Source organism: Ruminococcus sp. 210702-SL.1.03, from assembly GCF_020559915.1.
Classification (GTDB): domain Bacteria; phylum Bacillota; class Clostridia; order Oscillospirales; family Ruminococcaceae; genus YE71.
In genome coordinates this window covers 1-57,671 of the sequence record NZ_JAJCLZ010000015.1, presented here as the reverse complement: position 1 = coordinate 57,671, position 57,671 = coordinate 1, and the positions used below count along the sequence as shown (strand labels likewise).

Below are 57,671 nucleotides of genomic sequence, written 5' to 3'. Positions count from 1 at the left end.
TCACTTAAATTCGTGACAATAGACAAAACAGCCTTTAAAACTTTGTGATTATTTTTTCATAACAAATCGGCAGGCTCAGAGCGAAATCTGCTCAAAGTCTGCCGTTATGTTCGATATTTTTTGTTGTGTAGGGTTCGACTCCCTTTTTTCGTGAAAACCGGTGAAAAGCATCCACGGTTTTACACTAAAATTTTCCGCTTTCTAAACATCAAAAAAGCCCGTAAATACGGGCTTTTTCAGGTGAATATCCATTTGGTATCACCAATATGGTGCCGCTAACCGGACTTGAACCGGTACGATATTGCTACCGAGGGATTTTAAGTCCCTTGCGTCTGCCTATTCCGCCACAGCGGCGCACTCAACTATGATATTATACCACATGATCAAGTGATTGTCAAGTGCTGATCTTAAATTTTTTGTTCACTGAAAATTTCTTATTGATCATTGTCTTGCAATTTCCCGCGGAATGTGTTATAATGTTATAATAATGCTTTATGGGAGATGATTTCTTGGATCGCAGAAAATGCGTTGCCGCTATTCATGATATTTCGGGCTTGGGCAAGTGCTCGCTTTCTGTGATACTGCCCGTGCTATCCGCTATGGGCGTGCAGGTGTGCCCTGTGCCTACCGCCGTGCTTTCGGCGCATACCGGCTACGGCGACTTCGTCATGCGCGACCTTACTGACTTTATCTCTGATGCTCTCGAGCATTACAAAAAGCTTGGTCAGCATTTCGACTGCGTTTACAGCGGCTTTCTCGCCTCCGCCGAGCAGATAGACCATTGCCTTGATTTTCTCTCGGCATATCCGCAGGCGCTTAAAGTCGTAGACCCCGTTATGGGCGATAACGGCAAGCCTTACCGCACTTTTACCGATGAGCTTTGCCGCAAGATGAGCCGCCTTGTAAAGGCCGCCGATATTATCACGCCTAATCTTACCGAAGCCGCCATCCTCCTCGGCGAGCCTTACCCCGCCGCAGGTCTGAATGCGCGCGAGGTAAGATCTTGGCTGGTGCGCCTTTCGCAGTTAGGCCCGCGAACGGTCGTTATCACGGGCGCTGAGATTTCGGGCAAGGGCATTTCCTCGGTCGGCTTCGACAGTAAAAACAGCAGCTTTTGGAAAGTCGTCAGCGATTATGTTCCCGCTAAGTATTCGGGCTGCGGCGATCTTTACACAGCCGTTCTGACGGGCGGTCTGCTGCTGGGCGATAGCCTGCCGATAGCTATGAGCCGCGCCGCGGGCTTTGCAAAACTTGCGATAAAAACTGCTTACAGCTACGGCGTTTCCAAAAATGACGGCGTGATGTTTGAGCAGCACCTGCCTTGGCTGGCAGAATACAGCGAGCTCAGCGATTTTGAGCCGCTTTGATAAGAGGTCGTTTCGATGAACAGATTGAATATAGTTTTGGTAGAGCCGCAGATCCCTCAAAACACCGGCAATATCTCGCGCACCTGCGCGGTGACCGGCGCTGCGCTGCACTTAGTAAAGCCTTACGGTTTTACGATAACCGATAAACAGCTAAAGCGCGCTGGTCTTGATTATTGGGACAAGCTCGATATTTACGAGTACGATAATCTGGACAGCTTCTTTAAGCAGAACGAAGGCGCGTTCTACTTCTTTACCACTAAGGGCAGAAAAGTACACAGCGAGGCTGATTATCCGCAGGATAAGAATGTATTTCTGATATTCGGCAGGGAAGACAAGGGTCTGCCTGAAGATTTGCTGTACAAAAATTCGGACTGCTGCGTTCGTATACCTATGCGTAAAACTCTTCGCAGTCTTAACCTTTCAAACTCCGCTGCGATAGCCGTTTACGAAGTGCTTCGCCAGTGGGATTACCCCGACCTAGGCAGAGAGGGCAAACTCACCCAATATGTATGGGACGAATAAGGATTTAATTATTTTATATAAGGAGATGTATTTTTATGGCAAAGATCAAGATCATTACCGACTCGGCAAGCGATATTTCCTCGCAGGCTGAAAACGAGCTGGATATACTGGTACTGCCTTTCAAGGTTGTTCTCGGCGATAAAAGCTACACCAGCAGAGTAGATTTCGACAATGAGCAGTTTTACAAGATGATGAACGAGTATGATGGTATGCCTACCCACTCGCAGATCACTCTTTTTGAGTTCACCGAGCTGTATGAAAAGCTCTTCGATGAAGGCTATACCGACGTTATCTACGTCAGCATAAATAAAGAGGGAAGCGCTACCTACGGCAACTCCGTCCTCGCGGCAGAGCAGTTCTTTGAGGAGCACCCTGAGCGCAAGGGCACTTTTAATATTTATAATGTAGACGGCGTTACTTACACAGGCGGCTACGGCTACCCCGTAATGCAGGCGGCTATCAAAGCGAAAAAGGGCGAATCCCCCGCCGCGATAGTCGAGTACATCGAGGACTGGGTGAAAAACTGCACTATCTTTTTCGCGCCGTACACGCTTAAATACGCGAGAAAGTCTGGCAGAATACCTTCTGCAGCGGCGTTTGCGGGCGAACTTATGGGTCTGCGCCCGATAATGCGCATACAGGATAATAAAATAGTTACAAATTCCAAAGTCCGCGGCGATAAGAACATTATCCCTGAGATATTGAAACTCACCGCAAACGAGATGATCCCGCAGACCCCCTACTGCATAGTTTACGGCAGTGACCGCTCAGTAGCGGACGAGATGGCGGCGGTAATGACCAAGAAAATGGGCTATCCCCCCGCTGAGATGTATCAGATAGGCGCCGCGATCGCTATAAACGCAGGCCCTAAGGTAGTCGGCACGATATTTAAGAGAAAAGGCTGACAGCACCGTTATTCGGTTATATCAGACAAAAAGGGGAGAAGCTTATGAGCATTTTTGACAAACTGTTTTCAGGTATAAAGGCGCGTGCTTCCGAGCGGCGGGAGGAGAACCCGGATATGAAGCAAAGCGCGCCGGCAAACGCAGAAAAGCCCGCAGGTGAAGAAATATCGGAGAATAAAAATGCAGCGCTGCGCGAGTCGTTCGCGCAGTCGTTCAAGGCAAGCGCCGAGAGAAGCAGTGATAGAAGATCAAAAGATTACGCGGAATATCTTGCGGAAAACGGAAGAGAGGATCTCGCGGAGCTTATACGCGACGCTCGAAAGAACGCTGTCCTTATAACCGCGCAGGCGACTTCTGACGAGGAAATACCGGTCGGAGCGAGCAAGAGCGGCGGATACCCCGATCTTCCGCCGGAGATACCATATCCTACCCTTAGTGCATTCAGCGCGGAATTTAAAAACGATACCGAGAGTTACCCTGAGTCGGCTATGCAGCTGGCGGCGCAGATAGATCTTGCGGAGGCAGCCCCTTACGACAAAGACGGAGCGCTCCCAAGATCGGGTATGCTGTATATCTTCTGGAGCGGAGAGATCGACCTTGCGGACGCGGAGGGCTGGGTAAAATATACCTTTGGCGGCGAAAACAGAGAGCCTTTTAAGGTGATCTATTATGACGGGGATAAGTCCTCTCTTAGCCGTACCGAGCCGCCGTGCCCTTATCACGCTAAGTATTTCGATAAGCCGATAGAACCGTTGAGATTTTCTTTCGGCTGTAAATACGAGTACGGCATTAGTGAGTACGAGGAAGAGCTTGAAGAGCTTTACGACGAGGACGGCGAATTTACCGCAGACGGCTCTAAGCTTCTGGGATACCCAAAGGGCAGCTTGAACGTTGACAAGCCCTCGCGGCGGGAAACGAATCTTTTTCAGTTCGATTATAAAATGGGGAGCATATGGGGACTTTACTGGTACATCGGCAGGCAGGATCTGAAAGAGAAAAAATTCAGCGCGGTGCGCATGGTGTGCGATCTTGATTGATATAACGTAAAAAATTCTTTAAACCTCTTGATTTTTTTGCTGTTATGTATTATAATAATATTTGGACGGACTTTTCCTGTTCGTGAAATTGTTAAGTATCGGAAACGTTTTTGCTTCCGTAAAAAATCTATTTATGAGAGGATGTCTTAAAATGGCAGGTTTAAACAAAGTTACTGTTGATGACATTAGTGTTAAGGGCAAAAAGGTACTCGTAAGAGTAGACTTTAACGTTCCGCTGAAAGATGGCGTTATTACCAACGATAACAGAATCACAGCTGCACTTCCCACAATTAAAAAGCTCGTTGCTGACGGCGGCAAGGTAGTTCTTTGCTCGCATCTCGGCAAGCCCAAGAATGGCCCTGAGGCTAAGTTCTCGCTCGCTCCCGCAGCAGCAAGACTTGCAGAGCTCGTTGATACAAAGGTAGTTTTCGCTGCTGACGATACCGTAGTTGGCGAAAATGCAAAGAAGGCTGTTGCTGAAATGGCTGACGGCGAGATCGTTGTTCTCGAGAACACCAGATTCCGCGGCGCTGAAGAGACCAAGAACGGCGAAGCTTTCGCTAAAGAGCTTGCAGACCTCGTAGACGACGAAGTATTCGTAATGGACGCTTTCGGTTCTGCTCACAGAGCTCACGCTTCCACCGCTGGCGTTACCAAGTTCGTTAAGGAGACCGCAGTAGGCTACCTCATGCAGAAGGAGATCAACTTCCTCGGCAACGCTGTTGAAGATCCTGTTCGTCCTTTCGTTGCTATCCTCGGCGGCGCTAAGGTAGCTGATAAGCTCAACGTTATCAACAACCTTATCGAAAAGTGCGATACTCTTATCATCGGCGGCGGTATGGCTTACACATTCCTCAAGGCTCAGGGCTACGAGGTAGGTACATCGCTCGTTGACGACAGCAAGATCGACTACTGCAAGGAAATGATCGAAAAGGCTGCTGCTAAGGGCAAGAAGCTTCTTCTCCCCGTAGATACTACCGTAGCCGCTTCGTTCCCTGATCCTATCGACGCTGAGATCGAAGTTAAGAACGTTGATTCTGACAAGATCCCTGCTGACATGATGGGGCTTGACATCGGCACTAAGACCGCTGAGCTTTATGCTGAGGCTGTTAAGTCCGCTAAGACCGTTGTTTGGAACGGACCTATGGGCGTATTTGAGAACCCCGTTCTCGCTAAGGGCACAATCGCAGTTGCTAAGTCCCTCGCAGATACCGACGCTACTACCATCATCGGCGGCGGCGACAGCGCGGCGGCTGTTATCCAGCTCGGCTTCGCTGATAAGATGTCCCACATCTCCACAGGCGGCGGCGCTTCGCTCGAATACCTCGAAGGCAAGGTTCTTCCCGGTATCGACGTAATTGCTGACAAGTAATTTATAAACCACTTCGGGGCAGGCGGGCAAGCTCGTCCGCCCCGTTTTTGGGAATTTTAAAATAAGGAAATGCTTGCAATGACACAAATTTATACATTCGCAGCAGCCGTTCTCTCGCAAAGTCAGAGCGCTTTCGGCAAGACAGGCATACTGGATAGGTTCGGCAATGTCTTCGGGATCATCCTCGCCGTGTTCGGCATAATAATGCTTGTTTTCTCCGCTAAGGTCAAGAAGATGGGCAGCTTTTATCTCGAGATGGAAAACCACGACCCAGTGATAAAAGAAACAGGCTTCAAGCCCGCGGTCGCTAAGGTCGGCGAGCGCCGCTCAAGCGAAATTGCGGGAAAGACTTTTTCTGAAATGCAGCTTCTATTCGAGTTTGAGGGCGAAACTTACGAAAAGTGGACGCCCGACCTCGGACTTGAAGGCGACGTTCAGATAGAGTATGATCCTGCCGACCCCAATGAATTTTACATCGTTGATAAGGTCGAAACGGAGGACGCCCCCGAAGTTGACGAGAATGGCGAAGAGGTCGAGGAGCTGAAAGACCCGCCGAACAAGGCTTTCATAGCTATGCTGATCTTCGGACTTGTGCTGCTTGCTCTCGGCTGTGGATTTTTGTATGATTTTTATTTGAAATAACACGCTTTGCTTATGCAGGGCAATGACTACATAAAAGGAGTTTTTTACAATGAAAAAGGATGTAAGAAAGGCTATAATCGCCGGAAACTGGAAAATGAACAAGACCAGACCTGAGGCTAAGGAGCTTCTCGAGGCTATCAAGCCCCTCGTTGCAAACGCTGAGGGCAAGGTAGAGGTTATCGCTTGCGTACCTTTCACCAACCTCGAAACTGCTGTTGCAGCAACCGCCGGCAGCAACGTTAAGGTAGGCGCAGAAAACGTTCACTTTGAGAAGAGCGGCGCTTTCACCGGCGAGATCTCCGCTGATATGCTTGTTGAGGTAGGCGTTGAGTACGTTGTTATCGGCCACAGCGAGAGAAGACAGTACTTCGGCGAAACTGATGAAACTGTAAATAAGAGAACTAAGGCTGCTCTGGCTGCCGGTCTGAAGCCTATCGTTTGCGTAGGCGAGCTGCTTTGGGAGCGCGAGTGCAACATCACTGAAGAAGTTATCGCTCGTCAGATCAAGCTCGACCTCTTCGACGTTTCTGCTGAGGACGTTAAAAAGACCGTTATCGCTTACGAGCCTGTTTGGGCAATCGGCACCGGCAAGACCGCTACCGCTGACCAGGCTGAGGAAGTTTGCGCATTCATCCGCGCTACTCTTGCTAAGCTGTATGATGACGCTACCGCACAGGCTGTTACAATTCAGTACGGCGGCTCTATGAACGCTAAGAACTGCGCTGAGCTGCTCTCTAAGGAGAACGTTGACGGCGGTCTTATCGGCGGCGCTTCGCTCAAGGCTGCTGATTTCAACACTATCGTTCAGGCTGCTGTTGAAGGCTAAGAAAATTTCGCAAGGGCTGTTTACGCAGCCTTTGCTTAGTTTATAACAATTTTTCCCCATAATAGAAAAGGAGTTAAAATCATGGCAACTAAAAAACCTGTTGTACTTGTTGTAATGGACGGCGTTGGTTTTTCCGTAACAGGTCTTGGCGACGCTGTTACCGAGGCTAATACCCCTACTTTAGATATGCTGCTGAAGGAGTACCCCAATACTTCGCTCAAGGCTCACGGCGACGCCGTTGGTCTGCCCAGCGATGATGATATGGGCAACTCCGAGGTAGGTCACAATGCTCTCGGCTGCGGTCAGATCTACTCGCAGGGCGCTAAGCTCGTAAACGAGAGCATCGAAAGCGGAAAGATGTTCACCTCCGAAACTTGGAAAAACCTATCCTCTAATTGTGTTGAGAACGGCAGCACCATGCACTTCATCGGTCTGCTTTCTGACGGCAACGTTCACTCAAATATCTCGCACCTCAAGATCATGATCAAGCGCGCTAAAGAAGAGGGGATCTCTAAGGTTCGCTGCCATATCCTGCTCGACGGAAGAGATGTTCCCGCAACTTCGGGCATGACTTATATTCAGGAGCTTGAGGACTGTCTTGCTGCTCTTAATGACGAGAGCTTTGACGGCAAGATCGCTTCAGGCGGCGGCAGAATGAAGGTGACTATGGATAGATACCAGGCTGACTGGAACATGGTAAAGCTTGGCTGGGATACTCATGTTCGCGGCGAGGGCAGACAGTTCGCTTCCGCTGCTGAGGCATACAACACCCTCCGTGAGGAGACCGGCGCTATCGACCAGGATCTGCCTCCTTTCGTTATCGCTGAAAACGGCAAGCCTGTCGGCAAGATATGCGATAATGACAGCGTTATCCTCTTCAACTTCCGCGGCGACCGTGCTATCGAGCTTTCTATGGCGTTCGACGTTGAAGGCTTCAACAGCTTTGACAAGTGCGGCTACGATCCTAAGGTTCTCTATGCAGGTATGCTCCAGTACGACGGCGACCTCAATCTGCCTAAGAACTACCTCGTAAATCCTCCCGAGATCACCAATACTCTCTCCGAGGTTCTCGTTAAGAACGGTCTGAACAGCTACGCAGTTTCCGAAACTCAGAAATATGGTCACGTTACCTACTTCTGGAACGGCAACAAGTCTGAGAAGTTCTCTGATGAGCTTGAAACTTGGAAAGAGATCCCATCTGACAGAGTTTCTTTCGACCAGCGTCCTTGGATGAAGTCTGCTGAGATCACCGATGATCTTATCGAGGCTATCAAGTCTGAAAAGTACGATTTCATTCGCTGCAACTATCCTAACGGCGACATGGTAGGTCACACCGGCGACATGGACGCTACCATCATCGGCGTTGAAGCGGTAGACCTCGGACTTACCCGTCTGCTCAAGGTTTGCGACGAGTACAACTGCACTCTGCTCGTGACCGCTGACCACGGCAATGCTGACGAGATGCTCGAAAAGAATAAGAAGGGCGAGATTCAGGTAAGAACCGCTCATTCGCTCAACCGCGTTCCCTTCATCATCTGGGACAAAGAGACTCGTCACGAGATCATCGACGCAGACAGCAAGAAGTACGGCCTTGCAAATGTTGCTCCTACCGTTGCTAAGCTGCTGGGCGTTGAAGCACCTGACTGCTGGGAAGATCCTATGATCTGATCCTGCGCTAAATAGTGTACAAAGAGAACCGCTGCGGCGGTTCTTTTTTTTGTAATCTTGCACAAACATTATGCTTAAAATTTGTACATGATTTTTGAATATTTTTGTATACAAATCACAAAAAATGTGCTATAATATATCTAGTGAATAAATCACATCTCAGAAAAGGGAGGTTACAGATATGAATACTATCATTACGATCGGCCGAGAATTCGGCAGCGGAGGAAGAGAGATCGGCTCTAAGCTGGCAGAGAAATACGGCATTCCGTTCTACGATAAAGAATTGCTTGAAGAGGCTGCTAAGCACAGCGGTATCTGCGAAGAGCTTTTCGTTAAACATGACGAGAGCTGCTCAAACAGCTTTCTGTATTCGCTCGTGATGGGTACATACCCGATGACTCCCGATGGCAGGATAAATCCTGAAATGCCGCTTAATCATAGGATATTCTTGGCGCAGTTTGAAACTATCAAGAAACTCGCCACAGGGCCGTGCGTTATAGTCGGCAGATGTGCAGATTACGTTTTGCAGGATAATCCGAAGATGATTTCGGTTTTCGTGACGGGAGATATGGTGGAGAAAAAACGTCGTATCACTGAGCGCTATGACATCGAGAAGCATAAAGCTGTCGATTTTATTAAAAAGACCGATAAGCGCCGCGCTAATTATTACGAGTACTATACCGACAGAAAATGGGGCGCTGCCACAAATTACGATATTACCGTAAATTCATCTAAGGTCGGTATTGATGGTGCGGTCGAGATGATCTCGGCGTACATTGGGCTTGCGGAGAAACTTCGCGAAGGCTGACCGGATGATATAATGTAATTTAGAATTTTTCTTTTTTCATTTTACTTTCCTTACTTTTCCTATCAGGTTTCGGCTGTCGGTTCATCGGCAGCCGTTTCTTGTTGTATGTAAACGTTTTAGATATGAACCGCGTGTAAAACATTGCGAAATCTATTGACATTGCTTAAAAAAAGTTATAAAATTATAGTGTTAGATTATGCAGTTTGCACTGCAAAGAAAGGACAATTTTTCATGAATAATAAATTCAAAAGGGTAGTCTGTGCCTGCATGGCGCTTACTATGCTCGCTTCTGTATCGGCATGCAGCAGTAACGATAACAATTCTTCAAGTTCAGCTGCTTCCACCGCCGATTCTGCTGCTGATCCCGATGCTTCGAGCACATATCAGCGTCAAACTATCGAGACCGATCCGGTCAGTGAAACGCTCAGCGGTTTTGATCTCTCGGAATATTCCAGTGGTGATGAGGATTCGATACCTAAGGATTTCAAATTTGAGTGCGAGGCTGAGGATGGTAAATGCAAAGGCTCAGCTGCTATTTCTGACAGCACATTCCTTGGCGATCACAGCGGAAAAGGCTTCGTTATCATGATCTCTAAAGATGACAGTGTTACTTTCGACATTGATTTTCCCGCTGAGGGAAGTTACGATGTTACGCTTGTTTCTGCTTCTGATAACGGCGGAGCAGAAGCTTCTGTAACCATAGACGGCGACGCGCTGACGACCTTTACGGCGGCGACCACCAGCTTTGACAATAACGTTGCCGAGCGTGTTCTTATCGGCAAGGGTAAGCACAAGATCGGTATAGCACCCCAGACCAACGCTGTCTACATCGACAAGATAATCATTACTCCATCGGCACAGATCGACTCGGCGGATTATGATGTTAACCGCCAGCTTTGCAACCCTAACGCTACCGACGAAACCAAGCGCCTGTACAATTTCCTCTGTGATTCTTATGGCAAGTACATAATTTCAGGACAGTACGCCGCCGATAACAAGGGCACCGAGAGCCGTGAGTTTAAGGAGATCTACAAGAATTTTGAAGTATATCCGGCTATAATGGGTCTTGACCTTATCGAACTATCTCCCAGCCGCGTTGCTCACGGCAGCTCCAACGGATATGACGCTATCATAAATGCTAAAGACTGGTACCTTAATCAGAACGGTATAGTTACTATGTGCTGGCACTGGAACGCTCCGGAACCGTACATCATGAAGAACGGCGGACAGTGGTGGCAGGGCTTTTACAGCGAGTATACCGACATCGACCTTGCTAAGATCATGAACGGCGAGGATCAGGAAGGATATGACATGCTTGTCAGCGACATCGACACCATTGCGCAGTACCTTGCCGAGCTGGACGATTATCATGTGCCTATACTTTGGAGACCTCTGCATGAGGGCGGCGGCGACCCTAAGTGGAACAATCCTTGGTTCTGGTGGGGCTCGTCGGGCGCTGACGCTTACAAGGAGCTTTGGCAGCTTATGTACGACCGCCTCACAAATTACCACAAGATAAACAACCTTATCTGGGTATGGAACGGTCAGAACGTTTCCTACTATCCTGGCGATGAGTATGTTGACATCATGGGTTACGATGTTTACGCTGACGCCGGCGACTATTCCTCCAAGAAGTGGTATTATGATTATACTAAGTCGACTACTTCCGCGAAAAAGATAGTCGCACTCACAGAAAACGGCACGCTCTTTGATCCCGATACCGCTATGAACGATGGTACGCGCTGGTGTTGGTTCGCAACATGGAACGGCGAATTTACGCTGAAAGATATGCAGCTTTCGGGCGAATATACTTCGCTTGATATGTGGAAAAAGATCTACACAAACGATCATGTGCTTACTCTCAGCGATCTGCCTGATCTGAAAAATTATCCGCTGGATACCGAAAAGTATCTTGAGGAACATCCGGATGAAGCTCCGAAATCTGAATAATGAACAAAGCGGCGTGGAAAGACCTCGCCGTTTTTGTTTGCAAAAATCTTGCATTCCGCGCCGATTCGTGGTATAATAATAATATCCCTTACGGATAAACAATTTTAACGAAGGAAAGTGTTAGTATGTCAAAATATCGCGATCTGCTTGAACGATGCGAAACGCTTGTTATTTTTAAATCGCTCAAAGAGGACGAAGTAGTACACGCGCTGCTCGAAACCCTCGCTGCTGCTGAGGACGAGTGCAGCGACAGCGTTTCATGGTACTGCGAATTTGTTTCGCTGCTCTATAAGCACGGTGACAATTTAACCAAATATATCCTGAAACTTGTTCTTGAAAACGAAAATCTCTATATACTGCGCCGCGGTTCGGGTGAACAAACTGGCGAGCTGCTCGACGAGTGCCTTGCGAACGAGCTTTTTCTGCTTGAAGAGCTTGCTGAGATCTCTTGCGAAGAGCTTACCGATTCGCTCGATTTTGATGGCTTCCTGCCGAGATATAATACCGAAAAAGCTGATTTCTCCAAGATTTATGCCGACCGCATACATAATATTGCTAAATATGGCTATGGCATTTACTCACAGTATCACGTTTTTGTAATCGACAATGGTAAGATCGTTCCAGTCGAATATCCCGACAGCATTTCGCTGAGCCAGCTTTCGGGCTACGAGCGCGAGAGGGGAGAGGTCATCGACAACACCCTTGCTCTGCTTGCCGGCAAGCCTGCAAATAACGTCCTGCTTTACGGCGACTGCGGCACCGGCAAATCCTCGACCGTAAAAGCTATCGCGAACGATTACGCTAAGGAGGGTCTGCGCCTTATCGAGCTGAAAAAGAAACAGCTCCACGAGATACCCGCAATAGTTGAGCAGATAAGCCGCAACCCGCTGAAATTTATAATTTTTATCGACGACCTCAGCTTTACCGAGGACGACGATGATTTCGCCGCGCTCAAAGCGATTCTAGAGGGCAGTGTTTCATCAACTGCAGCTAACCTCTGCATTTACGCGACCTCAAACCGCCGCCACCTTGTACGCGAAACGTTCTCCTCGCGCGAGGGCGATGAGGTTCACCGCGGCGACACTATGCAGGAGCTTCTCTCACTCTCCGACCGCTTCGGACTCACTGTTACATACGTCAAGCCCGACAAGAAGCTCTATCTCACTGTTGTCGAGAGCCTTGCAAAGCAGTATGACATCAAAACGCCGATCGAGGAAGTCAAACAGCGCGCTGAAGCGTTCGCACTCTCTCGCGCAGGCCGTTCGCCGCGCGTTGCGAAGCAGTTTATCGAGTATCTGAAAGGCATGGAGGAATGAAAGTGACAAAGCTTGAATTTGTTGAAGCCGCCACCGACGAGCAGCTTCACCGGCTCGCCGACCTAGCTAACGAGATCTGGCACGAGTTTTTCCCCGGTATAATCACTGAGGAGCAGATCGACTATATGCTCGAGAAATTCCAGTCGTTTGATGCGATGAAGCGGCAGATCGCCGAGGAGGGCTACCACTATAAGATGCTTTTCGTTGACGGCGTACCGCTCGGCTATTTCGGTATTTGCAAAAAGCCCGATGGCTCACTTTTTCTCTCGAAGCTTTATCTCAAAAGCAGTGCGCGCGGCAAGGGTCTTGCTTCCATCATGTGGAAAGAGATAAAGCACATCGCCCGCCAAGAGGGCTGCGAGATGATCTGGCTTACCGTCAATAAGGGCAACACCCACGCGATAAACGTCTATAAGCATAACGGAATGCGTGTTATCCGTGAAGAATGTACCGATATTGGCAGCGGCTTTGTGATGGACGATTATGTTTTTGCATTTTACGTCTGATTTACAGCGAATTTGTCAACATAGTTGTGCAAAACGCTGAAATTTAAAATATAGCTTGACAACAGCACGATTTTTTGCTATAATAATATAGCACGTTAAGCAAGAAATAAAATTTGCTGAGATCGTGCAAGTGAGTTATTAGCTCAGTTGGCAGAGCATTTGACTTTTAATCAAAGGGTCCGGGGTTCGAATCCCCGATAGCTCACCAAAGACCTTGATTTCGTATGATTTCAAGGTCTTTTTTATTTGCAACTAAATTTACAGCATAAAAACAGCCGCAGTACCGTAAAAAGTACCGCGGCTGTACGCATTTGCATATCAGTTTTCGGCTTCGCTCTCAGCCGCTTTCTTTGCGGCCTTGTCGGATTCTTCAGCCTTTGCGTCCGCCTTTTCCTGCGCCTTTATGCTCGCCGCCACGTCTTTCAGATTGGGCAGCTCGTCGCGCGTCAGCGTGTAATTGTTGTTGTAATACTGCTTGAAACGCTGCGCATTCGCTTCTGCCTGCGCTGTATCGGTCAGCGTAACGCCTATCTCCTCGCCGAGGTAAGGCTCGCTCCAAAGCGCTGTGAACGACCAGTACGCTTTTTCCTGAAGCACGCTCTCCATCGCGGGCAGATTGCCGCATTCGCTCATGCCTAGCGGCTTGGTCTTGCAGATGTTGTTGAGGAAGAGCAGTGTGTTTATCTGCGCGTCGCGGTTGCCGTTTGAGTAAACGTCTGCCGAAAGCACATCGCAGTATTCGTCGCCGACGTACCAGTCAGCGTTCTGCGCGCTCCATACCCACACAAGGTTGTTCAGCTCGTGGTAAACGGTCATTCTCGTGTACATCAGCTGCCAGAGCCACTTGTACGAATCCTTGTCCGTGCCCCACCAGTACAAGCCGTTGCTCGCAACGGGCAAAGGACGCCAAAGTACGGCAACGTCCGCCTTTTTCAGCGCTTTCAGCTTGCTTGAAACTTTATCGATGTCTTTCAGTATATTGTAACATTCGTCGGTTATGTCGCCTGCGCCGTGGTGCTGTTCAATGTCTTCGTCAGTCCATATCGCCATCTCTTCAATAGAGTATTTCGGTACTTCCTCCTCGGTCTGAGTAAGCGCCGCCGCCTGCGAACCCGCGCTCTGCTGATCTTCGTTGAGGTCGTCGGGATAGCTGTCGCCGCTCGAAACTGTCTGCTTGACCTTTTCGGGTACGGCTTTCTTTATGTCAAAATTCGTCTTTGCAACTTCAAAATCATTGCCGCCCGCAGGGTCGAGCCAGTACCAGTCGTAAGCTATGATACCGCCATCAGCCGCGTAAGCTTTCGCCGCGGTGACTTCCTTTGTGTTTGAGCGCGTGTAACCGCCTATCTCAGACCAGCGCATAGCGGGGTACTTGCCCTCGGTCATGGTAGCGACGAGGTCGGTAGTTTCGGTGCTTCCAACGCTGTCGTGCTGAGCAGTAAGTATCTGCTTGCCGTAATTCGAGCATATCAGCGAATAGAGCGCCTTCGCGTTGTAGTCGGCGTTCGCGTTCGAGAGCTTTGCCGCCGAAAGGTCGGGGTTCAGCGCGCTGATGTCCTTGTTCGCCTCAATGGTAACGTAGTCGATGTCAGCCGCGTCATCGGTCGAGCGAATGGTTATCTCATTTATGCCTTTATCCAGCCAGATGTTCTCCAGCTTGCGTTCTTCAAAAGTTCCGTTGCTAGTCGAGCGGAACACCCAAACTTCCTTGCCGTTCACATAAAGTCGGCAGTTAGTGTTCTTATCCGCCGCAGTCTGCACGGTGATATTGTAAAACTGCGATTCCGGCAGGTCGAAGCTTAGGCTCCAGTTGTCCTGATTCGCGCCCGTAACATATCCGTCGCCCTTGAACGAAGCACGCTCTTTCTTTACCGAAGCGGTGTCGCCGATTATCGTTCCCGATTCCGCCTGATAGGTCTTTTTGTACTCCACATACGGCACTTCTATAGCGTCGTAATTCACCTGCTGCTGAGTGTTTTCCGTGTCGGCGGCAGAGCTGTCGCTAGTCTGCACGTCGCCCTGTACGTCTGCCGCGCTGTCCGCCGCAGATGAGGCCGAGCTTGTATCTATCTGCTCATTTTTGATGATAGATGTTCCGCAGGAGCTAAGCGCTGTTATCGCGATCATTGCCGCCGCAGCGGCTGCCGCCAGCTTTTTTGCTTTCATGTCTTTTCCTCTTTTCAATTGCTTTCCTTATTTATTCGGCACAGCGGCATATCTCGTACCGCTCGCCCGCTTTCATGTTTATCTTTATGCTTTCGCCGCTTGCATCTGCGCCTTTCAGCATACAGCCCTGCGGCATCACAAGCGTTATCGCAACGTCTTTGTCTGGCACGATAACCGCGTTTACTACCTTGCCGCCGCTCCATTCGCAGCTTATCGTTAATGCTCCGCGCGCACGCAGACCCCTGAAGCTGCCGTCAGCCCATTGCTTTGGCAGGGCGGGGAGCAGTATCAGCTCGCCGTTTTCGCTCTGTAAAAGCGCTTCTGTTATGCCTGCCGCGCCGCCGAAGTTTCCGTCGATCTGGAAAGGCGGGTGCATATCGAACATATTGTCCGAAGTCGAGTACGCCAGCAGTGCACGAACGTTTTCCGCGACCTTTTCGTTGTCGAAAAGCCGCGCCCAGAAGTTGATTATCCACGCGCGCGACCAACCCGTGTGTCCGCCGCCGTGAGAAAGTCTGCGTTCCAGTGTTGCGCGCGCCGCGTCAGCAAGCTCGGGCGTTGAGCGCTTGGTTATCATGTCGCCGGGGTAAAGCGCAAAAAGCTGCGAAACGTGCCTGTGTCCCGGCTCGACCTCGTCGTAATCCACCGCCCATTCCTTTATCTGACCGTACTTGCCGATCTCTGGCTTAGGCAGACGCTCGCGCAGCGCTTTCAGCTTCTTGTTATGCACCATATCTACACCAAGTATCTCCGCCGCTTCTATCACCGCGCTGAAAAGTTCGTAGATTATCTGGCTGTCCATCGAAGGCCCCATGCAGAGCGCGCCCTGCGTTCCGCTTGCCGTGATGTACGAGTTTTCGGGCGATACCGAGGGCGATGTTACCAGCCTGCCCTCGCTGTCCTCTATGAGGAAATCTTCGAAGAACGCCGCCGCTTCTTTCATTGTCGGGTACTTTTCGTCAAGAAAATCGCGGTCGAGAGTAAATTTGTAGTGATCCCATATGTGCAGACAAAGCCAAGCCGCGCCCATAGGCCACTGCGTTCCCGGCATCCAAAGATCTTGAGGAGCGGTGTCGCCCCAAAGGTCGGTGTTGTGGTGGCATACGAATCCGCCGCAGCCGTACATCTCCTCCGCCGTAACTCTTCCGTTCGGGCGCATACGCTCTAACAGGTCAAAAAGCGGCTCTGAAAGCTCGCTGAGGTTGCCCGTTTCCACGCCCCAGTAGTTCATCTCAGTGTTGATGTTTATAGTAAATTTGCAGCCCCATGCAGGCCACATATCCTTGTTCCAAATACCCTGCAAATTCAGCGGGAGAGTGCCGCGCCTGCTGCCTGCTATCATGAGGTAGCGCGCAAAGTTCCAGTAAAGCTCTGTCAGCCCATTATCCTCCGCGCCCTCTTTAAACCGCGCAAGCCGCTCGTCGGTAGGTATATCGCTCTTGTCCTCGCCGACTAATGTCAGCGAAGCGCGCTTGTACAGCGCCTTGTAATCATGCAGATGGCGGTTTTTAAGCTCGTCATATTCCATCTCAGCGGCGGCTTCCACGTCTGCTTTAGCCATCGCCTTGTAGTCTTTACAGCGGTAATCGGTGCGCGCGCTTAGCAGTATAGTCACCTCGTCGCAGCCATCGCAGCTAATGAAGCTTCCGTAAGGCGCAACTTTTCCGCCCTTGCCGATAACTTTTATGTACGCCGCAAAGTTTATCCCGTCCTCCGAGCCGCAGCCGCCGTAGAAAAGTATGGCATCCTCCGCAACAGGGGAGTTGTCGTCGAAATAATCGTCCCTGCCGTCTATCCTAACGCGAATATCCAGCGCGGCGGGTTTTGAAGCCGTCAGCTTTATAGCCATTACCGCGTCAGGCTCGGAAACGAATATCTCGCGGTGAAAATCCACGCCGTCAATGCTGTAATCGCAGCCCGAAACAGCCGTGTCGAGGTCGAGATCCCTCTGCGAGTATTCGCACTCCGCACCCTTGTATTTATAATGTATAATGTTCAGATCTCCAAGCGGCATATAGTGGCGCTGATTTACAGGCGTGCCGCAGAATGCGTCAAAAACTATCTCCTCTGCTTCTGAGATCTTTTCCTCTTTCAGCAGTTTGCGCACTATTTCAAGGTTCGGCTTAGCCGAGGGATTGTTCCTCTTGCGGTATCCGCCTGACCATACCGAGTCTTCATTGAGCTGTATGGTCTCTTCTATCGGCTGACCGAATATCATTCCGCCTATCCTGCCGTTGCCGACGGGCAGTGCTTTGTTCCAGTCGTCAGCGGGCGCTTTGTACCATAAGCGAGAGCTTTTTGCCATTCAGATCATTCCTTTCTTACGAAAAAATCTATTCTTTTAAATTATAACACACCCCGCCATGATTGTCAATATTTTTACAATGTTATATTCTTACATTATTTACAGAAACAGCAGCCATAAAGCTGCTGCATGGTGTTTATTTCTTTTCGTTCGGCGGTACTCCGCCCTGCTTAGGGTTAGCTTTACGTCAAAAGCCCCTGCCGCTTAGCCGTGATATTTAATAACTTTTTGGAGAAGTTTTCATTTATTTTTCATCTCCGCAAAAATTCAAGCAAATTTCATATTTTCCTCTTGACAAATCTCTCATCATGTGTTATTATATAAACGAGAGTTAGCAATATCTAACCAAAAAAAGACTGCTCAGCTGTTACAGCGCGCAGTCTAAAAATAAATGTATAAGTTAGCGTATGTTAACCTATAATATAAGCAGGAGGTGCGCGCAGATGTCTGATAAAGAGCATAGCGATTTCGGCAGGATACTGGCGTTTCAGTCAGCCCCCTCGATGCTTGGCATAAAGCCCGCCAATCTTATCAATATCGACAAAAATAAATTCTCGGTAGAGGATAATATCCGCCTTTTCAACACCCGCGCCGGCGCGAAAGGCATACGCATTTATTTGCTGAAAGAGTATAAGTCACGCAAGTTGCTGCTCGTCTATAATGAAAAGCTGCTTCGCGCACAGCTCGCCCGCCCCGACGTTCAGCGCTGTTTTGCAAAGTTTGGTTACTCTAAGCTAACTACGCTCGGCGAATACCTTATGCGCCTTTCTAAAAGGCTCAATGAAAACGGCGATTTTCCGCACGAGATCGGTCTGTTTCTCGGTTACCCTGTTAAGGACGTAGAGGGCTTCATTGAGAATAAGGGCGAGAATTTCCTGCTTTGCGGCTGCTGGAAGGTTTACTCCAACGCGGGCAGAGCGAAAAAACTCTTTAATAATTACGATAAGTGCAGAGCATATCTGTGCAATAAATTAGATCAGGGCGCTGATATTTATAACGCTCTGAAAATTTCTTAGGAGGTATTTGAGAATGAAAACAGCAGTTATCTATTGGAGCGGTTCGGGCAATACACAGGCAATGGCTGAGGCTGTCGCAGAAGCAGCAGGAGCAGATCTCTTTAACGTTTCTGAATTTTCAGGCAATATCGACGATTACGACAGAGTGGCTTTCGGCTGCCCCGCAATGGGCGCTGAAGAGCTTGAAGAAAGCGAATTTGAGCCTTTCTTCGCAGGCGTTGAGGGCAAGCTTTCCGGCAAGACTATCGCTCTCTTCGGCTCTTACGGCTGGGGCGACGGCGAATGGATGAGAAGCTGGGTTGAGCGCGCTAAGGCTGCCGGCGCAGAGATGATCGACGGCGAAGGTCTTATCGCTAACGAAACTCCCGATGACGAGGCTCTTGAAAACTGCCGCGCACTCGGCGAAAAGCTTGCTAAGTGATTTTTGAGTTATCACAATTTTTAACTCCATATACACTTTATCTGAGGCGCAGGCTGTTTACAGGTCTGCGCCTTGCTATTTGGCGTATGATTTGTTTCACTATCGTGTAGTATTGTAGTATAATATACAAAAAGCTATGCTGTAAAACGGCGTTTTTGTGAATATGTCTGAAAATGAAAATTTGGTGAAAAAATGCTTGACAAAATCGGTTAGCGGTGGTAAACTTATAGCAGAGGGTTAGCAAGAGCTAACCTTTTACAGCGCTTTTTTTGAGGATGAGGAGGTATATATAATGGATACGGTTTTAGGTACAGCTTTTGTAGCTGCCATTCTCATTGCTGTGGTAGTGCTTATCATAATGCAGATGGTAAAAGATAAGCGCGCGGGAAAGTCTTCGTGCGGCTGCAAATGCGCAGGCTGCGCTAACGCGGGTATGTGCCACGCAAATGCGAAGAAGATAAAAAAGATCGAAAAGCAGATCAAAAAGAAAAAGAAAATGCAGGCAAAGGCTCTGCGCGGATGATTTCTGCATATATCAGCAGGGAAGAATTGACAGAGCTTGTTCGGCCGCATAGTTAGCGATTGCTAACTAATAAGGAAGGGTGAATATGATGTTTTTGGAGATCAGCGGTTTGAAAAAACATTTCGGAGAGGGTGACAGCTATACCGAAGTCTTAAAGGGTATAGACATCGGCATTGAAAAAGGCGAGTTTTGCGTGCTGCTCGGCGCTTCGGGTTCGGGCAAATCCACTCTGCTGAATATAATCGGCGGAATTGATAACGCTGACAGCGGCTATATCTCTATCAACGGCGAAAAAACTGCCGATATGAACGAAAAGGCGCTCACGCTTTACCGCAGAAAGCACCTCGGCTACATTTTCCAGATGTATAATCTGATCCCTAATCTCAATATCAAAGAGAACGTAGAAGTAGGCGCTTACCTCAGCGACGATCCCCTCGATGTGGACGAGCTGCTAAAAACGCTCGGTCTTTATGAGCATCGCCATAAGCTGCCAAACCAGCTCAGCGGCGGTCAGCAGCAAAGAACTGCTATCGGCAGAGCGATAGTTAAAAACCCCGATATTCTCCTTTGCGACGAGCCTACCGGCGCACTTGATTACAACACCTCTAAAGATATACTAAAGCTCATCGAGGACGTAAACAAAGAGTACGGCAACACCATCGTAATGGTAACGCATAACGACGCTATAAAGAACATGGCAGACCGCGTTATCACCCTGCGCGACGGCACTATCCGTAAAAATTATCTTAACGAAAATAAGATACCTGCTTCCGAGCTTGAATGGTAATTGGGAGGTGTCTTGATTGAAGAAGAAAAAGATCAAAGATCCGCTCATAAAGCGTGTCCCGCGCGAACTTAGATCAGAAGCAGGAAAGTACATAGTGATCTTCCTTTTTATCACTATGATGATAAGCGCCGTTTCGGGTATGTTGGTAGCAGGCGGAAGCATGAAGCAGGCATATGAAGACGGCTTTGAAAAATATAATATCGAGGACGGCAACTTCGAGCTTACGGAAAAAGCCAACGCCGATACTATCTCAAAAATAGAGGACGGCAAAGAAAAGCTCACGGTATATGAAAACTTTTACGTTGAGGAAGAAACTAAAGAGGTAGACAGCACTGTCCGCGTTTTCAAACCGCGTAAAGATGTAGATAAAGTTTGCGTAATGGAAGGCAGGCTGCCCTCCGCTAAAGACGAGATAGCTATCGACAGAATGTATGCGTATAATAACAAGTTCACTGTAGGCGATAATATCACTCTCGGCGATACCAAGCTGAAGATCACGGGTCTGGTGGCGCTTTCGGATTACAGTACTCTTTATTCCAGCCCCGGAGATATGATGTTCGACGCTATGAAATTCTGCGTTGCTATAATGACGGAAGACGGCTTCGACAGCTTCGACGAATCAGCTCTTCATTACAGCTACTCCTGGAAATACGATAAAGCCCCTAAGGACGACGGCGAAGCTAAGGATATGGCTGAGAACGTGATGAAAGACATCAACGCCGTTTCGCCGCTGAAACAGTTCATTCCGCAGTATTCCAACAACGCTATCCACTTCGCGGGCGAGGACATCAAGGGCGACGGCGCTATGATAACCGTATTCCTCTATTTGGTAGTCATCATGATCTCGTTCGTATTCGCTATCACTACCAGCAATACTATAAATAAAGAAGCTACCGTTATAGGGGCGCTCCGCGCTACGGGCTATACCCGAGGCGAGCTTATCAGGCATTATCTTACCGCCCCGATGATCGTAATGATAGTTGCGGCGATAGTCGGCAATATTCTCGGCTATACCGTGCTCAAAGACTTCGTTACCGATATATATTATCAGAGTTACAGCCTGCCGACATACGTTACTATATGGAATGCCGAGGCTTTTGTAAAGACCACCGTAGTTCCGCTGATACTGCTTTTCCTTATCGACCTTGCTATACTTGCAAACAAGCTCAGCCTTTCTCCGCTCAAATTCCTGCGCAGAGATCTAAAGAGAAAGCAGAAGAAAAAAGCGTTCAAGCTGAATACCAAGATAGGCATAATGAAGCGTTTCCGCCTAAGAGTAATATTCCAGAATATGCCAAACTACATCACTATCTTCATCGGTATATTCTTCGCAAACGTAATAATCTTTTTCAGCCTTGCGATGAAGCCCCTGCTTCTGAATTATCAGGATATTATAATCGACAATATGACCTGCAAGTACCAGTACATTCTGAAAATGCCGATGGAAACTGAGACCGAGGGCGCGGAGAAATACTGCGCAGGCTCGCTCAAAACTATCGACGACAGGATCAAAGAAGAGTCCGCGACTGTTTACGGCATAAAAAAAGACAGCAAGTATATCGACGCTGACGTTAGGGACGGCGGTATATACATCTCTCAGGGCTTTGCCGATAAGTATGGGCAAAAAAAAGGAGGCAAGGTAACGCTTAAAGAAGAGTACGGCGATAAGAAGTACACCTTCAAAATAGACGGTATCTACAAAGAGCCTGCTTCTATTGCGGTCTACATGACGCAGAACGATTTCATCGACACATTCGACCTTGAGGACGGATACTTCAACGGCTATTTCTCCGATGAAGAGATAACTGATATAGACGATATGTATATCGCGACCACCATCACTGAGGACGACCTAACCAAGACTTCGCGCCAGCTCATACTTTCTATGGGCGGTATGGTGAGCATCTTCACATTCGTAGGCGTTGCGATGTTCATGCTGATAATCTACCTGCTCTCGAAGATCATTATCGAGAAAAACACTCAGTCGATCTCTATGACAAAGATACTGGGCTATAATAACAGCGAGATAAACAGCCTGTACGTTGCCGCCACCTCGATAGTAGTAGTGCTTTCACTGCTGCTGACTATCCCGCCCGTAAGCGGAATACTGAAGTATATTTTCAAAGTGGTGTTCTCTGAGTACGCGGGCTATATGCCTTTCGTTATTCCATCGTACATCTACGCTGAGATACCCGCGCTGGGAATAGTTGCATACATTATCATCGCTGTAATGCTCATGAGCAAGGTAAAGAAAGTACCCCTCGACGAAGCATTGAAAAACGTAGAGTAAGACCATTTCTTTCATACATATTTTTACTGGGCAAACGGCTCGCGCTTTTAAAAAAGGCACGGGTCTTTTGCTTTTTGCGCCCCGCGGCACTTTACAAATAAACGCAATTATGCTATAATAAAATTTAAGACTGAAAAACTCTGAAAGAGGATATTTGCAATATGAAAGAAATACAGGAAAAATTAGAGCAGCTTCTGCTCAATACCCAAAAGCCTGCGCGCTATATCGGCGGCGAGCTGGGCAGCGTGGTAAAAGATAGAGATAAGGTAGATGTGCGCTTCGCCTTCTGCTTTCCCGACGTTTACGATGTCGGCATGAGCCACCTTGGTATGAAGATACTTTACGGCTTGAAGAACCGGCGTGAAAACTGGTGGTGCGAGCGCGTTTTCATGCCCGAAAAAGACTTTGAGCAGACCATGCGCGAAAATAATATCCCGCTCTACGCCCTCGAAAGCCTAGACCCTATCCGCGATTTTGATTTCATCGGCTTCACGCTTCAATATGAGCTTTCGTATACCAACGTTCTCGCTATGCTCGATCTGGCGGGTCTGCCAGTGTTTGCAAAAGACCGTACCGACCTTGCCCCGATAGTTGTCGGCGGCGGGCCATGCGTCTGCAATCCCGAACCTATGGCTGATTTCTTTGATATGTTCATTCTCGGCGAGGGCGAGGAGGTAAACGTAGAGCTGCTTGAGCTGTACGAAAAAATGAAGCCCTCTCACCCCACAAAACTTGAATTTCTGCGCGAAGCGGCTAAGATAGAGGGCGTTTACGTTCCGCAGTTTTACGATGTTTCCTATAACGAGGACGGCACTGTCAGCGAGATAAAGCCGAATACCGATAACGCCCCCGCGCGTATCAAAAAGCGAGTTGTAAAGGACTTCGATAAGGTCTATTACCCCGATAGCTTCGTTGTGCCGTTTACTTCCATCGTGCATGACAGAGCGGTGGTAGAGGTACTGCGCGGCTGTATACGCGGCTGCCGTTTTTGTCAGGCGGGCTTTATTTATCGCCCGTTCCGCGAAAAAAATATCGACACTATCGAGAAAGAGACCAAGTGCCTTTGCGAGCAGACGGGTTACGAGCAGGTGTCCCTCTCCTCGCTTTCCACCAGCGATTACACTCAGATAGAAAAGCTGCTCTCCACCCTCGCGGATTATACCGATAAGGAAAATATAAATCTCTCGCTGCCCTCGCTGCGTATAGATAATTTCAGCGAAGAGCTGCTTGAAAAGATAGCCTCCGTCCGCAAGAGCGGTCTGACTTTCGCTCCCGAAGCGGGTACTCAGCGCCTGCGCGATGTAATAAACAAGAACATCACCGAGGACGAGATAATGCACACCTGCCGCATGGCTTTTGAAGCGGGCTACGGCACGGTAAAGCTCTACTTCATGCTTGGTCTGCCGGAAGAAACTGACGATGACGTGCGCGGTATAGCCGAGCTTGCTCAGCGCGTGGTAGATCTGTATTACGAGGTTCCGAAAGAACAGCGCGCAAGCTCTATACAGGTATCGCTCTCCACCGCGACTTTCGTGCCGAAGCCTTTCACGCCATTTGAATTTGAGCCGCAGGCACTTCCCGAGGACATCAATAGAAAGCAAAAGCTGATACTCGATACGATAAAATCCAAAAAGATACGTTTCAGCTACCACCATCAGCCCGTTTCCATACTCGAAGCCGTTCTCGCAAGGGGCGACAGAAGAGTCGGCAAGGTCATCTACACCGCATGGAAAAAAGGCTGTACCCTCGATAGCTGGGACGAGCATTTCCGCCCCGAGCTTTGGGACGAAGCGTTTGAAGAGTGCGGCGTGGATAAGGTTTTCTACGCTAACCGCCGCCGCAGTTACGAAGAGGTGATGCCTTGGTCGCACCTCGATTATCTTGTGTCGCGCCGGTTCTTCATACGCGAAAACAAAAAAGCGCACATGGCGCAGACAACGCGCAACTGCTGCGAGGGCTGCAGCGGCTGCGGGATCACTAAAGAGTACGGAGGTGTTTACTGTGGCGCAGCCAAAAAATCAGAGCCTGCAAATTGAACGCTGGGATTACCGCCTGACGTTCGCTAAAAAGGGAAGAGCGCGCTACATCTCTCACCTCGACCTCATGCGCGCCATGCAGAGGGCGATAAAGCGCGCGGGCGTGCCGATATGGTATACGCAGGGCTTCAATCCGCACTCGTATCTGATGTTTCCCCTCGCCCTGCCGCTCGGTACTGAGAGCGAAGTCGAAGTGCTCGACATCGCGCTTACCGAGGATTGGGACTGCGAACGTCTGTTAAAACAGCTCAACAGCTCTATGCCCGAGGGACTGTATTTCGTCAAGGCGGCAGCGCCCGTCATGAAGCATATCGAGATAGCGCGCGCCGAGTACGAGATAAGTATAGGCTTCGACATACCCGCCGAAAAAGCGCTGGAGCTTTTTGAGCAGTTCGTTTCGCGCGACGTGATAGAGATACAGAAGCGCCAAAAGCCGAAAAAAGGCAGAAAAGCCGGCTTCAAGACCGTAGATATAAAGCCGCACGTCAATATGCTCGAGAGCTCCGTAAAAGACGGCAGACTCTATATAAAGCTGACCCTGCCCGCGGGCACTGAGCTTAATCTCAATACAGGCGTGCTGGTAGACGCTTTCTGCGAATTTGCGGGAGCGAAAATATTGCGGATATATACAAAACGCACAAAAATACTATGCAAAAATGGTGAGGAATTTATATAAGTCACTATTGCAATCGGTGCGAAAATGTGGTATAATATATAAGCATTTGATTATCCGTCGGTTTTGCATAAAGCGACGAGAGTTAATGCCGCGCTGCGGAAATTCGTTCGCAGCCAATGACATTAAAGCGGGCAGTCCTCTGGCTCTGCGCATATCAGGAGATAGCGCAATAGAACGTATGAATGTCTGAAAATTTTTAGGAGGTATTTAAAGTGGACGCTTTAAAACTTATTGCTCAGGACAGCATGAAGAAAGAGATCCCCGAGGTAAACATCGGTGACGTAGTAAAGGTACATGTAAGGATCAAGGAAGGCGACAAGCCCTCTAGAATCCAGATCTTCGAGGGTACTGTTATCGCTAAGAAGCATGGCGGTATCAGCGAGACCTTTACTGTAAGAAGAGTTGCTCACGGCTGCGGTATCGAAAGAGTATTCCCTGTACATTCTCCCGTTGTTGAGAAGGTAGAGATCGTAAGATACGGTAAGGTTCGCCGTGCTAAGCTTTACTATCTGCGCGACAGAGTTGGTAAGGCTGCTAAGGTCAAGGAAGCTATCAAGTAATTACCTTAATGAGAAAAGAGTCGTTTTTGCGGCTCTTTTTTTGTTGCCTGCAAAAGTAAATTTTTTGTGAATGGCGCAGCATAGGGCAGAAAATATTGCGTTTGCGCTTGCAATCATGACGTTTTTTTGTTATAATAAATTTGTATGATTTTAATTTAACGTACTATAACGATAAACTTTGATCATAATAACGCTGAAAAAGAGGCAGAATATATTATGAACGAAACAAACGATCTGTCAAAGAAGGGCGCTGCCGAAAAAGCAAAGCCCGAACGTGATAATGAAAAAAAGAAGCCCTCGCCGCTCGATGAGGCGCTCGATTGGATAGAGTCATTCGTATTTGCAATATTCATCGTGCTGCTAGTGTTTATCTTCCTCTTCCGCACAGTTGTGGTAGACGGCAGCTCTATGAACCCTACTTTGTACGATCAGCAGCGGCTGATACTCACGCACTTCAATTACACGCCCGAGCGCGGCGATATAATAGTTGCGAACAGCCCTCAGCTCAATAAGACGATAATCAAGCGCTGCATAGGCGTCGCGGGCGATACCGTCGTGATAGATTATGACACCAATACCGTCACCGTAAACGGCGAGAAGCTCGACGAAAGCTACCTGGGCGAAGCTATGCTCGATAAATTTTCGTTCGATCAGGAATACAAAGTTTCCGAAACTTCATACGAATATCACGTTCCTAAAAACTGCATCTTTGCGCTTGGCGATAACAGAAACGATTCGCGCGACAGCAGAGATGAGGGCGTAGGATTTATAAATACTAAATATGTTCTCGGCAAGGCTGTTCTGAGGTTTTATCCGTTCGATCAGTTCGGAAAGCTTAGCTGAAGATCTTGTTATCTGAAAGGAGGCTGAGAAAATGGGTGATACTACAAAAGTGCAGTGGTTTCCCGGACATATGGCGAAAACCCGCCGTATCATGCAGTCTAATCTAAAGCTGGTAGACGTTGTAGTCGAGATAACCGACGCGCGTATCCCATACTCCAGCCGAAACCCCGAGATGGATAGGCTGGTAGGCTCAAAGCCCCGCCTGCTTCTGCTCAACAAAGCCGACTCGGCTGACGAAGCTGTAACATCTCAGTGGATCGACTACTATAAGAAAAAAGGCATCACCGCCGTGGCTACCGACTGCCGCAGCGGAAAGAATATAAACAAATTCAAGTCGGCGCTAAAAGAGCTTATGGCTGAACAGGTAAAGACCTGGGAAGCAAAGGGTATGCACGGCAGACCTATCCGCATGATGATAGTCGGTATACCGAATGTCGGCAAATCTTCTTTCATCAACCGCCTTGCCGGCTCTAAACGCGCTAAGGTAGAGGATCGTCCGGGCGTTACCCGCGGAAAACAGTGGGTAACTCTCGATGACAATACCGAGCTGCTTGATATGCCCGGCGTTCTCTGGCCGAAGTTTGAGGATAAGACCGTCGGCGAAAGGCTTGCTTTCACCGGCGCGGTTAAGGATAATATCTTAGATACCGAGTACCTCGCCTGCCGCCTGCTTGAGCTGCTTTGCGAAGAGTACCCCGAAATGCTTGTCGGCAGATATAATATCTCGCTCGAAGACCTGCCCGAAAACGACGATATGACGGCGGGCTGTTTGAAAGGCTTTGAGCTGCTGGAACGCATAGGAAGAAAACGCGGCTTCCTCATATCGGGCGGCGAAATAAATACCGAGCGCGCGGCGGCGGCTGTACTGGACGAATTCCGTGCGGGCAAACTAGGCAGGATCTCGCTTGAAAGACCGCAGGGAAGTGTGTGAATATGGATCTGCACGAATTTGATATGCAGTATTACGGCGAATACCCGCTGCTTTGCGGAATGGACGAGGCGGGAAGAGGCCCTCTCGCGGGCGACGTTTTCGCGGCGGCTGTGATACTTGCCCCCGATACTGTTATAGAAGGCATAAACGACAGCAAAAAGCTTACCGAAAAAAAGCGCGAAAAGCTTTTTGACGAGATAAAGGAAAAGGCGCTTTACTGGTCGATAAAGACGGCTTCCGTAGAGGAGATAGAGCAGCTCAATATTTTAAACTGCGCTATGCTCGCGATGAAGCGTGCGGCGGAATCCTTAGGCGTAACGCCCGATATGGCGCTTGCCGACGGCAACAAGACCCCGCAGCTTAGCTGCCCCGTACAGTTCGTCATAAAGGGCGACGCCAAGAGCCAATCTATAGCGGCGGCTTCGATACTCGCAAAGGTAGCGCGTGACCGCTATATGAAAGAGATGGCGCTGAAATATCCGCAGTATTCGTTTGAAAAGCATAAGGGCTACGGCACCAAGGCGCATTATCAGGCGCTCGACGAGTACGGCCCGTGCGAGATACACCGTATGTCATTTTTGAAAAAGTATTATGCAGCAAAAAATGACGAACCGTGAGATAGGCGACATCGGCGAAAACGCGGTCGCGGCGTTCCTCGAGAAAAACGGTTACGAGATAATGGCGCGCAACTTTACCGTTCGCGGCGGTGAGATAGATATTATAGCCCGAAAAAACGGCAGGCTCGCTTTCGTAGAAGTGAAATCGCGCGATGAGCACGCCGTAGTTTCGGCTGAAAAGGCAGTTACGCCCGCAAAAAGGCGCTTTTTGATAAAGACTGCCGAGATATATTACCGCGGCTATAAGCAAAAGTACGGCGAAGCGATATGCCGCTTTGACGTGGCTGCGGTCGTAATGGAAAATAAGAAAGTCAAACATGTGCGGTATTACGTTGCAGCATTCGACGTGAGCGGCGCGTGAAAAAGCAAAAAATTTTATCAGAAGGGTGAATTTTTATGTATTACAAGAGCACCAGAAACAGCGAGGTAAAAGTTTCCTCGGCACAGGCGATAGCACAGGGCATTTCGGTAGACGGCGGACTTTTCGTTCCCGAAGAGATACCCTCTATCAGCATGGAAGATCTGAAAAAACTGGGCGAGCAGGATTACCGTGCGCGCGCAAAATTCGTATTCGGCAAGTTCCTTACCGATTTTACCGAGGCTGAGATAGCTTACTGCGTAGACAACGCCTACAATACTAAGGCTTTCGATACCGATAATATAGCCGAGCTTGCGCACCTTTTCGACGGTACATATATGCTCGAGCTTTGGCACGGCCCTACCTGCGCTTTCAAAGATATGGCGCTCCAGATACTGCCTTACCTGCTTACGACTTCTACCAAGAAGCTCCATTCTGATAAAAAGGTGGTTATCCTCGTTGCTACTTCGGGCGATACCGGCAAGGCTGCTCTCGAGGGCTTCAAGAACGTGCCCGGCACATCTATAATGGTATTCTACCCCGAGGACGGCGTGTCTGCAATGCAGAAAAAGCAGATGACCACTCAGGAAGGCGACAACGTGGGCGTTTGCGCTATAAAGGGCAACTTCGACGACGCTCAGAACGGCGTAAAGGCTATATTCACCAACCGCGAGATAGCTGAGGAGCTTGAAAAGAACGGCATGATGTTCTCCTCCGCAAACTCCATCAACTGGGGCAGACTTGCGCCGCAGATCATCTACTACATCTCTTCCTACGCTCAGCTTCTTGCAGACGGCGAGATCAGCGAGGGCGAAAAGATAAATATAGTAGTTCCTACCGGCAACTTCGGTAATATCCTCGCAGGTTACTACGCTAAGCACATGGGCGTTCCCGTAAACAAGCTCATCTGCGCTTCCAACGCAAACAACGTTCTTACCGACTTCTTAAAAACAGGTATCTACGACAGAAACAGAGATTTCCACGCTACTATCTCTCCCTCTATGGATATTCTTATCTCTTCTAACCTCGAAAGACTGCTCTATATGCTCAGCGGCGAGAACGACGCGCTTATCAGAGAGTGGTTCGGCAAGCTTGCTTCCGAGGGCAGATATGAAGTTTCCGACGACGTCAAGAAGATACTCTTCGAGGAATTCTCGGCAGGCTGCTGCAGCGATGAAGAAACCAAGGCTACCATCAAGAAGATATATGACAAATATTCCTATACCTGCGATACCCACACGGCTGTTGCAGTAAAGGTATATGAGGATTACAAGGCTGCTACCGGCGATCAGACTAAGACCATCATCGCTTCCACCGCAAGCCCCTATAAGTTCTCCGGCTCTGTACTCTCCGCTCTCGGCGAGAATACCGAAGCTTCTGAATTTGAGCTTGTAGATAAGCTCGCCGAAGTATCGGGATTGGCTGTTCCTGCTTCGCTCGCGGCTCTTAAAGATAAGGACGTAAGATTTACTAAGGTCATTGATAAGACTGAGATGAAGGATTACGTTTTCTCTGCGCTCGGCATCTGATATGTACGCGCCCGCTCTTGCGGACGCATGAAGCTTATCTGCTCTTGAAAGTTTTGCACTCTGTTTCATCGCAGCAGTCGGGCTTAGAGCAGGTGCAGCTTACGTCGATCTTATCGGCGGTACATTCGCAGGCGTTCTTGTTGTGAATACAATTCTCAACGTTGCAGTGGATACCTCTGATACTGTTTTCCATTTTAGTTCGCTCCTTTGATCTTTTGTAGTATGCCGCTTGTTCGGCGTAAAAATATTATATCCGACGCTGCGAAAAATATACGTCGGAGAACGGAGGTTTTTGATTTGTCGCTGTTTGTTATTGCAGATCTGCATTTGTCCGTTTCGGTAAATAAGCCTATGGATATATTTGGCGGCTGGGACGATTACATGAATAGGATCCGTACTAACTGGCAGGCGAAAGTCAAAGACGGCGATACGGTAGTCCTGCCGGGCGATTTTTCGTGGGCGACCAAGCTTGAAGATACTCTGGAGGATTTCAGATTTCTTGCCTCGCTGCCTGGCGAAAAAATAATGCTCAAAGGCAATCACGATTACTGGTGGAGCACAATAACAAAAACGGAAAATTTTTTTAAGGCAAACGGCATCGAACGCGTAAAACTCCTGCACAATAATTTCTATCCTTTCGGCGACCGCGGCATTTGCGGTACGCGCGGCTGGATAAATGATAACGGCGAGCCTGCTGATAAAAAAGTGCTCATGCGCGAGGCTGTACGGCTTGAACTTTCTATCTCCGCAGCGGAAAAAGCGGGGTATAAGCCGCTCGTGTTTCTGCATTATCCGCCAGTTTACCTTACGGGCGTGAACGAGGAGATAATGGAGGTTTTGCACAAGCACGATATAAAAGAATGTTTCTACGGACATATCCACGGCAAAAAAGGCCACGCCTGCGCTGTAAAAGGCGAGTACCAAGGCATAAATTATCACCTGATTTCAAGTGATTATCTACAATTTGTACCAATGGACATAACCGAATTTGTACAAAGCGCCGAATAGTATGAAAACCACTAGAAATCTATAAAAAAGTATGCTATAATAAATAAGTTATTATAATATTTTAACGGAGGAATTTAAAATGAGTTTAAAGGCAGTAAATAATGTCGAAACGAATAAGTATGAGCTTGAGATAGAGATTTCGGCTGAAGATTTTGAAGCGGCTGTTCAGGCAGCGTATCAGAAAGCCAAGAAGAATATCTCCATCCCCGGTTTCCGCAAGGGCAAAGCTCCCCGCAAGCTTATCGAGAAAGAGTACGGCGAAAACGTATTCTATGAGGACGCAGTAAACGACATCGCCGGCGAGGCTATCGACTCCGCAGTTGCTGAGGCTAAGCTTGAGCTTGTTGCTCGCCCCGACGCAGAAGTTACCGCTGTAAGCAAGGAAAACGGCGTTACCCTCAAGGCTACCTGCATCACCAAGCCTGAGGTAACTGTTTCTGACTATAAGGGTATAGAAGTAGAAAAGATCGTCAATGCTGTAAGTGACGAGGACGTTGACAACAGAGCTAATTCCATCTGCGAGAAGAACGCAAGAATGATAACTGTTGACGACAGAGCTGCTCAGAACGGCGACTTCGTAAACATCGACTTCGAGGGCTTCAAAGATGGCGTTGCTTTTGATGGCGGCAAGGCTGAGGGCTTCGTTCTCGAGCTCGGCAGCGGTCAGTTCATTCCCGGCTTTGAGGATCAGATCGTTGGTCACAACGCAGGCGAAGAGTTCGACATCGACGTTACTTTCCCCGACGAGTATCAGGTAGAAGAGCTTAAGGGCGCTCCCGCAGTATTCAAGATCAAGCTCAACGAGATCCAGTACAAGGAAGTTCCTGCGCTTGACGACGACCTCGTAAAGGATTCCACCGAGTTCGATACCGTTGACGAGTACAAGGCTGACATCAGAAAGAGCATGGAAGAAGCCGCTGAAAAGGCTGCTGAAAACGAAGTTGAAGGCAAGCTCTTCGACGCAGTAGTTGAGAAGATGCAGGCTGAAGTTCCTCAGGTAATGTACGATAACCGCATCAACGAGATGCTTCAGGAGCTTTCGCAGCGCCTCGCACCTCAGGGCATAACCCTCCAGCAGTACTTCCAGTACACCGGTCAGAGCCTTGACGACGCTAAGAAGATGTATGAGGAGCAGGCTAAGAAGCAGGTAGACCTCAGACTGGCTCTCGAAAAGATCGCAGAGATCGAGAACATCGAGCCTACTGCTGATGAGATCGACGCAGAGTACAAGAGAATTGCAGAAGCTTACAATATCGAGATAGATCAGGTAAAGGCTGTACTTCCCGAAGACGGCGTAAAGCTTGACGTTGCAGTAAGCAAGGCGGTAGACCTTATCAAGGATTCGGCAGTTATCAAGTAATAACAGTTTATACTAAATTTCGCCCGCCTGTATTCGCGGGCGAAATGTGTATTAGCGAAAGGATACGTCAAATTTCGACCGTATCTTTAAAAAGACCCATTTTAGGAGGTAGTTTTATGGCATTGGTACCTTACGTAGTAGAACAGACGGGAAGAGGAGAGCGCAGCTACGATATTTACTCGCGCCTGCTCAATGACAGAATAATAATGCTCTGCGACCAGATCGACAACGCTACGGCAAGCGTGGTAATAGCTCAGCTTCTTTATCTTGAGGGACAAGACCCCGAAAAGGATATTGATCTGTATATCGACAGCCCCGGAGGAGTTATCACAGCCGGTATGGCAATATATGATACCATGCAGTATATCAAGTGCGACGTTTCGACAATTTGTATAGGCATGGCTGCTTCTATGGGCGCGTTCCTGCTTTCAAGCGGCGCAAAGGGCAAGCGCTTTGCTCTGCCTAACAGCGAGATCATGATACACCAGCCCCTCATCAGCGGCGGCGGCATATCGGGTCAGTGCACAGATATAAAGATAGCTTCTGACCATATGGTGAGAACAAGAGAAAATCTGAATCGTATACTTGCTGAAAATACCGGCAAGCCCATCGAGCAGATAAATATCGATACCGAGCGTGATAATTACCTTTCCGCGCAGCAGGCTGCTGATTACGGACTTATCGACAAGGTGATCGCTCACAGATAATTTTTAAGGATTGATAAAAATGGCGAACGATAATATCAAAAGATGCAGCTTCTGCGGAAAGCCCGAAACTAAGGTGCAGTATATCTTTTCTTCTGATAACAACCACATCTGCGACGAGTGCGTTGTACTTTGCTATAATCTGCTGAACAAGCAGCTTGAGATGAAAAATAACGATATAACTGCTGAATTTGCAGACGACGGCGGCGTACAGCTCCACACCCCCGCAGAGATCAAAGCGGTGCTCGACGAATACATCATCGGACAGGATCAGGCTAAGATCTCGCTGGCAGTAGCGGTTTATAATCATTATAAGCGCATACTCTCGCTCGAAGAGCACGGCGAAGATGATGAGGAAGACGTAGAGCTGCAAAAGAGCAATGTGCTGCTTCTAGGTCCTACCGGTACAGGCAAAACGCTGCTTGCGCAGACGCTCGCAAAGCTGCTAAACGTTCCTTTCGCGATAGCAGATGCTACTACTCTTACTGAGGCGGGCTATGTCGGTGACGACGTTGAAAACGTTCTGACGCGCCTTATCCAGGCAGCAGATTACGACGTTGAAGCGGCGGAAAAGGGAATAATCTACATCGACGAGATCGACAAGATCTCCCGCAAGTCGGAAAACACATCTATTACCCGCGATGTAAGCGGCGAGGGCGTTCAGCAGGCTCTGCTCAAGATAGTAGAGGGCACGGTTTCAAACGTTCCTCCGCAGGGCGGCAGAAAACACCCGCATCAGGAATTTATCCAGATAGATACGAAGAATATACTCTTCATCTGCGGCGGCGCATTCGAGGGACTGGAAGCAGTTATCAAAAAGCGCACCGATTCTTCCTCCATGGGCTTCGGCGCTAACGTTTCCAAAAAGGACGAAGAGCACAACATTATGAAAAAGGTAGTTCCGCACGACCTCGTGAAGTACGGGATAGTGCCTGAGCTGGTCGGCAGACTGCCCGTTATCACCGTGCTTGATGAGCTGGACGAAAACGCGCTTTGCAGAATACTGACCGAGCCGAAAAACTCGCTGATAAAGCAGTACACAAAGCTCTTCAAGCTTGACGGAATAGAGTTTGAGATCACCGATGAGGCTAAGCTGGAGATCGCGAAAATGGCTATCGGCCAGAAAACAGGCGCTCGCGGACTGCGCGCTATCGTAGAAAACGCGCTGACGAAGATAATGTTTGAAGCGCCGTCTGATAAGCAGATAACAAAAGTTGTCATCACTGACAAGACGGTAAAAGGCGAAGAGCCCCCGCAGATCACCCGCTCGGAGGATTCGCCCAGACTTGAAGCAAAATAATGTACAAAAGATCTGCTCGATTTTCGGGCAGATTTTTTTCTTGACAATTGTGCAAATATGATGTATAATAAAATATAGTATTAAAATTATATTTCGGAGTGGTGAAAGTGCATAAAAATGCAAAAACTATCATTTGCTCAGTTGTCACAACCTGCATTATGCTGACCTCGCAGCTCGGCGCAGAGGCTTACGGCGTGGCTGAGAGCGGATATATAGATGAAGCGATCGGCGTGACGGAAACTGCTGATGAGAATATCTGCCGGCATAGGTTTGGCAGCTGGCATTTCGTCAAAAAGCCTACCTGCACTAAGGACGGCGCAAAAACGCGAAGCTGCGCCATTTGCGGCGAGGTCGAAAGCGTCAAGCTCAACAGGCTTGGGCATAAGTTCGCCACTAAGCAGGTGCAGCCCGACTTTCTCCACAACGGCTACTCAAAGCATACCTGCATGCGCTGCGGATACGTCTATAAAGACACCTACGTCGATAAAAATATCCTTCGCGCTCCGAAAGATCTCGGTTACGCTTCGCAGGTCAACTCGGTAAAGCTGAGCTGGAGCAAGGTGCTTTACGCCGACGGCTACCGCGTTTATATGTACAGCGGCGGCAAATGGCGCAAGGTCGCGACCGTCAAGAGCGGCTCGTCTTACAAGATAGCAGGGCTGAAACCGGGCAAGTATAAATTCCGCGTTGGGGCGTATGTGCGGCAGTCGGGCAAGGTAGTGTCGGGCAAAAACGCCTCCTGCACGGCAGTCACTAAGCCGAAGTCGGTAAAGCTCATCAGCGCGGATGCGAAAAAGAGCACGGCTACCGTTTCGTGGAAAGCCGAGGATTGCAGCGGGTACGAGGTATACATCAGGCACGGCGCGAATTGGAAGCGCGTAAAGACACTCGCCAAAGGCAGCAAATACAAGATAACGGGTCTGAAAAAGGCGACGAGCTATAAGGTAAAAGTTCGCGCTTTCTTCACCGACTCAGACGGCGTGCGGCAGTACGGTGAGTTCTCGCGCACGCTGAATTTCAAGACAAAGAAGTGAATCTATGCAGGATAAATTAGTCAGATGGTGGGATAAATGGGCAGTGAAAATACTCATCTTTGCGGCAGTTCTCGGCGTTGCCCTTTTCGCGGCAACGTACAGCCTGCAATTCATCGCTACAACTATCTACTCCGTCATCATGGCTATGGTCATGGTGCGCCGAAAAGAGCACCTCTCGATATGGCTGACCTGCTTCGTCATTCTGATGTATGTTCTTATCTTCACGATACCGCCGCTGTATCTGCACTCTGCAAGCGTCGCAAGATACAAATTGCAGCGCGGCTACATAGGACTTTACAACAATGTCAAAGAACCGAGCGGGCTGCCCGATTACGCTGACGATATGCAGGAGCTGAAATTTGAATATTCGGCAAGCGTAGGCAAACACATAGGCTATTACAGCGTGAGCTTTACTACTGCGCGCGAAAATGCGGAAGCGTATGAGGCGCAGCTTGCGAAAAAAGCAAAGCACGCTGTACCGCTGAGGAAGTTCAAAAACGGCGCTGAGATAGGCGGCGAGAAGATAACGCTTCGTCTGGACGAAAGCTGGAAGAAGTATTACAACAGCGAAAGCTCCGCCATGCTCTACATCCTGACTCACGATGTGCGCGGCAATGACCCGTTACTCTCAGCAGCGGTGATAGACCCCGCTGCGGGCAAGGTGCTGTTTTTGCAGATGGGTTACAAATAAGTATTCGTCCGAGGGGCAAGCAAAAACCGCCTTTCGGACGTTTCCATTTTTTCAGCATAATCTGCTTTTACGATACATATATTTTATTACACAAAAAATATATGTATTGGGGTGAGAAGATGAGCCTTACTGACAAGTGCCGTCCGATAATGCTCGGCGAGTACATGGTAAGCAAGAGGGCTACCGTAAGGGCGGCGGCGAAACAGTTCGATATTTCAAAATCTACTGTTCATAAAGACATACGCGAGCGCCTGCCCGACTTAGAACCTGAGTTGTATAAAGAAGTGGCGAAGCTGCTGGAGCTTAATAAACAGGAACGTCATATCAGGGGAGGCATGGCTACCAAACACAAGTACGAGCTGCAAAATATGCTCAGAGAAAAAAATCGCGAAGATGATAAAAATTTATAAAATACTCTTGATTTTGTGCCGAAATAGTAGTAAAATATAAATATAGGTTTAACTTTGCAAATATTTATTTGAAAGGAAGTAATCAAAGATGTCAAAGGAATTTATCGTTGAAACATCTGCAAGACACGTTCACGTAACTAAGGAAACGCTCGAGGTGCTTTTTGGCGCAGGCCACGAGCTTACTAAGAAAAAGGATCTTTCTCAGCCGGGTCAGTTTGCCTGCGAAGAGAGAGTTACCGTTGTAGGACCTAAGAAAGAGCTGGCTAACGTATCTATCCTCGGTCCCTGCCGCAAGGCTGACCAGATAGAGCTTTCGGCTACCGACGCACGTTCTATCGGCATAGCAGCACCCGTTCGCGAGTCGGGCGACGTAGCAGGCTCTGGCGCATGTAAGCTGGTAGGCCCCTGCGGAGAGGTAGAGGTAAAGGAAGGCGTTATCGTAGCTAAAAGACATATCCATCTTACACCTGCCGACGCTGAGGAGCTTGGCGTTACAAACGGCGAAATAGTAGCGGTAAAGATCGACTCTGCTGACAGATCGGCTATTCTCTGCGATACCGTTTGCCGCGTAAGTGAGAACTACGCAAGAGCGATGCACATCGACACTGACGAATCCAACGCAGTAGGCGCGGGCAGAAACCAGATGGGCGTTATCGTAAAGCTTTGATTTTTTGAATACATAAAAATGCGCGTCGGAGTTATATTCGGCGCGTTTTTTACTTTAAATATGAAAAAAATTTGCGTAAGTGCTTGAAATAAAATGATTTTTGTGTTATACTTTAATTAGGTAAATCGGTTTGACAATAACGTGAATGATATACACTTGACAAAAGGAGAATTTATATATGAAATGCCCTTTTTGCGGATACCCCGACACAAAAGTTATCGACTCGCGCCCAAGCGAATCGAAAAAGCGCCGCCGCCGCGAATGTACAAACTGCGGAAAACGCTTTACGACTTATGAGGTTATAGAAAAGCCGCTGCTGATGGTGTACAAGCGCGACTCCAGCTTTGAGCCTTTCGATAAGGTCAAGCTTTTCAAGGGTCTGCAAAACGCTATCAAAAAGCGCCCTGTGAGCGTTGACGATATGAACGCGCTGGTGGATAACATCGAAAACACCTTCGCGAACCGTATGCAGACGGAAACTACCACCGAAGAGATAGGCGATATGGTGCTCGACGGGCTGAAAAAGCTCGACCACGTTGCCTACGTCCGCTTCGCTTCGGTCTATAAAGATTTCGCCGACGTAGATTCTTTTATTCAGATAATCTCAGAGCTTTCAGCCGATAAGGATAAGTCTGCGGGCAAGCCTGCAAAAAAAGACGAAGATAAATAAGTAAAAAAATAACCTCCTGCATCTCTGCGGGAGGTATTTTTGTGTCTGTATGACTGTTTGATCTGCGTAAAATTATTCGTAAAGCGGATATTTCTTGCAAACTTCGGTGACCATAGCTCTTATCTCGTCAGCCTTGTTGTCGAAATCGGAAGCGGTGAGGTAGATAGCCTGCGCGATAACGTCCATATCTTCCTCAACAAGGCCTCTGGTGGTAACTGCGGGCGTGCCTATTCTTACGCCGCTGGTAACGAAAGGCTTCTCGGGGTCGTTGGGGATAGCGTTCTTATTTACGGTGATGTAAACTTCGTCAAGCTTCTGCTCCAGATACTTGCCGGTAATGTGGAAAGGTCTGAGGTCTACGAGCATGAGATGGTTGTCAGTGCCGCCCGAAACGAGGTCGAAACCTCTCGAAAGCAGACCCTTAGCCAGAGCCTGAGCGTTCTTTACTATCTGCTCGCCGTATGCCTTGAATTCGGGCTTGAGGGCTTCGCCGAAGCAAACAGCCTTGCCTGCGATAACGTGCATGAGCGGGCCGCCCTGAGTGCCGGGGAATATCGCGGAATTTATCTTCTTAGCGAGGTACTCGTTGTTGGTAAGGATAAGTCCGCCTCTCGGGCCTCTCAGGGTCTTGTGGGTGGTGGTGGTGGTAATATCTGCATAAGGTACGGGGGACTGGTGCTGACCTGCGGCAACAAGACCCGCGATGTGCGCCATATCTACCATGAAATATGCGCCTACTGCCTTTGCTATGGTCGAAAGCTTCTCAAAGTCGATGGCTCTGGGGTAAGCGCTCGCGCCCGCTACTATGAGCTTTGGCTTGCACTTGTTAGCCTGCTTGTACAGCGCTTCGTAGTCGATGAAGCCCTCGTCGTTCACGCCGTAGGGTACGAAATTGAAGTACTTGCCCGAGAGGTTTACGGGCGAGCCGTGGGTGAGGTGTCCGCCTGCGTCAAGGCTCATGCCCATTACGGTGTCGCCGGGCTGGAGCAGTGCGAAGTAAACGGCGGTGTTTGCCTGAGCGCCCGAGTGCGGCTGAACGTTAGCGTACTTAGCGCCGAAAAGCTTGCACGCACGCTCGATAGCTATCTTTTCTACAACGTCAACGCATTCGCAGCCGCCGTAGTAGCGCTTGCCGGGGTAGCCCTCAGCATACTTGTTGGTGAGCACCGAGCCCATAGCCGCCATTACCGCGGGGGATACGATGTTCTCGCTCGCGATAAGTTCGAGATTTCTTCTCTGTCTTGCAAGCTCGGTTTCCATAGCCTTGCCGACTTCTTCGTCAAAGCCCTCTACAAATCCGATAGTGTCCATGATCTTCATGTGAATTATACTCCTAACTTTTCAGGGCGGGTAAGCCCATTAGTTTTATACACTACTATTATACTATATTTTTTTGCAGATTGCAAGACATTTAGTCAAAAAATTCACGCAAAAAATAATTTTGCGAATATTGAAGCAAAGATAAAGCCAGCGGCGTCGGCGGCTAGGCAGGCGGCGAATATGCGCGCCCCCGCGCGGCGCTTTACAGCCCCATAATATACGGCTATGGTGTATAGGGTAGTTTCAGTAGCGCCCATCATGACGCAGGCTGTGCGCGCGGCAAGGCTCTCCGCAGGCACGGAGGATAGTATGTTTTCAAGCACGGCGAGCGACCCGCTGCCCGATATAGGGCGTATCAGCATTAGCGGCGTGCACTCGGCAGGAAAGCCCAGCGCCGATGTCAAAGGCTCTAGCAGACCGCTCAGCGCCTGCGAAGCGCCCGACCCGCTGAACATCTCGATAGCCGTCATAAGCAGTATCAGCGTGGGGCAAAGCTCGGCGGCGGTCTTTAGGTTCTCCATCGCCCCTTCGTAAAATGCGGCGCATACGTCCACCCGCTTGAAGCAGGCTGTCAGCAGGATAACGGCTATGAATATCGGCACGGCGGCGCTCATCGCGCGTCCCCCTTTCTTACGGCGAATATCATGCGCACCAGCACCAGCCCGAAGATGAGCGTGCAGGCAGAGGTCAGAATGGTAGGCAGGGTGCAGTCCCATGGGTCGGGCGCGCCGTGCTCCAGCCGCATAGCGCTCACCGTCATCGGTATAAGCTGTATCGAAGCGGTGTTGAGCAGTATGAATGTAGCGATGTGCCGCCTTTTGAGGGCGCTCTCGGGCTGTTTGCAAAGCTCTTTCATAGCGGCTATGCCGAGCGGCGTTGCGGCGTTGCCCAGCCCTAGCAAGTTGGCGGTGATGTTGAGCGATATGGACTTCTTCGCGGCGGGGTCGGGCAGAGCTTTAAAGAGCATACCGAGCGGCTTTTGCAAAAGTTTGTTGAGGGCGTTTGTGATACCGCACTTCTCCGCCACAGCCATCAGCCCGCCCCATAGCGCCATCGCCCCCGCAAGGTCTATGCAGAGCGAAACGGCACTGCCGCACCCCGTAAGCGCCGCGGCGGACACCCCGCCCGTGTCGCCCGTGTAAAAACTGTACAAAACAGAAGCCGAGATCATGGCTGAAAGGATAAAAACCAGCATAATTGCGTACCTTCTTTTGACAAATTGTTAAAAAACTCTTAAAAAATGCGATAAATTGCGAAAATTTGCCGAAAGGTATTGACATATATCGGCATAATGTTGTATAATATACCTATCATAAGTCATTTGTTCAAGGGTATTTGCCCTAAATGTATTTAGAAAAGGGGATTTTTGTTATGAAATCTACAGGTATTGTAAGAAATGTTGACGACCTCGGAAGAATCGTTCTTCCTATCGAGATCAGACGTACTTTTGACCTTAGCGCTAAAGATCAGGTCGAGATCTACACTGACAACGATATGATCATTCTCAAGAAGTTCCAGAGAAATTGCGTATTCTGCAAGAGCCCTGAGGACATCGTTGAGTACAAGGGCAAGGCTGTATGCTCTGAGTGCATGGCTGAGCTCAAGGGCAACAAGGAGTAATCAATTACATATCAAATGTAGAGGAAAGAGAGCCATAGCGGCTCTTTTTCTTTTTATATGCTTGTACGGCGGGGGATATGCCGCAAGAATTTTGTACAAATTATAGATTTAGTCATGAAATATCAATAATAGTGCGGTATAATAAAAGTTATTGTGCAGACGAATGCTCTGCAACACTATTTGGAATGGGGAAATAATAATGTCGTCAAATACAGCCCGCGCAGATCTCCTAAACGGGCTAAAAGACAGCGTGCCGATAGGGCTGGGCTACCTTTCGGTATCTTTCGGCGTGGGCATACTGGCTGTAAATTCGGGGCTTTCGGTGCTCACGGCTGTTATCATCTCAATGACCAACCTCACGTCGGCGGGGCAGGTCGCGGGGATAGGCGTTATCGCGGCGGGGGGCGGCTATTTTGAAATGGCGCTCGCCCAGCTTATAATAAACCTGCGTTACGCGCTGATGAGCCTTTCGCTCTCGCAAAAGCTGGATGGCAAATTTACCGTGCTGAGCCGCCTTGCGGTGTCTTTCGGCATTACGGACGAGATATTCGCCGTGGCTTCGGGCAAGAGCGGCGAGGTGTCGAAGCACTACATGGCGGGGCTTATCTCGCTGCCTTTCGCGGCGTGGACGCTGGGCACACTGCTTGGCGGGTGCGCGGGCGAGATATTGCCCGACAGGCTGAAAGACGCGCTGGGGATAGCCATCTACGGAATGTTCATCGCGATATTCGTGCCCGCTGCGCGGAAAGCTGTCGGCGTGCTGGCGGTGGTGCTGCTCTCCGCCGCGATAAGCTGCGCGCTGAGGTACATACCCGTGTTCTCGGGCGTTTCGCAGGGCTTTTCCATCATAATCTGCGCCGTCATAGCGGCAGGCTTTGGCGCGGTATGCTTCCCGAAAGCTGAGGAAGGGGGCGGCGGCTCGTGAATATGCAGACGGTAATCTACATCGCGATAATGGCGGGCGTGACCTACCTTATCAGAATGTTGCCGATAATGGTCTTTCGCCGCAAGATAAAGTCGCAGGTGGTGCAAAGCTTTCTCTATTACGTCCCATACGCTGTGCTGGGGGCTATGACGATACCCGCGGTGTTTTACTCTACGGGCAGCATGGCAGCTTCGGCGGCGGGCTTTGCGGCAGCTTTCGCGGCGGCGTTCTTCGGGCGCTCGCTGATAACGGTAGCGCTTGCGGCAAGCGCGGCGGCTTACGCGGTAATGCTGATATTTTAAAAACAGCCACTCGTTTTTGCGAACGGGTGGTTTTTGCATACAGAGTGCACGGGGCACAGTCAATAAAGTTATTTTGCAAAGTGCTCGCAAGCCCTTGATTTTGCTGGGTAAATAGCACTTTGCACGAAACCCGACCGTGCAAAATGCGTGGAAATATCAGGAGGGCACTTTGCATGAAATAAGCCTTGCAAAGTGCTAAACACCCAGTAAATACAGGCGTTTCAGAGCACTTTGCAAAATAAGAATATTGTGCTTAGGGAGAGTGGCGAGCGGCGTGATACTGCAAACCTACGACATAATAAAGACCGCCGAGCAGTACAGCTGCATCGACGGTCAGTTGAGGTTTTTTAGGGAGGCTGTATTTACAGCAGTTCTGCTAAATCGTCTCTGCCGTAATGTTTGTAATAATCAGCCAGATCAAAATTTCCTTTTTGAACGATACCGCCGCCATTGGCAGGCTCAAGTTTGTCAAACTTCAAATCAGTATCAGCTCCCGCGTCTATAAGCACCTTTACCGTGGCTTTAGAAGCATAAACCGCTGTTTCTAAAGCGTTATCGGGTATTTCCATGCCGTTGTCAATAAGATATTTTACTATCTCGCTGTTTATTGAATTTATATTCATCTCAAAATTGCTCGGTCTTGGGGTGAAATTCGGGTGGCTTGTATCCTCTAGCTGTTCGGTGTATTCCGGACATTGGTCAAATTCTCTCGACCATTCATCACCGTCTTTAAAATCGTACCATAGTTGATTTAAGTCAGCGCCTTGGCTTTGTACCAGCTTTATCAGCTCTAAGTCCTGAGATCTGATCGCGTCGGAGAGATCATACGCCTGTAAAGTTCGTCCTTTTTTATATAGATATTCAGCTACATCATATTGAACATCAGATGCACTGAGCAAATGAAAATCAATTCCTTTCTCATCAATGAAAAAATCTATATATTTTTTTGCGCTTTTCAGATCAATTTTATCCGAGAATAAATTTGCGGCATAGTTTTCGTTTATCGGCTCATGCTTTTTCTCCATATAGTCATACAGCTTTAGAAATTCATCAAAGTCGTAATCGTTAGATTCAATACAGGAACCGAGTATTCCGTATAACGGCTTTTCAAGAAAATCATCATAAAGATCGTAGTCATTTTTTATCAAGACATCAAAAATATCATAATAATGATAATATGCAGCCACATCAAAACAATCTGTGTTCAGATTATATTCTTTAGTTTTTTCAAGTGCCATTATATCTTTGATAAAATATTCAAGCATTTCTGCATTATCACAGCTGATTATAGCGCTTACAGCAGGATTTTTGCTCCATTCTTCACCATATATCCCGAGAAGCTCCTCGTATTGTTTTACCGTGCCAAAAGCTTGTGTATATGTGAATAATACTTCAAACTCGTCATCGCTGATTGCAGAGCCTTTTGCCGCTTCAAGAGCATTTTCAATATCTCCTGTTACAGCATACGTCAAATAATCCGGTAAGTTAAGTGTTCCGCCGTTATCAATGTATTGTGAAACTACATATTGAATAGCTTTGGGCGATTGGATAAATTTATAATATTTTGATTCCAACCCCTCTTTCTCGATAAATTCCTTGCGCACGGTAAGCCCTTGGTTAGTTAAATAGTCAAAAACCTTAAAACTATTAAGGTTATTAACATTGTTATCAATGCAACATTCCAAAAGATTTCCTAAAATATCATCATCTACAGATCTTAGATCTACTTCTTTACTGGAAAGGTATTGCAAATTATCAACACCTACTGCTTCGTAATCTGTAACTGAATTATAAATATATGATGAGCCATTAGGGGTTGACATATATAAATCAGCACCATTTTCCAAAGCTATATCAGCCATTTGATAAGCTATATTTCTTGGGCAGTTGGCTGTATAAAGCAGATTCATTAAAAGCGTGTTGGAAGATGAAATAGAGTCCAAATCAAAATCAGGGTACTTCTCGTAAAGTTCCTTAAACAGCTCGATATTGCCGTTTTTTACTGCCTGAGCAAATACGTCTTCAATATCGTTTTCGCTGTTTATTACTTTTGCGATCTTGCTTTTCAACCCGCACCCGCAAGAAAACACCATCACCGAGCAAACAGCCATCGCAAACACTCGTTTTAACATAAAATTCCTCCTACTGCATTATCGGGTAAGCCGCTCAGCCTTCACCCCTCAGCCGCAAACCCTATCTCATTTATCTTCGCATACTTTTCCGCATACGAACCCGCTTTTCCCTTTATCGTCAGACTGTCGCAGTCCTCAAACGCGGTCTCCGCTATCTCGCTGACCGTTTCGGGAATGTATATCTCCTTTAAATCTCTGCAATGCGCGAACGCTTTGCTGCCTATTGCCGTAACGCTCTCCGGAAGCTCTAAAGTTTCCAAAGACTCGCAGTACATAAACGCTCTCTTCGGTATGTTGTCCACCTTCGGCGGGATATTTACCTCTTTCAGCCCCTTGCACATTTGAAAAGACTGCGGCCCTATCGACTCCAGCGTGTCGGGAAATTCCAGCTTCTCTAAGCTTTCGCAGCCGCTGAAAGCGTCTGTTCCTATCGTTTTCAACCCGTCATTGAACGTGATAGACGTCATGCTCTTGCAATCGCTGAAAGCGGATTCGCTGATGACCGTTAGTCCCTCGGGGCAGGTAAATTCCTTTAATCCGGTGCAGAGCCTAAAACAGCAGAACCCTATCTCCGTCTGCGACTTAGGCAGCTCTATCTTTTCCAAAGTTTCACATGCATTAAATGCGCCTTTGATCTCCTGGAGATCTTCGGGGAAGTACAGCTCTCTGATATTGAACATATAGTCAAGATAATAGTGATCGTCATTGTGATCGTCATTCGTATCGCCAAATTTCCACATCGGCGGCCCCGCGACATTCACGACCTTTTTCCCGTCGATCTCTTCGGGCACATGAACTACCTCGTCGCTGCCGAAATAGTAGCTTATCACAATGCCCTCGTCGCCAAACGTATTTCCCCATTCGTCCGAATACCCCGCCGCGTCGATGTACACATAGCCCGTATCCTTTTTTATGGTGTGGCCCTTTTTCTCCAACTCGTTGTAGAAATCTTTTTCCTTATCGGTAAGCATATCCCAAGCCGAAACTTCGGAGCTTGTATCCGCGCTGACCACCGCATTTGAGCCGACCGCCGACCCAGCTTCCGCCTTACCCTTATCCCCGCAGGAAACCAAAGCCGCCGCCATCGATGCAGTCAGCGACAATATCATAATTCTTTTTGCTGTACGCATAATCATTCTCCCTATATAACAGTATATTGACGTATTGTTCATGCTTTTTTATTATACTATGATCTCACTGAAAAATCAATAGTCAAACGCAAAAAAGCAGACGCCGATAAAAACGTCTGCTTTCGCATTTTGCAGTGCGGGTAACAGGACTTGAACCTGCACGGTGTTGCCAATAGAACCTAAATCTATCGCGTCTGCCAATTCCGCCATACCCGCATTTTTGATGTGATATTCACAATATATCTATTTTACCATATCTCACCCCCTCTTGTCAAGCCCTTTCGCAATATTTCTTCGCCGCTTTAAAAAATTCATAATTTCTGTATGGACAAACCGCCGTAATAATGCTATAATAGATAATGTATATTCATCATCGGAGGTATATTTTATGGCAGAGATAATCAAAAAAGAAAATATTCGCAATTTCTGCATTATCGCTCATATAGATCACGGCAAATCTACTCTTGCCGATAGAATTCTTGAACTTACCGAAACAGTCGCCCTGCGCGATATGGAAGACCAGCTTCTCGATAATATGGACATCGAGCGCGAACGCGGCATTACTATCAAGGCGCGCGCTGTTCGCCTAAAATACCACGCTGACGACGGCGAGGACTATATCTTTAATCTGATAGACACCCCCGGCCATGTTGACTTTAATTACGAGGTATCCCGCTCGCTCGCCGCCTGCGAGGGCGCAGTGCTCGTCGTGGACGCTTCGCAGGGTATAGAGGCGCAGACTCTTGCCAATACTTACCTTGCTATCGAGCACGACCTCGAAGTGCTGCCCGTTGTAAATAAGATAGACCTGCCCTCTGCCGACCCCGAAAGGGTCTGCCAGGAGATAGAGAACGTCATAGGCATACCCGCCCTCGACGCACCGCGCATTTCCGCTAAGACGGGCGTGAATATAAAAGAGGTGCTCGAGCGCGTTATCACCGATATTCCCGCGCCGAATGGCAGCGATGACGAACCTTTGCAGGCGCTTATCTTCGACAGCTATTACGACCAGTACAAGGGCGTTATCATCTACGTTCGCGTTATGCAGGGCGTTCTGCGCGCGGGCGATACTATAAAGCTTATGGCTACCGACGCGCTTTTCCAGACCGTAGAGGTCGGCTATATGGGCGCTACCGACCTTGTGCCTATCGGCGAACTGCACGCGGGCGAGGTAGGCTACATCTCCGCTTCTATCAAGTATATTGGCGATACGCGCGTGGGCGATACCGTTACCCTTGCCGATTCGCCGTGCGCCGAGCCGCTGCCGGGCTACAAAAAGGTCAACCCGATGGTGTATTCGGGCGTTTACCCTGCCGACGGCGCGAAATATCCCGACCTGCGCGACGCACTGGATAAGCTTGCGCTAAACGACGCCTCGCTTACTTACGAGCCTGAAACTTCCGCCGCGCTGGGCTTCGGCTTCCGCTGCGGCTTCCTCGGTCTGCTGCATATGGAGATAATACAAGAGCGTTTAGAGCGCGAGTACAACCTCGACCTCATCACTACCGCGCCGAGCGTTATCTATAAGGTGCACCTCACCGATGGCTCTACCGTTATGATAGACAACCCCTCGAATTACCCCGACCCCGCCGTTATCGCTTCGGCGGAAGAGCCTATGGTAAAGGCTGATATTTACACGCCGCCCGAATTTGTAGGCAATATCATGGAGCTTTGTCAAGACCGCCGCGGCAATTTCAAGAATATGGAGTATCTGGACGAAAACCGCGTTGACCTGCATTACGAGCTGCCGCTGAACGAGATAGTCTACGATTTCTTCGACGCGCTGAAATCACGCACAAAGGGCTACGCTTCCTTCGATTACGAGATGATGGGCTACCAGCCCAGCAAGCTTGTGAAGCTCGACATAATGCTAAACGGCGATATTGTTGACGCTCTATCGTTCATAGTCCACGCTGACAGCGCCTATACGCGCGGCAGAAAGATATGCGAGCGGCTGAAAGAAAATATTCCCCGCCAGATGTTTGAAGTGCCGATACAGGCGGCGATAGGCGGCAAGGTCATCGCGCGCGAAACTGTAAAAGCCATGCGCAAGGACGTCCTCGCTAAGTGCTACGGCGGCGACATTACCCGTAAGAAAAAGCTGCTGGAGAAGCAGAAAGAGGGCAAAAAGCGTATGCGCCAGCTCGGCAGCGTAGAAGTGCCGCAGGAAGCTTTCATGTCGGTGCTAAAGCTGGACGACAACTGATAGATATAGCAAAGAAAGGAAATAAAATGAAAGATCTCGACCGTGCAATGAAGTATTTCATCGGGTTTGCGCTTGGCTCAGCGGTCGCACTGCCGCTTTTGGGCGAAGTATACGCAAATATCTCAAAGGGGATAGCCCTCTTCCTCGCAGCGGCATGGGCAGTATGGGCGGGTGTGAAATTCTCCTCGCTCAGCCTGAAAAGCGCTATGCTGGGCGTTACCTCATACGTCTTTTCCTCAGTGATACTCAGCTTCATCGGCTATTTGGCGATACACCCCGCCGTTCGCCGCTGGATAGAGGGGCACTCGGTGTACTTCGAGCTTTCGCTGAGCGAGTGGGCGCGCTACTGGGGCAGTGCATTTCTGCTGCTGCTGATCTCCTACGTTGTATATTTTGCCAGATTTGGATTATCAAAGGCAGCGGGCAAGCTGAGATCAGACAGCGAAAAGACTGCTTCGGCGATAGAGAACGCCTTTGAGGACGACGATAAATGACAGGACTTTACATTCATGTCCCTTTCTGCATACGCAAGTGCCCCTACTGCGATTTTTACTCAAAGCCGTATTCGGCGGAGCTTGCCGAGCTGTATGTAAACGCCGTCTGCCGAAACGTCGCGGCGCTCAAAGAGCTTGATATTACTGCGGATACTGTTTACTTCGGTGGCGGCACGCCCTCTCTGCTGACGGCTGAGCAGGTGTACGATATATTGGACAGCGTACAAAAAAACGTACACTTACATTCTCCCGAGATAACGCTCGAGGGCAACCCGAGCAGTTTGACTTACGAAAAGCTTGCGGGGTACAGAGCGGCGGGGGTGAACCGCCTTTCGGTAGGGGTGCAGTCGGCGGATAACAGCCAGCTGAGGTTTTTGGGGCGGCTGCACGACGCGGACAAAGCTTACGCTGCGGTGTATGCGGCTCAGCGGGCGGGGTTTGAGAACATCTCCTGCGACCTTATGCTCGGGCTTGCGGGGCAGGACATAGCTTCGCTGACGGCGAGCATAGAGCGGCTGACCGACCTGCCGATAACCCACCTCTCGGCGTATATGCTGAAAATAGAGCAGGGCACGGCTTTTGACTGCGAAGCGGTGCGCGGGCGCGTGGCGGACGACGACCTAATGAGCGAGCTGTATCTCGCGATGTGTGCGCAGTTGGCGGACAAGGGCTTCGAGCATTACGAGATATCGAATTTTGCAAAACAGGGCTATCGCTCGCGGCACAACATGAAGTACTGGCAGCTGGAAAAGTACATAGGCATAGGCCCTTCGGCGCACTCGGACTTTCACGAAAAGCGCACCGCCTGCCCCGCGGACATACAGGCTTTCGTGGCGGCAGATGTACAAAAAAACGTACTCATAGAGGAGAACATAGACCGCTTTGAGGAGTACCTGATGCTCGCTCTGCGGCTGAGCGACGGCGTGGACTTTGACGAGCTTGCGCGGCGGGGCGGCAGGGATACGGCTGAGAGCATTTTTGCCGAAGCGCGGCAGCTGGAAAAACACGGGCTTGTGAAGTTTCACGGCGGCGGCTTCTCGCTGACGGACGACGGCTTTTTGCTATCTAATTCAATAATAGTTCATTTGTTGGATTGTCGCAAATGCACAAAATAAGTCAAATATTGTTGTGCAGGTCTACAATATATGTTTTTTTGCTTGCACCGAGCCGTTTAAAATGGTATAATAATATAAGCTGAGGACTTTGTTAGAGAGGTTCAAATTATGAAAAAGATCGCACTGCTTCTTGCGGTCGCGATGGCGTTTTCGGCAGTAGGCTGCGCGTCTAAAGACGATAAGCAGGAGATAGTCGTGCCCATCTACCAGACCGATAAGATAGATTATAAAACTGAAAAAGCCGAGATAGGCGATATTTCGCAGAAATACTACGTTGACGGCCGCTTCGATTACCCGTATTACGAAAAAGTTTCGTTCAAGATAGACGGCATGATCGAGTCGGTGAGCGTTGAGGAAAACGACCCCGTGGAAAAGGGCGACCTGCTCTGCACACTCGTTTCGGACGATCTGGACGACCAGCTGGCGGAAAAGAAGCTGTATATAGACCAGGCGCAGAAGTCTGTAAACACACTGCAAAGCGAGGGCGGCTCGGCTAACGAGATACAGCTTGCGCAGACTGAGCTTGAGCTTCAGCAGCTTGAATATCAGCATTTGGAAGATTCGCTCGAAAATTACAAGGTATACGCGCCCTGCAACGGAGTTTTCCGAAGCGACGGCAAGACATCTTTTGAAAACAACATCGACGACCAGCGCGGCGCTGAGAATATCATCGTCGAGGGGGCGAAGGTGACGGCAGGGCAGTCTTTCGGCGTGGTATCAGACCATTCGCAGCAGTATTTGGTATGCGACGTTTACGACAATGCGCTTGAAAATGTAAATTTTGGCACAAAGGTCGAGCTGGAGCAGGGTGTAGTTTCGGCAAAGGGCAAGGTGATAGACATTATAGAGAGCACTGTGGGCGGCGGAAAGGTATTCACCTACGTCATAGAGCCGGATAAGGACGCCGATATAAGCGACCTGGGCGTGCAGTGCCGCTTTGACGTATACTCTAAGCTCGACACCGTTATCGTGCCCTCAAAGGCCGTGAAAAAATCTAAAGACAGAACGTATGTCAACCTGCTTATAGACGGCTCGAAGATAGAGCAGGACGTAGAGGTGGGCATAGAAGATGATAAACAGACCGAGATCCTTAGCGGTCTGAGCGGCGGCGAAGACGTTATCATAAATTGACCCGCCGAAAGCTCTATTTGGGAGGAATTGTGGAATGAAAGAGATAATGAACGATGTTTGGGTAAAGCGCTGCATTTCGGTCTTTACCGCGGCTTACGCGGCAGTTATCACGCTGCTGACCTACGCCACATTCTTGTACGATCTGGAATTTGTGTCGGACAAAATGGCGCCTTTTCTTGTGATATACGCGGGCTCTTCGATAGTTTTCATGCTGCTCATGATATACACGCGCGAGATGTTTATGACAAAGCTTATCAGCGTGCTGCTGCTGCCGATAGTTTTCTTCCTCTTGCTTTTCAATATCGGAAACGGCAACTGGGTGCTGATAATACCGCCTTTCATTGTGGCGATAGTGATGTTCTTCGCGGCGGGCACTAACGAATCGGTAAAAGTTATAATGGGCACTATCTACCTGCTGCTGTATGTACTGGGAATAGTTGCATACGTTGTCTGCAATATGCTCTTCGGCGGCTCAGACGTTGAAACGGTGCTCACCCCATATCTGGATAAAGATACCTCTGTGTACTCCTACTACAAGAACGAGATGGGGCATTTGTCTGAGGTAGTTGACGAGGAAAACACCATCTCGCCCGACGGCAGATACCGCTTTTACATCTCTGACGTTAAGGACAGCGACAAGGGCTGCGTGAAGATATACGTAGTGCCAAACGGACAGGACATAAACCTAAAATTCTTCTCGCTCAACCAAAAGGGCATACGCAAGACCATCACCCGCAACGGCACGCGCGGCATAGTACCCGACGTAGGCTGGGTGGTAACTGAGAACGACGTGCTGGCGATACAGTTCCGCCTGACGCCTGAGTCCTCGCTGAAACAGTCGAAGATAACGACTATGCCGAAGAAAAACTACTTCGAGTTCCTCGGAATATCGTAATAGCTTGATGATTTAGATATAGAAAATGCCCGAACGCTGCTTCGGGCTATTTTTTACCGGAAAGGAAGGCTGAACGATGATGGATAGCAAAGAAAAGGAAAAGCTGATAGAGAAAGTAAACGCTCTCATTGCGAAAGAAGAGTACGAGGAAGCCGCCGACGCGCTGGTCTGCTCGGGCGACTGCCGCGAAGATTACGAGCTTTCCTGCCTGCTGGCGGCGGTTTTCAACAGCATGGGCGATGAGAAGACTGAGCGCTTTTTCACCGCCGCCGAAGCGCTGCTGATGCGGCATTACGACCGCGGTAAGGACGACCCGAACTGGGTGTATATCTTCGCGCGCGTGCTGTACTCGCAGGGCAGGAATATACAAGCTATGGAATTTATGGATAGCATCTTCGGCTCGAAAGACGAGAGCATGGCGCTGCGGCTGAATAATTACGACGAAGCGAAAGATTTTTACGAAACGCTTTACTATATGCAGGTAGAAAATGCACAGCTTTACAGCGAGGAGCAAAAGAACGCCGTGACAGCGCACATAGAAAAATATTTCGGCAAGCCCGATTTTTACAAAGCAGAAACTTCGCCAAACGGCATAAAGGTCGGCATAGCGGTGGTGTACCCTACGCCCGAGCGCGATTTTTACACGCTTGTGACCGTCGGCATGGGCGCGCACAGAATGAAAACCCCGCCCGAGCTGAAGACTGAGCAGCTGGAGCGCGCCGAACTTGTTATGTATATGCCGCCCGACTGGAAGCCGAGAAGCCGAGATATACGGCACAGCTGGATAATTAAGGAGATGCGCAGGATAGCCCGCCTGCCGCTGGAGAACGACACTTGGCTCGGTTACGGGCATTTGGTGTCCGACGGCAGCCCTGTAGCGCCGAACACCGAGCAGGAGGCAATACTGCTGATAAGCCTGCAAGACACGCCCGACGCTGCTCTGCGCTGCCCGCTGCCGAAAGGGGAGTCGGTGGTGTTTTACCAATTGTTCCCTATCTACAAGCAGGAGATGGATTACAAGCTGGCGCGCGGGGCGGCGGCGCTGATAGACCTTATGCCGCACATCAGCGCTGTGTACGACCCTGAGCGAGAGAACGTCTGCAAGGATATGGAAAGCGGCGCGGGCAGCCCGCTGCTTGTGGGAGAAACCAACTACCTCGTCGGAAAGCTGAAAAAGCTGGGCGTAAGCTGCGCCGTAAGCCGCAAAATTTCGCGCGAGGGCGAGCGGGTAGGCTTTATGAAGCGCTTTTTGATGGACGACAGCGAGCTTTCGCAGATGAATACTAGCGGCTGGCTGATGCTTTCGGGCAGCGAATCGCGCGAATATCTCGCCGACCCTTTCAATATCGAGATAGCTTCGCTGAACACCATCTGCAACATCGACCCTGCGATAGTGAAATATCTGGATATGCCCTACGGCACAGACCTCACGCGCTGCGAGGGCGATGGATTTGTACAGACTATGCACGTTCCGCCAAAGGAAAAAATATACTCGTAAAAACAAGCGCCCCGATGTAAAAGTCAGGGCGCTTTTGCTTAGCCTTATCGCGGCTGAAACGGCTTGTAGGTCTTAGCGATGTATTTTGCGCGGTAAACTTCGTCGTCGGTGTGCGCGGCGTATAAATCGTCCGCTAGGTCTAGCAGAACGTCGTGAAATTCCAAATTCGCCTTGAATTTCTCGGGGATAGCGCTGTAACCGAGATACGCCCCGAGGATATTTCCGCAGACCGCGCCGGTAGAGTCGCTGTCGCCTTTGTGGTTGACCGCCGCGCATATAGCCTGCCCGAAGTCCGATTCGTACCGCAGAGCGCAGTACACGGCGATGGCGAGCGTTTCCTCAGCCACCCAGCCCTCGCCAAGCGCGTGGATATTATCTAGGATTTTATCCTGATCTTGACCGCCCGAGCGTGAGAGCGCGACAGCCCGCCGCGTTATCTTGCTGAATTCGCCGATACGCTCAGCACTCGCGAACATATGTTCCATAGCTTTTATGCTGTCCTCTATCGCTTGCGATAGCGTGATACTATCGTCGTGCGCGACAAGCGTTATAATGTGCACCAGCGCCGCCGCAGGAATGTACCCCAGCTCGTGCCCGTGCGTAACAGCCGCCGCTTCCGCGCCCGCACGGTCTATCTCAGCAATGCCGCGCTCGGCGGGGTCTAGGTACAGCCCGATGGGGGCGACGCGCATAACTCCTCCGCAGCCCTTGCTGTTATTCTGCGCGCGAGTACCGTTCAGGTCTTTCAGCGCACACAGACAGGTGTTGCCGGGGGCGCGCAGGCTGAACATCTCGGGCATATTCATCAGCCAACTGTAATTCGCAAAGCAGGTGCGCGGGTCTATCGGGAATGGCTGAGTTTGGGTAAAGTACCAGCCTTTGTACTCCTGTGCGATGGTCTTTCCCATACTTTCCCCGCGAGCCGCCGCCCCGAGTATAGCCGCCGCCGTGAACATAGTCATCTGCGTATCGTCAGATATGAGCGCCTTACCCTGTCGCAGAGCGTATTCGGTAATACCGCGCGCGCCGTACCTGCTGAAAATCTCTCCCTCGGTCATGAACTCCACGGCGTAGCCCAGCGCGTCACCCGCCGCCCCGCCGACCAGCGCCCCCCTATATCTGTCAAGTTTGTCCATACGTTTTCCTCCTTATAGTGTTTGCTTAGGGATATTATAGCATATTTCGCCCCACTTTGCAAGCATGGGGCACAGTCAATAAAGTTATTTTGCACTGATGGCGCAAACCCTTGATTTTGCTGGGTGTTTACATGAGTGCACGCCCTTTTTCCGTGCACTCTTGGTGGGAAAGTTGGTGTACATGAGTGCACGAGATTTTACCGTGCACTCTTGAAAAGTACCAGTAAATACTGGGGTTTCGTACATGAGTGCAAAATAAGAAAATTGTGCTTAGGAGTGTGCACTCTTGTTGGCTGTTTCAAAACGCTTGTTAAATTCATTCTTATCTACCTCGGGCAATAGCCAGTAGGTTTTCTTATCGTCGGCAAAACCGACAGAAAAGTTTTGAAGCTCCAGTTCTCTTTTTAGATTATACATCGTTCGTCTACTGCAACCCATTTCTTCCATAAGCTCTTTGACCGCGCTCAGCTCCACGCTCTCGCCCTCGCCGAATAGCTTTAAAAGCGCTTCTCTTGCCGCGTCTTTCGTCACGCTCGGCTTCTCGCGCGTTTCCCGCCGCCCGCTGAGCACATCGTCCGCCGTGAGATGTGTGAACCCCTGAAACAGTATGCCGCCGCGCTCGGGCGCTACCTCAAACAAAATGCTCTGCCCATGCCGCGCGAGCGAGCTTTTTTCGTGGCAAAGCACCTTCTGCGAGGGGTTCTCCGGGTTCTTGCCCATCACGAGCATGCTTCGCGCCACTGCGGGTATGTCGATAGACCCCAGCGCGCGGTAAAGCGCCTGATTTTGCGACATTTTGCTGTTGTGCATGATGAAAACCACCGCGCACCTGTACTTCTCCGCCAAATGCGATATGTGCGATAGCACGGGACGCACCTCGTTCGCGCGGTGCATATCTACGTCCGCCCCCAAATACGCCTGCAATGGGTCAAATATCATCAGCGCGGGTCTGTAGCGCCGCATTATCCGCTCTATACGCTCGTCCGAAAGCGAAAGCTGCGACTGGTCTTCGCTTATCACCATTATGTTGCCGAAATTCGGCTGCATTGGCTCTAAACGCGGCTTTATGGTGTCCGCAATGCCGTCCTCCGCCGTCTGATACAGCACTCTCTGCGGCTCGGTGTAGGGCATACCGCTTCCGTAAAAAGGCCGCCCGCAGGACACCGCCGCCGCTAAGTACAGACAGAAAAAGGTCTTGCCCGTGCCGGGGTCAGCCGTCAGCAGGGTTATCTTGCCGCGCGGTATGTAGGGGTACCACAGCCACTCGGTCTGCGTGCTCTCTATGTCCGAGAGGGCGGTTATTGCGATGTCGTCCGCGCACAGCTTTCTGAAACGCTCCTCCGCCTGCCGCTCGCTGAGCCTATCCGCCTTCTGCAAATACGTCAGCACGTCCCCGCTCGTCCCGCAGTTGTGGCAAATAAAGTAGCGCGAATCGGTGAAGTATTTGCAGGAGCCGTCCTCGCACCCGCATATCGGGCAAGGGCGTATCACCTGCGCGCCGCCCTCAGCCGCCGTCTTGAACCCGTAGCGTTCCTGCAGATATTGTAAAAAGTCGAAGCTTTCTTTAAGTTTGTTAATGTCTGTCTTCAAATTATCTCTCCTTTTATAATAGTATCAGCAGAGCCGTGCGCCCCGCCTTATACTTCTATTATATCCCGCGTGCGGAGAGATTTCAATTGACATACCGCCGATATTTCGCGTGCCTTATGCCCTCATGCAGAGAGCGTTTTTCGCCAAATTGCAAGATTTTCGCATGATTTTAGACAAAAACCGTTCAGCAGGGGAGTAGTTTTGGCAGAAAAGTGCGTAGTTTGGTGAGATTTTGGGGTGGTCAAATTTACAGAGAGGGAAGTTACAGACAAAAAAATAACCGCTTCTAACGTACATTAGAAACGGTCACATTTGTCTTGCTGATACCAAATGGATGCATATCTAAAACAATATAAATTATGACCATTCCGATTAAAAATTATTTCTACCGGTCAATGTTCATTGAACTCATCACTCATTCTGCGATATTCTTTTTCCTCACAATCCACATAATCTTTAGCAAACTGTTCAACCTCAGATATACTGTCTTCCAGCAGTTCAAAATCCACCGCCGCCGAAAAAACATCAATCTCAAGCTTTTCAGACTCATCAGCAAAAACTTCTATAGTAAAGCCTTTACAGCGAATATCATTACCGTCCTTATCCTCCCGATGCAGATCAGTATCGGGAGATATTTTCACATAAAAACCATTGTATTTCATTCAACCACTCTCCTTAAAATCTCATCTGCATATCATCGTCAAGGTCGTAATCATCATCAAAATCCTCATCGAATTCATCATTCACGTAATACTCAAGCTGCTGAGAATTTTCAAGAGCTGTTTGAAGATATTTCTCGTCCAAACCGTTTTCTCTGTATCCCTGCAAAATCGTGTTGTAATACTGCTGACTCGGTGGAGAAATTGTCCCACGATTCATCAGATATGCCATACCTTCGTAGGTTTTTCCGTCCATTTCAAAGGTCATTTTTTCCTGCCTGTAGAAACTGGGGTAGCCTTCGTATTTGTTAAGAGTAGGCAAATCCCTTTCGTCAAGCTCCCATATCAGAACGGGAACTCTTGCACCCTTATTCGGAACGATTGTTGCAACGCCCCTGAACTCTAATTCATAATCCTTGATTTCTGATGTTCCTACAACCTTTGAATGTGGACATCTGTATGCCATTTGCTCCAAATTTATATTGCTTCCATATGCAATATATAACTGTTTATTTTTCATTCTCTACCTCCGATCACATTGACATTTCCATGCCCATTTCTTCATCTTCTTCAAAGTTCTCACATTCGCTCTCTGTCGCTCTGAATTTTCATCGGATACATTTTCGTTTAACTCCTGAACCTCGCTTACAGGCTCGACACGCTGCCCACGGGCGGCTTGCCGTTCAGCTTCACGTTTTTCTTTCAGCTTTGCTCTTGCGGCTATTCCGTCCTCCGGGTGCCGCCATGCAATATCGCCATAAATGTTTTAGCAAATGCGTTCTGCAATTCTTGAACTCATCTCCGATAAGCCCAAGATTCAAAAGCCATACACGAAAGCTGTACCGCATATTATCGCTTTGTGAAATGCGCGGAGAACAGTATTTCTTAGTCATTGCCGCATTGCTTATGGCAAGCGCAAGAACTATCTGACTTCTTACCTCTCCTGCATGAAGACTTCCGTTGTATGCCCTTATCTCGTAATGACCATGCTGAAAGAATGAGTGCAGATTGCAGATAACATATCGGCTATTTGAGTAATGCTGAAACTGTTCGCTCATTCTGCCGTGATACCAAAGCCCCTTTATTTCTTCCATATCTTTAGGCTTTTTTCGGTTAATTTCCTCGATGAACTGCTTATCCATCTTGTGACAGTAGGATTCACGAGCAGAAGAAACCTGCAAAGCGTCCCACAGAAAGTCCTCCTTACTTGCAAAAATATTTACAAGATTGCGTATCTGCTGCGGAGTGTAATCGTCTGCCGAAATGTGTATATGCGTGCCTGCACAATATCTCGGACCTGTTACTCCGCCCGCTTTTCTAAGAACTCGTACAACCTCCTGCAAAAGCGGAATATCCTCATATTCAAGAACAGGAGAATTCATTTCCACACTGTAGGATTTGGACGCTCGGTCGCCGTTTGCATTGTAACAGCTGATACTTCCGTCGTACACAATAGACCAATCCCTTCTTTTAATATCTTTAACCGTATATTTATCATAAGCGCCACCCTCATGGACAACCTCTCCTCCCAGAACACCTGAAATTGCTTTTGCCGCCTGACAGCGAGTTAAGCCTGTCATTTCTATCTCAATTCCATATGAACGGTTTTTTATTCCTTCAAAATTTCCTGCCAATGTAACACCTCCCAACAAAAACAGCTTGCAGATTTCTCCGCAAGCCGTAAATTTTAATCGTTA

At 49.1% G+C, this 57,671-nt stretch carries 56 protein-coding genes and 3 tRNA genes; 44 read left to right on the top strand and 15 right to left on the bottom strand.

Translation table 11 applies throughout. The features are described from left to right. Nucleotides 1-267: 267 nt before the first annotated feature. Nucleotides 268-354, bottom strand: a tRNA-Leu gene (locus tag LI114_RS09265). A 155-nt stretch (nt 355-509) separates the two neighbouring features. Between LI114_RS09265 and LI114_RS09260 the strand changes: the two genes are divergently transcribed. The 13 genes from LI114_RS09260 (at nt 510) to LI114_RS09200 (ending at nt 13,127) form a co-directional block, all read left to right on the top strand. Next, nucleotides 510-1,367 (top strand): pyridoxamine kinase, encoded by an 858-nt coding sequence (locus tag LI114_RS09260; RefSeq protein ID WP_022126902.1) that lies wholly within the window; start codon nt 510-512, stop codon nt 1,365-1,367. Between the two features lie 15 nt (nt 1,368-1,382). Beyond that, entirely contained in the window at nt 1,383-1,889 is a 507-nt protein-coding gene (locus LI114_RS09255; protein WP_227220429.1) for a tRNA (cytidine(34)-2'-O)-methyltransferase, read from the top strand. A gap of 35 nt (nt 1,890-1,924) precedes the next feature. Continuing rightward, nucleotides 1,925-2,794 carry a DegV family protein gene (locus LI114_RS09250; protein ID WP_227220428.1) on the top strand — a complete coding sequence of 290 codons (870 nt, stop codon included), beginning with the start codon at nt 1,925-1,927 and terminating at the stop codon, nt 2,792-2,794. Between the two features lie 44 nt (nt 2,795-2,838). Beyond that, nucleotides 2,839-3,831, top strand: coding sequence for a DUF1963 domain-containing protein (locus LI114_RS09245; RefSeq protein ID WP_227220427.1), 993 nt, complete (start codon nt 2,839-2,841; stop codon nt 3,829-3,831). A 151-nt stretch (nt 3,832-3,982) separates the two neighbouring features. Beyond that, entirely contained in the window at nt 3,983-5,203 is a 1,221-nt protein-coding gene (locus LI114_RS09240) for a phosphoglycerate kinase (RefSeq protein ID WP_227220426.1), read from the top strand. A 78-nt stretch (nt 5,204-5,281) separates the two neighbouring features. After that, nucleotides 5,282-5,845, top strand: coding sequence for a hypothetical protein (locus LI114_RS09235; RefSeq protein ID WP_227220425.1), 564 nt, complete (start codon nt 5,282-5,284; stop codon nt 5,843-5,845). A gap of 49 nt (nt 5,846-5,894) precedes the next feature. After that, a complete protein-coding gene (gene tpiA / locus LI114_RS09230) occupies nt 5,895-6,671 on the top strand; it encodes a triose-phosphate isomerase (protein ID WP_177444226.1) in 777 nt (258 codons plus the stop codon). Between the two features lie 81 nt (nt 6,672-6,752). Beyond that, nucleotides 6,753-8,339 (top strand): 2,3-bisphosphoglycerate-independent phosphoglycerate mutase, encoded by a 1,587-nt coding sequence (gene gpmI / locus LI114_RS09225; RefSeq protein WP_227220424.1) that lies wholly within the window; start codon nt 6,753-6,755, stop codon nt 8,337-8,339. Nucleotides 8,340-8,520: 181 nt separating this feature from the next. After that, nucleotides 8,521-9,147 (top strand): AAA family ATPase, encoded by a 627-nt coding sequence (locus LI114_RS09220; protein WP_227220423.1) that lies wholly within the window; start codon nt 8,521-8,523, stop codon nt 9,145-9,147. Nucleotides 9,148-9,378: 231 nt separating this feature from the next. Then, on the top strand, nt 9,379-11,097 hold the full coding sequence (locus LI114_RS09215) for a glycosyl hydrolase (RefSeq protein WP_227220422.1): 1,719 nt from the start codon (nt 9,379-9,381) through the stop codon (nt 11,095-11,097). A 125-nt stretch (nt 11,098-11,222) separates the two neighbouring features. Beyond that, nucleotides 11,223-12,413 carry an ATP-binding protein gene (locus tag LI114_RS09210; protein WP_227220421.1) on the top strand — a complete coding sequence of 397 codons (1,191 nt, stop codon included), beginning with the start codon at nt 11,223-11,225 and terminating at the stop codon, nt 12,411-12,413. Then, entirely contained in the window at nt 12,410-12,919 is a 510-nt protein-coding gene (locus LI114_RS09205) for a GNAT family N-acetyltransferase (protein WP_227220420.1), read from the top strand. Before LI114_RS09210 ends, LI114_RS09205 begins: the two co-directional genes overlap by 4 nt. 132 nt (nt 12,920-13,051) lie before the next feature. Further along, nucleotides 13,052-13,127: transfer RNA gene (locus LI114_RS09200), tRNA-Lys, on the top strand. Nucleotides 13,128-13,237: 110 nt separating this feature from the next. On the opposite strand, the gene LI114_RS09195 is transcribed toward LI114_RS09200, so the two are convergent. Both LI114_RS09195 and LI114_RS09190 read right to left on the bottom strand, forming a co-directional pair. Then, nucleotides 13,238-15,085, bottom strand: a complete 1,848-nt coding sequence (locus LI114_RS09195; RefSeq protein ID WP_227220419.1) for a glycosyl hydrolase — start codon at nt 15,083-15,085, stop codon at nt 13,238-13,240. A gap of 31 nt (nt 15,086-15,116) precedes the next feature. Next, nucleotides 15,117-17,390, bottom strand: a complete 2,274-nt coding sequence (locus tag LI114_RS09190) for a glycosyl hydrolase family 95 catalytic domain-containing protein (RefSeq protein ID WP_227220418.1) — start codon at nt 17,388-17,390, stop codon at nt 15,117-15,119. Between the two features lie 443 nt (nt 17,391-17,833). Here LI114_RS09190 and LI114_RS09185 point away from each other — a divergent pair, with 443 nt between their 5' ends. From LI114_RS09185 to thrC, 13 genes are all read left to right on the top strand, one after another. Next, nucleotides 17,834-18,406, top strand: coding sequence for a DUF3793 family protein (locus LI114_RS09185; protein ID WP_022126916.1), 573 nt, complete (start codon nt 17,834-17,836; stop codon nt 18,404-18,406). A 13-nt stretch (nt 18,407-18,419) separates the two neighbouring features. Continuing rightward, nucleotides 18,420-18,827, top strand: a complete 408-nt coding sequence (locus LI114_RS09180) for a flavodoxin (RefSeq protein WP_227220417.1) — start codon at nt 18,420-18,422, stop codon at nt 18,825-18,827. Between the two features lie 292 nt (nt 18,828-19,119). Continuing rightward, nucleotides 19,120-19,350, top strand: a complete 231-nt coding sequence (locus LI114_RS09175) for a FeoB-associated Cys-rich membrane protein (protein ID WP_227220416.1) — start codon at nt 19,120-19,122, stop codon at nt 19,348-19,350. Between the two features lie 88 nt (nt 19,351-19,438). Next, nucleotides 19,439-20,137: an ABC transporter ATP-binding protein gene (locus LI114_RS09170; protein ID WP_227220432.1), complete on the top strand. Its 699-nt coding sequence runs from the start codon at nt 19,439-19,441 to the stop codon at nt 20,135-20,137. Nucleotides 20,138-20,153: 16 nt separating this feature from the next. Further along, nucleotides 20,154-22,427, top strand: a complete 2,274-nt coding sequence (locus LI114_RS09165) for an ABC transporter permease (RefSeq protein WP_264468264.1) — start codon at nt 20,154-20,156, stop codon at nt 22,425-22,427. A gap of 161 nt (nt 22,428-22,588) precedes the next feature. Further along, nucleotides 22,589-24,463 carry a TIGR03960 family B12-binding radical SAM protein gene (locus LI114_RS09160; RefSeq protein ID WP_227220415.1) on the top strand — a complete coding sequence of 625 codons (1,875 nt, stop codon included), beginning with the start codon at nt 22,589-22,591 and terminating at the stop codon, nt 24,461-24,463. Next, nucleotides 24,429-25,139 carry a TIGR03936 family radical SAM-associated protein gene (locus tag LI114_RS09155; protein WP_227220414.1) on the top strand — a complete coding sequence of 237 codons (711 nt, stop codon included), beginning with the start codon at nt 24,429-24,431 and terminating at the stop codon, nt 25,137-25,139. Before LI114_RS09160 ends, LI114_RS09155 begins: the two co-directional genes overlap by 35 nt. A gap of 212 nt (nt 25,140-25,351) precedes the next feature. Then, nucleotides 25,352-25,699, top strand: a complete 348-nt coding sequence (rplS, locus tag LI114_RS09150) for a 50S ribosomal protein L19 (RefSeq protein ID WP_022126923.1) — start codon at nt 25,352-25,354, stop codon at nt 25,697-25,699. Between the two features lie 216 nt (nt 25,700-25,915). Beyond that, nucleotides 25,916-26,542, top strand: coding sequence for a signal peptidase I (gene lepB, locus LI114_RS09145; RefSeq protein WP_227220413.1), 627 nt, complete (start codon nt 25,916-25,918; stop codon nt 26,540-26,542). 31 nt (nt 26,543-26,573) lie between these two features. Continuing rightward, complete coding sequence (gene ylqF / locus LI114_RS09140; protein WP_022126925.1) at nt 26,574-27,473, top strand: ribosome biogenesis GTPase YlqF; 900 nt, start codon at nt 26,574-26,576, stop codon at nt 27,471-27,473. 2 nt (nt 27,474-27,475) lie between these two features. Beyond that, nucleotides 27,476-28,090, top strand: coding sequence for a ribonuclease HII (locus LI114_RS09135; RefSeq protein WP_022126926.1), 615 nt, complete (start codon nt 27,476-27,478; stop codon nt 28,088-28,090). Beyond that, nucleotides 28,065-28,451: a YraN family protein gene (locus tag LI114_RS09130; protein WP_177444212.1), complete on the top strand. Its 387-nt coding sequence runs from the start codon at nt 28,065-28,067 to the stop codon at nt 28,449-28,451. The genes LI114_RS09135 and LI114_RS09130 overlap by 26 nt, the downstream gene beginning before the upstream one ends. Before the next feature lie 35 nt (nt 28,452-28,486). Continuing rightward, nucleotides 28,487-29,977: a threonine synthase gene (thrC, locus tag LI114_RS09125; protein ID WP_022126928.1), complete on the top strand. Its 1,491-nt coding sequence runs from the start codon at nt 28,487-28,489 to the stop codon at nt 29,975-29,977. A gap of 34 nt (nt 29,978-30,011) precedes the next feature. On the opposite strand, the gene LI114_RS09120 is transcribed toward thrC, so the two are convergent. After that, a complete protein-coding gene (locus LI114_RS09120) occupies nt 30,012-30,170 on the bottom strand; it encodes a DUF1540 domain-containing protein (RefSeq protein ID WP_022126929.1) in 159 nt (52 codons plus the stop codon). Nucleotides 30,171-30,274: 104 nt separating this feature from the next. Between LI114_RS09120 and LI114_RS09115 the strand changes: the two genes are divergently transcribed. From LI114_RS09115 to nrdR, 9 genes are all read left to right on the top strand, one after another. Next, complete coding sequence (locus LI114_RS09115) at nt 30,275-30,985, top strand: metallophosphoesterase (RefSeq protein ID WP_022126930.1); 711 nt, start codon at nt 30,275-30,277, stop codon at nt 30,983-30,985. Nucleotides 30,986-31,064: 79 nt separating this feature from the next. Next, nucleotides 31,065-32,345 carry a trigger factor gene (tig, locus tag LI114_RS09110; protein WP_227220412.1) on the top strand — a complete coding sequence of 427 codons (1,281 nt, stop codon included), beginning with the start codon at nt 31,065-31,067 and terminating at the stop codon, nt 32,343-32,345. 116 nt (nt 32,346-32,461) lie between these two features. Beyond that, nucleotides 32,462-33,052, top strand: a complete 591-nt coding sequence (gene clpP, locus LI114_RS09105) for an ATP-dependent Clp endopeptidase proteolytic subunit ClpP (RefSeq protein WP_022126932.1) — start codon at nt 32,462-32,464, stop codon at nt 33,050-33,052. Between the two features lie 19 nt (nt 33,053-33,071). After that, the gene (gene clpX, locus LI114_RS09100; RefSeq protein WP_319638301.1) at nt 33,072-34,349 is read left to right on the top strand and encodes an ATP-dependent Clp protease ATP-binding subunit ClpX; all 1,278 of its coding nucleotides are present in this window, start codon (nt 33,072-33,074) and stop codon (nt 34,347-34,349) included. Nucleotides 34,350-34,456: 107 nt separating this feature from the next. Next, entirely contained in the window at nt 34,457-35,383 is a 927-nt protein-coding gene (locus LI114_RS14310) for a fibronectin type III domain-containing protein (protein ID WP_227220410.1), read from the top strand. Between the two features lie 4 nt (nt 35,384-35,387). Then, a complete protein-coding gene (locus LI114_RS09090) occupies nt 35,388-36,074 on the top strand; it encodes a hypothetical protein (RefSeq protein ID WP_227220409.1) in 687 nt (228 codons plus the stop codon). A gap of 119 nt (nt 36,075-36,193) precedes the next feature. Beyond that, entirely contained in the window at nt 36,194-36,484 is a 291-nt protein-coding gene (locus LI114_RS09085) for a sporulation transcriptional regulator SpoIIID (RefSeq protein ID WP_177444205.1), read from the top strand. 88 nt (nt 36,485-36,572) lie between these two features. Then, nucleotides 36,573-37,151 (top strand): phosphate propanoyltransferase, encoded by a 579-nt coding sequence (gene pduL / locus LI114_RS09080; RefSeq protein WP_022126937.1) that lies wholly within the window; start codon nt 36,573-36,575, stop codon nt 37,149-37,151. 178 nt (nt 37,152-37,329) lie between these two features. Further along, on the top strand, nt 37,330-37,821 hold the full coding sequence (gene nrdR, locus LI114_RS09075; RefSeq protein ID WP_177444204.1) for a transcriptional regulator NrdR: 492 nt from the start codon (nt 37,330-37,332) through the stop codon (nt 37,819-37,821). A gap of 72 nt (nt 37,822-37,893) precedes the next feature. Here nrdR and glyA read toward each other — a convergent pair whose 3' ends face one another. From glyA to LI114_RS09060, 3 genes are all read right to left on the bottom strand, one after another. Then, nucleotides 37,894-39,141, bottom strand: a complete 1,248-nt coding sequence (glyA, locus tag LI114_RS09070; RefSeq protein WP_177444203.1) for a serine hydroxymethyltransferase — start codon at nt 39,139-39,141, stop codon at nt 37,894-37,896. A gap of 104 nt (nt 39,142-39,245) precedes the next feature. Beyond that, complete coding sequence (locus LI114_RS09065; RefSeq protein WP_177444202.1) at nt 39,246-39,755, bottom strand: nucleoside recognition domain-containing protein; 510 nt, start codon at nt 39,753-39,755, stop codon at nt 39,246-39,248. Beyond that, nucleotides 39,752-40,336 (bottom strand): spore maturation protein A, encoded by a 585-nt coding sequence (locus LI114_RS09060; RefSeq protein WP_227220408.1) that lies wholly within the window; start codon nt 40,334-40,336, stop codon nt 39,752-39,754. The genes LI114_RS09065 and LI114_RS09060 overlap by 4 nt, the downstream gene beginning before the upstream one ends. A gap of 176 nt (nt 40,337-40,512) precedes the next feature. Between LI114_RS09060 and LI114_RS09055 the strand changes: the two genes are divergently transcribed. The 3 genes from LI114_RS09055 to LI114_RS09045 all read left to right on the top strand — a co-directional run bounded on the left by LI114_RS09055 (nt 40,513) and on the right by LI114_RS09045 (nt 41,988). Then, on the top strand, nt 40,513-40,761 hold the full coding sequence (locus LI114_RS09055) for an AbrB/MazE/SpoVT family DNA-binding domain-containing protein (RefSeq protein WP_022126942.1): 249 nt from the start codon (nt 40,513-40,515) through the stop codon (nt 40,759-40,761). A 199-nt stretch (nt 40,762-40,960) separates the two neighbouring features. After that, a complete protein-coding gene (locus LI114_RS09050; protein ID WP_227220407.1) occupies nt 40,961-41,686 on the top strand; it encodes an AzlC family ABC transporter permease in 726 nt (241 codons plus the stop codon). A 2-nt stretch (nt 41,687-41,688) separates the two neighbouring features. Then, a complete protein-coding gene (locus LI114_RS09045) occupies nt 41,689-41,988 on the top strand; it encodes an AzlD domain-containing protein (protein ID WP_177444199.1) in 300 nt (99 codons plus the stop codon). A gap of 362 nt (nt 41,989-42,350) precedes the next feature. On the opposite strand, the gene LI114_RS09040 is transcribed toward LI114_RS09045, so the two are convergent. The 3 genes from LI114_RS09040 to LI114_RS09030 form a co-directional block, all read right to left on the bottom strand. Beyond that, nucleotides 42,351-44,120, bottom strand: coding sequence for a hypothetical protein (locus LI114_RS09040; RefSeq protein ID WP_227220406.1), 1,770 nt, complete (start codon nt 44,118-44,120; stop codon nt 42,351-42,353). 41 nt (nt 44,121-44,161) lie between these two features. Then, nucleotides 44,162-45,223 (bottom strand): leucine-rich repeat domain-containing protein, encoded by a 1,062-nt coding sequence (locus LI114_RS09035; protein ID WP_227220405.1) that lies wholly within the window; start codon nt 45,221-45,223, stop codon nt 44,162-44,164. Between the two features lie 162 nt (nt 45,224-45,385). Further along, nucleotides 45,386-45,466: transfer RNA gene (locus LI114_RS09030), tRNA-Leu, on the bottom strand. Nucleotides 45,467-45,638: 172 nt separating this feature from the next. Here LI114_RS09030 and lepA point away from each other — a divergent pair. The 6 genes from lepA (at nt 45,639) to LI114_RS09000 (ending at nt 52,589) form a co-directional block, all read left to right on the top strand. Continuing rightward, a complete protein-coding gene (lepA, locus tag LI114_RS09025; protein ID WP_227220404.1) occupies nt 45,639-47,456 on the top strand; it encodes a translation elongation factor 4 in 1,818 nt (605 codons plus the stop codon). Between the two features lie 26 nt (nt 47,457-47,482). Then, entirely contained in the window at nt 47,483-47,950 is a 468-nt protein-coding gene (locus tag LI114_RS09020) for a hypothetical protein (RefSeq protein ID WP_227220403.1), read from the top strand. Next, nucleotides 47,947-49,065: a radical SAM family heme chaperone HemW gene (hemW, locus tag LI114_RS09015; protein WP_227220402.1), complete on the top strand. Its 1,119-nt coding sequence runs from the start codon at nt 47,947-47,949 to the stop codon at nt 49,063-49,065. Before LI114_RS09020 ends, hemW begins: the two co-directional genes overlap by 4 nt. Before the next feature lie 108 nt (nt 49,066-49,173). After that, entirely contained in the window at nt 49,174-50,196 is a 1,023-nt protein-coding gene (locus tag LI114_RS09010; RefSeq protein WP_227220401.1) for an efflux RND transporter periplasmic adaptor subunit, read from the top strand. 34 nt (nt 50,197-50,230) lie between these two features. Beyond that, entirely contained in the window at nt 50,231-51,091 is an 861-nt protein-coding gene (locus tag LI114_RS09005) for a hypothetical protein (RefSeq protein WP_227220400.1), read from the top strand. Between the two features lie 76 nt (nt 51,092-51,167). Then, complete coding sequence (locus LI114_RS09000; protein WP_227220399.1) at nt 51,168-52,589, top strand: DUF2185 domain-containing protein; 1,422 nt, start codon at nt 51,168-51,170, stop codon at nt 52,587-52,589. A 44-nt stretch (nt 52,590-52,633) separates the two neighbouring features. Here the strand turns inward: LI114_RS09000 and LI114_RS08995 are convergent, their stop codons facing one another. From LI114_RS08995 to LI114_RS08975, 5 genes are all read right to left on the bottom strand, one after another. Then, complete coding sequence (locus LI114_RS08995; protein ID WP_227220398.1) at nt 52,634-53,725, bottom strand: ADP-ribosylglycohydrolase family protein; 1,092 nt, start codon at nt 53,723-53,725, stop codon at nt 52,634-52,636. Nucleotides 53,726-53,995: 270 nt separating this feature from the next. After that, nucleotides 53,996-55,315 (bottom strand): AAA family ATPase, encoded by a 1,320-nt coding sequence (locus tag LI114_RS08990; RefSeq protein ID WP_227220397.1) that lies wholly within the window; start codon nt 55,313-55,315, stop codon nt 53,996-53,998. Nucleotides 55,316-55,707: 392 nt separating this feature from the next. Then, nucleotides 55,708-55,977, bottom strand: a complete 270-nt coding sequence (locus LI114_RS08985; RefSeq protein ID WP_227220396.1) for a hypothetical protein — start codon at nt 55,975-55,977, stop codon at nt 55,708-55,710. Between the two features lie 13 nt (nt 55,978-55,990). Next, complete coding sequence (locus tag LI114_RS08980; protein ID WP_117939024.1) at nt 55,991-56,494, bottom strand: gamma-glutamylcyclotransferase family protein; 504 nt, start codon at nt 56,492-56,494, stop codon at nt 55,991-55,993. A gap of 169 nt (nt 56,495-56,663) precedes the next feature. Next, a complete protein-coding gene (locus tag LI114_RS08975; RefSeq protein ID WP_227220395.1) occupies nt 56,664-57,608 on the bottom strand; it encodes an amidoligase family protein in 945 nt (314 codons plus the stop codon). Nucleotides 57,609-57,671 lie beyond the last annotated feature (63 nt).

Bases quoted from the DNA above. Each gene is read 5' to 3' on its own strand.
- clpP (WP_022126932.1), top strand. From the start codon at position 32,462: ATGGCATTGGTACCTTACGTAGTAGAACAGACGGGAAGAGGAGAGCGC.
- nrdR (WP_177444204.1), top strand. From the start codon at position 37,330: ATGAAATGCCCTTTTTGCGGATACCCCGACACAAAAGTTATCGACTCG.
- LI114_RS09250 (WP_227220428.1), top strand. From the start codon at position 1,925: ATGGCAAAGATCAAGATCATTACCGACTCGGCAAGCGATATTTCCTCG.
- LI114_RS09020 (WP_227220403.1), top strand. From the start codon at position 47,483: ATGAAAGATCTCGACCGTGCAATGAAGTATTTCATCGGGTTTGCGCTT.
- LI114_RS09065 (WP_177444202.1), bottom strand. From the start codon at position 39,755: ATGAGCGCCGCCGTGCCGATATTCATAGCCGTTATCCTGCTGACAGCC.
- LI114_RS09090 (WP_227220409.1), top strand. From the start codon at position 35,388: ATGCAGGATAAATTAGTCAGATGGTGGGATAAATGGGCAGTGAAAATA.
- LI114_RS09190 (WP_227220418.1), bottom strand. From the start codon at position 17,390: ATGGCAAAAAGCTCTCGCTTATGGTACAAAGCGCCCGCTGACGACTGG.
- LI114_RS09130 (WP_177444212.1), top strand. From the start codon at position 28,065: ATGCAGCAAAAAATGACGAACCGTGAGATAGGCGACATCGGCGAAAAC.
- LI114_RS08995 (WP_227220398.1), bottom strand. From the start codon at position 53,725: ATGGACAAACTTGACAGATATAGGGGGGCGCTGGTCGGCGGGGCGGCG.
- tpiA (WP_177444226.1), top strand. From the start codon at position 5,895: ATGAAAAAGGATGTAAGAAAGGCTATAATCGCCGGAAACTGGAAAATG.
- LI114_RS09000 (WP_227220399.1), top strand. From the start codon at position 51,168: ATGATGGATAGCAAAGAAAAGGAAAAGCTGATAGAGAAAGTAAACGCT.
- LI114_RS09055 (WP_022126942.1), top strand. From the start codon at position 40,513: ATGAAATCTACAGGTATTGTAAGAAATGTTGACGACCTCGGAAGAATC.
- LI114_RS09005 (WP_227220400.1), top strand. From the start codon at position 50,231: ATGAAAGAGATAATGAACGATGTTTGGGTAAAGCGCTGCATTTCGGTC.
- hemW (WP_227220402.1), top strand. From the start codon at position 47,947: ATGACAGGACTTTACATTCATGTCCCTTTCTGCATACGCAAGTGCCCC.
- LI114_RS09245 (WP_227220427.1), top strand. From the start codon at position 2,839: ATGAGCATTTTTGACAAACTGTTTTCAGGTATAAAGGCGCGTGCTTCC.
- LI114_RS09085 (WP_177444205.1), top strand. From the start codon at position 36,194: ATGAGCCTTACTGACAAGTGCCGTCCGATAATGCTCGGCGAGTACATG.
- lepA (WP_227220404.1), top strand. From the start codon at position 45,639: ATGGCAGAGATAATCAAAAAAGAAAATATTCGCAATTTCTGCATTATC.
- clpX (WP_319638301.1), top strand. From the start codon at position 33,072: ATGGCGAACGATAATATCAAAAGATGCAGCTTCTGCGGAAAGCCCGAA.
- glyA (WP_177444203.1), bottom strand. From the start codon at position 39,141: ATGAAGATCATGGACACTATCGGATTTGTAGAGGGCTTTGACGAAGAA.
- LI114_RS09170 (WP_227220432.1), top strand. From the start codon at position 19,439: ATGTTTTTGGAGATCAGCGGTTTGAAAAAACATTTCGGAGAGGGTGAC.
- LI114_RS09050 (WP_227220407.1), top strand. From the start codon at position 40,961: ATGTCGTCAAATACAGCCCGCGCAGATCTCCTAAACGGGCTAAAAGAC.
- LI114_RS09160 (WP_227220415.1), top strand. From the start codon at position 22,589: ATGAAAGAAATACAGGAAAAATTAGAGCAGCTTCTGCTCAATACCCAA.
- LI114_RS08980 (WP_117939024.1), bottom strand. From the start codon at position 56,494: ATGAAAAATAAACAGTTATATATTGCATATGGAAGCAATATAAATTTG.
- ylqF (WP_022126925.1), top strand. From the start codon at position 26,574: ATGGGTGATACTACAAAAGTGCAGTGGTTTCCCGGACATATGGCGAAA.
- lepB (WP_227220413.1), top strand. From the start codon at position 25,916: ATGAACGAAACAAACGATCTGTCAAAGAAGGGCGCTGCCGAAAAAGCA.
- LI114_RS09255 (WP_227220429.1), top strand. From the start codon at position 1,383: ATGAACAGATTGAATATAGTTTTGGTAGAGCCGCAGATCCCTCAAAAC.
- LI114_RS09040 (WP_227220406.1), bottom strand. From the start codon at position 44,120: ATGTTAAAACGAGTGTTTGCGATGGCTGTTTGCTCGGTGATGGTGTTT.
- LI114_RS09205 (WP_227220420.1), top strand. From the start codon at position 12,410: ATGAAAGTGACAAAGCTTGAATTTGTTGAAGCCGCCACCGACGAGCAG.
- LI114_RS09135 (WP_022126926.1), top strand. From the start codon at position 27,476: ATGGATCTGCACGAATTTGATATGCAGTATTACGGCGAATACCCGCTG.
- LI114_RS08985 (WP_227220396.1), bottom strand. From the start codon at position 55,977: ATGAAATACAATGGTTTTTATGTGAAAATATCTCCCGATACTGATCTG.
- LI114_RS09010 (WP_227220401.1), top strand. From the start codon at position 49,174: ATGAAAAAGATCGCACTGCTTCTTGCGGTCGCGATGGCGTTTTCGGCA.
- tig (WP_227220412.1), top strand. From the start codon at position 31,065: ATGAGTTTAAAGGCAGTAAATAATGTCGAAACGAATAAGTATGAGCTT.
- LI114_RS09060 (WP_227220408.1), bottom strand. From the start codon at position 40,336: ATGCTGGTTTTTATCCTTTCAGCCATGATCTCGGCTTCTGTTTTGTAC.
- LI114_RS09240 (WP_227220426.1), top strand. From the start codon at position 3,983: ATGGCAGGTTTAAACAAAGTTACTGTTGATGACATTAGTGTTAAGGGC.
- LI114_RS09210 (WP_227220421.1), top strand. From the start codon at position 11,223: ATGTCAAAATATCGCGATCTGCTTGAACGATGCGAAACGCTTGTTATT.
- gpmI (WP_227220424.1), top strand. From the start codon at position 6,753: ATGGCAACTAAAAAACCTGTTGTACTTGTTGTAATGGACGGCGTTGGT.
- LI114_RS09175 (WP_227220416.1), top strand. From the start codon at position 19,120: ATGGATACGGTTTTAGGTACAGCTTTTGTAGCTGCCATTCTCATTGCT.
- LI114_RS09195 (WP_227220419.1), bottom strand. From the start codon at position 15,085: ATGAAAGCAAAAAAGCTGGCGGCAGCCGCTGCGGCGGCAATGATCGCG.
- LI114_RS09235 (WP_227220425.1), top strand. From the start codon at position 5,282: ATGACACAAATTTATACATTCGCAGCAGCCGTTCTCTCGCAAAGTCAG.
- pduL (WP_022126937.1), top strand. From the start codon at position 36,573: ATGTCAAAGGAATTTATCGTTGAAACATCTGCAAGACACGTTCACGTA.
- LI114_RS09220 (WP_227220423.1), top strand. From the start codon at position 8,521: ATGAATACTATCATTACGATCGGCCGAGAATTCGGCAGCGGAGGAAGA.
- LI114_RS09185 (WP_022126916.1), top strand. From the start codon at position 17,834: ATGTCTGATAAAGAGCATAGCGATTTCGGCAGGATACTGGCGTTTCAG.
- LI114_RS09180 (WP_227220417.1), top strand. From the start codon at position 18,420: ATGAAAACAGCAGTTATCTATTGGAGCGGTTCGGGCAATACACAGGCA.
- LI114_RS09045 (WP_177444199.1), top strand. From the start codon at position 41,689: ATGCAGACGGTAATCTACATCGCGATAATGGCGGGCGTGACCTACCTT.
- thrC (WP_022126928.1), top strand. From the start codon at position 28,487: ATGTATTACAAGAGCACCAGAAACAGCGAGGTAAAAGTTTCCTCGGCA.
- LI114_RS09215 (WP_227220422.1), top strand. From the start codon at position 9,379: ATGAATAATAAATTCAAAAGGGTAGTCTGTGCCTGCATGGCGCTTACT.
- LI114_RS09120 (WP_022126929.1), bottom strand. From the start codon at position 30,170: ATGGAAAACAGTATCAGAGGTATCCACTGCAACGTTGAGAATTGTATT.